The following is a 54,257-nucleotide window of genomic DNA, read 5'->3' as shown; positions in this document are numbered from 1 at the left end:
CTCGGGGTGGGCCCGCCCTGGCGCGGCAATCACCGCCCTCCTCGCGCGTAAGGAGGAGGGGACGGCTCGTGTCGCACCCCACCGCGCCTGGCGCTCACCTCTCGCACAAGGCGGGAGAGTGGGGCAGACTCGGAGGCCGTGGGTGAAAGGACCCGCGCGGGCTGTCCCCGCGCTCGTGAGGAGACGCCATGGGTTTGTGCAGCTGGATCTTCTTCGGCTTCGTCGTGGGTCTGATCGCCCGCTTCATCATGCCCGGCCATCAGCACATCGGCTTCATCCGCACCACGCTGCTGGGCGTTGGTGGCTCCTTCGTGGGCGGCTTCCTCTCCGCGCTCATCTGGGGAGGCAACTGGCGCAACCCGTCTCCCTCCGGCTGGATTGGAGCCATCATCGGCGCCATCGTGCTGCTGGTGATCTCCGAGACGTTCTTCTCCCGGCGCCGCTAGCCGCATCCGCTTCGAGGCAGTGTCCCAGGGCTGGCCCGCTGGGGCATTGTGCCTCGGCCGGACGAGTGTCCAGTCTCCCCGGAGAGTAGGGATCCCGACAGGGAAGATGGACGGAAAGCGCGAGCCTTGCCCTGTTCTGTAGTAAGGGGGCGCTGCTGGTAGCGCTCACGCGCTGCCTCTGCAGTAAGGAAAGGCGAAGACATGCGGAAGATCTGGGTACTGGCGGTTGCGCTGGCGCTGGCCAGCTGCAACAAGCCAGGGGAAAACAAAGGTGAGGGTGGTGCGTCGAGCGGTGGCTCGGCCGCCACCCCGCAGACCGAGGACCAGAAGACGCTCTACGCGCTGGGCCTCTCCATTGGCCGGAGCATCAGCGGGTTTGGCCTCTCGTCCGACGAGCTCGAGTACGTGAAGGCCGGCATCACCGCCTCGGTGACGGGCGCCAAGCCCGCCGTGGAGATCGAGCAGTACGGACCGAAGATCTCCCAGCTCCACACGGCCCGTCAGTCGGCCAAGTCCGCCGGCGAGAAGGAGAAGGGCAAGGCCTTCCTGGAGCAGGCCGCCAAGGAGGAGGGCGCCCAGAAGACCGAGTCCGGCATGGTCTACAAGGAGCTGCAGGCCGGCACCGGCGCGCAGCCCAAGGCCACGGACATCGTGAAGGTGAACTACCGGGGCACGCTGATCGACGGCAAGGAGTTCGACAGCTCGTACAAGCGCAACGAGCCCGCCACCTTCCCGCTCAACGGCGTGATCAAGTGCTGGACCGAGGGCGTGCAGAAGATGAAGGTGGGCGGCAAGGCTCGCCTGGTGTGCCCCGCCGAGCTGGCCTACGGCGACCGCGGTGCTCCTCCTGACATCCCGGGTGGCTCCACGCTCGTGTTCGAGGTGGAGCTGCTGGATGTGAAGCAGGGCATGGAGCCCCCCACCCCGTCGATGCCGATGACCCCTCCGGGCACCCCGCCTCCAGGCAAGTCGGCCGTGCCGCCGAGCCAGCAGGGCAAGAAGCCCGAGGGCGCGCCGACGAAGTAGCTCCCTGGCGCCCTTCGCCTCTCGCGAGCGCGGAGGGTGCTGAATCCCCGAGGCCCCCGGCCGGACCTGCCTTCAGGTCTGGCGCGGGGGCCTTGTCATGAGCGCCCGTTATAGGAGCGCTCACTGCCGGTGAAGGCTCCGCTGGAGCTGTCGACGGTTGAGCAGCTCGAGGCACCGGCGTCCACAGGTGGGCTCTGCGCCCACTTGGAGCTGGGCGGCGCGTCCCTAGATTCCTTGGACTGAAGGGGAGAGGGACGACGCATGAGCCTGATCAAGGAGTGGAAGTTCGGGACCCATAGCGCTCGCTGGGAGGCTCCGGATCTGCTGCGCCTGACCTGGAGAGGGCCCACACGCGTGGAGGACGTGGACAGCGTGCTGGCCATCTTCCAGGAGGTGGCCGCCGACAAGCCCATCTTCGTCATCTCGGATGTCTCGCAGTCCACCATCGACAAGGCGGCGCGCGAGCACTTCTCGCAGAGCCTGCGCGCCGAGTGGTTCCACGGCCTCATCTACGTGGGCGCCAACGCGCTGCAGCGCGCCATCACCAAGGCGATCGTCATCGCCCTCTACTTCACCGGGAAGTGGCGGGTGGACATCGAGTTCGCCGATACCGAGCTGGAGGCCTACCAGCTCATCTCGCGCATCCGCCGGGCTCGGGGCGTGGAGGCTCCCCAGCGGGGGGAGGCTGCCGGGCCCCTGGGGCTGGAGGAGCCCCAGGCCCTGGCCTGAGCCGCGCCCTTCAGCGGGTGGCCTGCGTGTGCACCCACGCGCGCAGGGCCTCGGGCTCCGTGGGCAGATCATCCGGCCACACCCGCACGGTGCCGTCCAGGCCCGCAGAGAGCACCTGCCGTCCATCTGCCGAGAAGGCCACCCAGATCACAGGGCCTTGATGGCCTTGCAGGGCCCGGCTCTCGTTGCTGGCCGGATCCCAGATGCGGACCGTCCCATCGGAGCTGGCGGTGGCCAGGCGCCGCCCGTCCGGCGAGAAGGCTATGTCCAGCACGGGCCCGAGGTGGCCGAGCAGATTCGCACCATTCTGGTTCGTCCTCAGCTCGGAGCGCAGCACCAGCGAACCTCCCAGGCTCCCGATGAAGAGCTCCTGTGCATCCGGAGAGAAGCGGATCGCGATGATGCCCGTGCCGCCCAGGTCCCACTTGTGGCCCTGGCCCGAGCTCACGGACTGCACCCAGGTGGTGTGATCCGAACTCCCAGAGGCCAGCTGGCTGCCATCCGGCGAGAAGTACACGTCCACCACCTCGCCCTGGTGGGTGTACATGTGGCTCGCCTTGCCGCTCGCCAGCTCCCAGCGCCACACCTCTCCATCCTGACTCCCCCAGGCCAGCTGGCCGTTGTCCGCTGAGAAGGCCAGCGCGCGGATGCCCTTGGCGCGCCGGGCCAGGACGCTCCCCTTTCCCGAGGCCGTGTTCCACAGCCACACCTCTCCCTGCTCCAGGCCCGCGGCCACCCACGCGCGATCCGCCGAGAGCGACAGCACGTCGATGCGGCCCGTGGGGCCCTTCAGCTCCTGGAGCCGCCGGCCCTGATCATCCCAGAGCGCCACCGTGCCATCCTGCCCGGCGGTGGCCAGCCGGCTGCCGTCCGGAAGGATGAAGGCCGCCGTCATCTCGCCTGGGTGGGCCTTCACCGTCACCCCGGGAGTGCCGTCCAGGCTGGAGAGCCGCACCATGCCGTCCTGCTTGCCCGCGGAGAGCACGTGGCGCCCATCCGGCGTGAAGGCCACGGCCGAGATCACGCTCCGCAGGAGCTCCCGAATCTCCCAGCTCGTGAGGTGGCGCCAGTCCAGGGAGACGGCCTCGGGGGGGAGCGCTCCCTCATGGCTCGTCACGGTGAGCGAGGAGCGGTCCTCGAGCGCGTGGATCCGGATCGTCCCGTCATGGCTCGCGGCGCCCAGCCACTGGCTGTCCGGCGAGAAGTCCACCGCGCTGACGGTGGACGTGGCCCCCGGCAGCACGCGGAGCCGGCCCGTGGCGACTTCCCACACCCGGGCCTTGGTGTCCTTGCCACCGGCCGCGAGCCACCGGCCGTCCCGGGAGAAGCGGAGCGTGAACTTCCAGCTCTCGGCGCTCGGGAAGGAGCGCGGCGCACCGCCCTCCTTCAGGTCCCAGAGCAGGATGGGCTCGGCGCCGGACTGGGCCGCCAGGTAGCGCCCATCCGGCGAGAGGGCGAGGGCGCTCACGGAGGTGTGTCCGCTCTCCAGCGTGCGCATGCGCGCCGTGGGGGACTCCCAGAGCAGGATCTGCCCGTTGTCGGTGGCGGACGCGAAGGCCCCGGTCCCAGCGGCGACGGCCAGCATGGTGAGGATGTGCGAGTGGGCGAGCAGGAGCTGGCTCGAGCCGGTCTCCACATCCCAGAGCCGAAGGGTTCGATCCTTGATCCCCATGGACACCAGATGCTTTCCATCCGGCATCAGCCGGAAGTCCGCCACGCCGCCCGCGTGGGTGCCCACGAGGAAGCTGGCACCGGAGGCCACGTCCCAGCGCAGGATCTGCTCGTCGTAGCCGGCCGTGAGGAGGTAGCGCTCATCGGGAGTGAAGCTCTCCAGGAACACCGGCAGGGTGTGGCCCTTGAGCGCTCGCGAGGTGCCCGTGGCCGTCTCCCACAGCTTCACCAGGCCCTCCTTGCCGCTGGAGGCCAGGTAGCGCCCATCCGGGGAGAAGGATGCGGTCCACGCCTCGTCCGAGTAGGTCTCGATGACGCGGCCCTGACCGGAGCGCGCGTCCCACAGGCGGACCGTTCGGTCGTCACTGGCGGTGACCACCGCGCGGCCGTCCGGAGAGAACCTGAGGTGGTTGATGGCGTTGGTGTGTCCCCGCATGCGCGTGGGCAGGCCTTGCGCCAGGGCATCCGCCGCCAGGATGCGCGCCCGGTCCCAGTCCTTGAAGGTGGGCGAGAGGGAGTCGAGCTGGCTGATGACATTGTCCGGAGACTCCCTGGCCGAGTGGCGCGCTTCCAGCAGGGTCAGCGCGTCGGCGCGCTGGGTCGCCTCGGCCTGACGCTGCTGGGCGAGCGCCCGCTCCAGCTCGGCGCGGTCTCGCTCCTGGATGATGTCATGGTGATCCACGGCCCCCTTGCCGGCCAGGGCCGCCAGCAGCACCGTGCCCACCACGAAGGCCACGCGGTGCTGGCGCACCACGCGCAGCAGCCGCTCCCAGAGCGTGTAGCGGTGGGCCTGCACGTACTGGCCCGTCTGGAAGCGGCGCAGGTCCTCGGCCAGCTCGCGGGCGCTGGGGTAGCGCCGGGAGGGCTCGCGCGCCATGGCTCGGGAGACGATGTCCAGCAACTCCTCGGTCAGCCGGGGCTGGAGGCGGGCCAGCGGCGTGGGCTCCTCCGCGAGCACCTGATGGAGCACCTCTTGCGAGGAGGTGCCGGTGTACGGCGCCCGGCCCGACAGCAGGTGATAGAGGATGGCGCCCAGGGCGTAGACGTCCGCGCGCTCGTCCACGGGCTGGCCCGCGGCCTGCTCCGGAGGCATGTACGCCGGCGTGCCCATCACCGTGCCGAGCTGGGTGCGCTCGGGCTCGGGGGAGCCTCCGCGGCTGGGGGCCTCGTGGGCGGGTGCCTCCGGCGCGTCGAGCTCCTTGGCCAGCCCCCAGTCGATGACGACTGTCTCACCGAACTCGCCCACCAGGACGTTGGAGGGCTTGAGATCTCGATGGATGACGCGCTGGCTGTGGGCATAAGCCATGGCCTCGGCCACGGCGAGCACGTGAGGCAGCGCGGCCAGGCGCTCATCCAGCGTGCTCATGGACTCGATGTGGCGAGCCAGCGAGTGGCCGGAGACGAGCTTCATCGCATAGAAGGGCTCGCCCCCTGGCCAGCGGCCGGCCTCGTACACGGGGACGATGGCGGGGTGCTGAAGGCGCGCGGTGATGCGAGCCTCGCGCAGGAAGCGTTCCTGGGTGGAGGAGCCGTCAGAGATGGGCTCCTTGAGGGCCACCATGCGCTCGAGGTGGAGATCCTGGGCGCGGAGGATGCGGCCGTGGCCACCCTCGGCGACGACGCCATCGAGCAGGTAGCGCTCGCGCGCCACCAGGGGCAGGTTCCAGCCGCGGAGCGCCGGATCCACGCCGCCCTGGGAAGGAGTCTTCTGGCTGGGGTGGAGCGTGGAGGCCAGCTCGTCCGAGGCGGGTATGGCCGGGCTCGGGACGCGGTGGACGGTGGAAGCCTCCGCGTCGGAGAGGGGCACGGAGGACGGGGCGGACTCTTTCATGACGGGGGCCTCGGGAGCCGCACCAGCGTAGCTCGACTGGCCTTCGGCGCGGTGATGGCGCGTAAGAACGCTGTTCCAGCAGTTGGATGCGCCCGCTCGGGGCGGGGCCAGGGAGGAGCGCTCGGCTACTCGCCTGCGGTGAGAACCTCCGGGGAGTGCCTTCCAGGCGCCGCGGCCCCATCTTCCGGGAGAGCCCTCTATGGAACAGATCCGCCCCGAGCTCCAAGACGACTTCCTGCTCCTGGTGAACGTGCTTCCTCCCGCCTTGCAGGCCGCGGTGCGCGCACTGCCGCCGGGCGAGGTGCTGGAGGTGGTGATGGACCTGGGGCGCCCTCCCGAGGCCCGGCTCAGCCAGGGCTCGCAGCGGCTGCGCGAGGAGCCCGTGGCCCAGGGCGATCTGGAGCACGTGCTCTCCCAGGTGGGGCCTCCGGGAGAGGACAACCGCGCGGGCATCGAGCGCACGCTCCACCGTGTCTCGGCCATCCGCAACCGGAAGGGGCGCGTGGTGGGGCTCACGCTGCGCGTGGGGCGCGCGGTGTTCGGCACCATCGACATGCTGAAGGATCTCATCGGCAGCGGGCGCAACCTGCTGCTGCTGGGCCGGCCCGGCGTGGGCAAGACGACGAAGCTGCGCGAGGTGGCGCGCGTGCTCGCGGACGACTTGCGCAAGCGGGTGATGGTGGTGGACACCTCCAACGAGATCGGCGGCGATGGAGACATCCCCCACCCTGGCATCGGCGGCGCGCGCCGCATGCAGGTGTCCCGGCCGGACCGGCAGCATGACGTGATGATCGAGGCGGTGGAGAACCACATGCCCGAGGCCATCATCGTCGACGAGATTGGCACCTCGGCCGAGGCGGCGGCGGCGCGCACCATCGCCGAGCGCGGTGTGCAGCTCGTGGCGACGGCGCACGGCAACACGCTGGAGAACCTGGTGCTCAACCCCACGCTCTCGGATCTGGTGGGTGGGGTGCACACGGTGACGCTGAGCGACGAGGAGGCCCGCCGGCGCAACACACAGAAGACGGTCAGCGAGCGCAAGGCCCCGCCCACCTTCGACATCGTGGTGGAGATGGTGGGGCGGGACGAGGTGCTGGTGCACCTCGACACGGCGGAGGCGGTGGACCGGCTGCTGGCGGGCCGGGAGGTGGGCGGCGAGCGGCGGCGGCTGGACGGGGGAGAAGTCAAGGTGGAGGCGGTGGCCGAGTCCGTGGCGCCCCGGCCCGCGCAGAAGAGCAAGGCGGCTCCCGCGGCGCCCGCGCCGAACGCGGGGCCCACGCGCTTGTACGCGCACGCGGTGAGCCGGGATCTGCTGGACCGCGTGCTGCGCGAGCTCCGGGTGGACGCGCGCGTGGTGGGCCGGCTGGAGTCGGCGGACCTCATCCTCACGCTGCGCTCCCGGGCGAATGATCCGAAGATGCGGCGCACGGTGGAGCGCACGGGCGCGCGGGTGGAGGTGGTGAAGCGCAACAGCTCGGCGGAGCTCCGGCGGGTGCTGCGCTCGGCCTTCATGCTGGTGGAGGGCGTGGACGAGGACCTGGTGCGCGAGGCTGTCGCCGAGGCCGAGCACGCCATCCAGCGCGTGCTGAGCGAAGGGGTGGCCGTGCCGCTGGCGCCGCGTCCGCCACGGCTGCGCAAGCTGCAGCATCGGCTCGTGAGCCGCTACCACCTGGAGACAGTGAGCCAGGGCAGCGAGCCGGTGCGGCATCTCACCATCTACCCGCTGGGAGCCGAGGTGGAGGCCGCCCTCCACGAGAGTGAGGCCGAGGGCAACGCCTGAGCGCCGCGTGGGCCCGCGCCAAGGGCGCTGCTGGCGGAACTCCGCTGAAGCTCGGGTGGCTGCGCCGCATGGGACGGGGAGCGTCCTTGTGACTTGCCCCCATCCGTGGATACCGTCCATCGGCGATGGAGCGTGGCTGGGAACGACGATGGGTGTGGGTGGTGGCGCTCGTGGCGGTGGCGGCTGGGGTGCTGCGCCTGCTTCCGCTCCTGAGGCCGGGCGGCGCCTTCGCCTATCCCGTCGACTATGACGAGGGCGTCTACTTCTCCGCCGCGTCGCTCTTCTTCCGGGGGCACTGGCCGTACCGGGACTTCGTCTTCGTCCACCCCCCCGGCTCCATATGGCTCTGGGGGCCGGCGGCCCTGTATGGCTCGTGGACGAGCGTCGACAGCGGCTTTGCCCTGGCCCGGTGGATGGCCACGGTCTGCGGCGCGCTCAGCGTGCTGCTGGCGGGCCGGGTCGCCATGCGCGTGTGGGGCCCGGTGGCGGGCATCGTGGCGGCGCTCGTCTACGCCACCTATCCGGAGGCCGTCCTCGTCGAGCGAGGCCCCTTCCTGGAGCCCCTGCTCAACCTCGCGTGTCTGGCCGCGGCGAATGCCTGGCTCGCGGAGCCGCGTGCGGGACGGGAGGAGCCGAAGTGGCTCCTGGCGGGGGTGTTCTTCGGGCTGGCCATCTCGGTGAAGGTGCTGGGGGGAATCTGGCTGGTCGCCGCGCTGCTGGCGCGCACGCCGTGGCCTGACTGGAGGGCTCACCTGGGCCTCGTGCTCACGGTGGCGGGGACGCTGGCGCTGCTCGTGGGGCCCTTCGCCCTGCAGGCGCCTTCGGAGTTCTTCTCCCAGGTCTTCCTCTTCCATGCGATGCGCCCCGCGGATGGCGACCTGAGCCAGTTGGGCCGGCTGCATGAGCTCTTCCATGAGCGCCGGATGGTGGGCATGGGGCTGTCGTTGCTGGGGCTCATCCTGGTGGCGGTGCGCGCGTTCCGGACCGCCGAGCCGACCCGGCCCGGCGAGCGGCTGCTGGCCGTGGCGTACATCCTGACGATCACCGCGTTCCTCAGCACCCCGAGCTACTGGAGCCAATACAACACCTACCTGGCCGCCTCGGAGTCGATCCTCGCGGGGATGGGAGCCGCGGCCCTCTACCAGTGGGTCGAGTCCTGGCTTCCGAGCCTGGCATCGTTCGTGGCCGTGCTGCTGGCCGTCGCCGTGGTGCTGCCCACGGTGGAGTATCTGCGGGGAGGGCTGCGCCTGAAGGCGCCCGAGCAGGTGGCGATGGGGCGCTACATCCGAGAGGCTGTCCCCCGGAGCAAGCAGCTCTTCGCGTTCGAGCCACATCTGGGGCTCGCCGCGGGGCGCCTGCCACCCGTCATCCCGGGCGCGCCGCTGGTGGTGGATCCCTACGCGGTGATGGTGCGGGAAGGGCTGATGTCGGGCGCGGCCTTCACCCAGACGCAGGAGGTCTTCCGCACGGAGGCTTCGCAGAAGACCCTCCGCGAGCTGCTGGCCAAGTGCGACTTCGTGGTGGTGGGGTGGCGCGGGGAGATGCAGCTCTCCGATGAGAGCAAGCAGTGGCTCCACGCGCACTTCGTCCGGCGCTACCCGGCGGTGGGAGAGGTGGGGCCAGATCTCTGGGAGCAGGTCTCGCACTGAGAGGATCCGAGGCATGAGCCCGAGGCGCAGGCCATGATGGATCGCGAGTGCGTGGAGCTGCTGCAGTGGGCCGCAGCTCGCCTGCGCCTGCGGTGGGAGGGTTTTCGCCGGGTGCGCGGGCAGGTGTGCAAGCGCATCGGTCGCCGTGTGAAGGCGCTCGGGCTGGAGGGCGCCGCGGCCTACCGCGCACGCCTGGAGGCGGATGAGGCCGAGTGGGCGGTGCTCGACTCGCTCTGCCGCGTCACCATCTCCCGCTTCTATCGGGACCGGCACGTCTTCGATGTGCTGCGGGAGGGCCTCCTGCCCGCGCTCCTGCGCGACGCGCGGGCCCGGGGTGAGACCGTGTTCCGTGTCTGGAGCGCCGGGTGTGCCTCGGGCGAGGAGCCCTACACCGTGGCGGTGCTCTTCCGGCTTGGGCTCGCGCCGGCCTTTCCTGGAATGGGGCTGGAGTTGCTGGCCACCGACGCGGATGAAGCCTTGCTCAACCGGGCTCGCCGGGGCTGCTACCCGCCGGGAACCCTGCGCGAGCTCCCACCGGAGTGGGCCTCGCGAGCCTTCACCCTCACGGCGGAGGGAGAGCAGTGCCTGGCGCCCGAGCTCCGAGAGGACCTCACCTTTCGTTGCCAGGATCTGCGCGCGGAGCTGCCTCCCGGCCCGTTCCACCTCGTGCTCTGCCGCAACGTGGCCTTCACGTACTTCGCCCGGCCGCTCCAGCACGAGGTGCTCACGCGCCTCAAGGAGCGGCTCGTCCCCGGCGGGCTGCTCGTCATCGGCGCACACGAGTCCCTGCCCGAAGGCCCCACCGGACTCGAACAGCCCGCCGGAGCCCTGCCCATCTTCCGCGCTCCGGCAGGCTGAGATTGGTTACCTTGATATGAGAATCCTTTCCTTCCTGGTGAGCATCGGCTGTGTCGCTCTGCTGAGCGGTTGTGCGCGTTTGGGATACTACAAGATCAACAGGGCGGAGCGAGCACCGCCCGCGGAGGCCGAGAAGGTCGTATTTCCGAACTCATACGAGAGTGGCATCCACCTGGATGGTCCCACGATGGCGGCTCTCGAGGTGGCCAGGAATGAGTTCATGCCGCCGGGCGTCACGGCGACGGCTCGTGACGAGAAACTGGCGCGCTGTCTCGCACGACGGGATACGTATGACGTCACGGTGTTGAAGGCCAATGATGATCTCTATTTTGTCAGCTTCCTTCCCAGGTTTTCCAGATGTGGCATTGAACTTGAGGCTCCCATCATGGATGCGGGAGCCACCTATGCGATCGACGGGCGTGGTCAGATTCTCAGCGAGTTATGAACGCGGACGATCGAGACGAGGCCGGATCGAGGGCACGACGACGCCGCGCTCGGGCCAAACCTGTCATGTTGTCAGACAGGTTCGGCGAGGGCGCTGCCGACACGGACCGCCGTCAGCAGTTTAAGTCGCCCGGCGACAGCCTCAGAGGTTGTACGCCTGCTGCCCTTCCTGCTAGGTTGGGTGGGCGATGCGCGACTTCCTGCCATGCCGGTCAGTTCTGCTTGCCGTTCTCGTGTCCTCGGCGGTCCTGGCCAGTGACTCCCATGAGAAGATCGTCATCCGAAACGAGATGATCTCGGACCATCCCGGCATCTCTACGAGCAGCGTCTACGTGTCCGGGCAGATCGCGACCGTCCTCCGCTTCGAGAAGGGCGTTGACCCGACGCAGACGAAGCTCCTGGGATGGGAGGGGCGGTTCGAGCCCCTGGTTGTGGGGAGCAAGGTGGTGGTCATCGTGCCGATCCGGGATCTCAACCGCGATGAGGCGGTTCCCCTGCTCGTTACGCTCGTAGACGGGACCGAGATCCCGTTCATCGTGAAGCCGCAGAGCTTGGAGAAATGGGGATGGACCGACCATCAGGTCAACGTCTTCAAGGACCGTGAGGGCTACAACGCGGTGCTCTCGTCCCTGAACGACTCGCTGAAGCGGGAACGCGAGTTGCGCGAGGAGAACGAGAGGCTCAAGCAGGAAGAGACCTCGGTCGATCACGCCTTGGCGACGCTGCTTGCCAAGGGCCAAGAGAAGAAGACGCCGTTTCACAGCGACAAAGTGGCGTTCCTGAAGGACTCGGACATGGACATCGTGGTCGAGACCTTCTCGGGGCCAGGGAAGGCAGCGGTCGTGGTCCGCTTGAAAAACATCTTCAGCGACGAACCCTGGCGGTTCAGGGATGCTCGGCTGATCGCTGACCTTCACTCCTCCAATTCTCTGCCCTTCGCGCTCCGCATGGACCGCGCTGAGATCGTCCCCGGTCAATCAGGGACGATTGCGGTCGTGATGGACCAGAGTGCCTTTGAATCAAAGGAGGGCCTTCGGGACTTGGCCCTGGAGATCTTCCGGCAAGACGGGTTGCGGCAGGTGGTGGTGAACGTGGATCACAGGCTTGTTCGGAAGTAAGAGTGCGGCTCATGTCCACCGCTCAAGCGCTTCTCGTCGGGTTTGTGATCCTACTCTGTACGTCGTCCGGCTGCACCACGACCAGCGGTGGCGTAGCGTTGCGACCAGACGGTTCCCCAGGTCCTCAAGAATGCTCGAAGGAGGCGAAGCTGGCCATGCGGGCGATGGGACTGGAGGTGGGAGATACATCGTTGGTGGAACTCGACGCGAACCAGATCAATTCGAGTCCCATCACGGTCTATGATGGGCCGATTGAGAGCGTCCTCTGGAAGGACTTTGGCACACTCGAAGCCACCACTCGCCTCTACGGTCAGGTCTGGACGAGTGGTCCACAGGTCGTCATCCGGTACTATGAGGCCGACCCTCCCGGCAGAGAGAAGCTACCGATCTGCGCGGTGGCCCGCTTGAGTGAGAACCAACTCCGCAAGCTTCCGGGATCAAAGCCTGGGATGGCGATCCTCCAGTTCTCCGGCTCAGGAGTCACCATCGTTGACTCGTTCCGGTGAGCCCCCCTTCCCGGCCATCCCATGCCGTGGTGCTTCACCTGAATGATGCGGTGCGTTGGTGTTTCACCTCTTGTACGACTCGTGACAAATCCGTTACACGAGGAGTCCCGCACTTTCTCGAAAGCCGAGAGAGCGCCTGGGCCGGGAGGTCTCGTCGTATGCGGAAGATTCTGGGAGCAGTGGCGGCAGTGGTGTTGTTCGCGTGTGGAAACCCCAGCGGCACGTCCGCCGAGCCGGGTGCCACGCAGCCCACGGAGGGGCTGTCGCTCGCGGTGGAGCAGGGCGTGACGCAAGGCACCTTCGTCACCGGGCAGAGCCAGGGCAGCGCCGAGGTGAAGTTCTCCTCGCGCCAGGTGGAGCAGGGCGTGTTCCGCGTCGAGGTCCGGTTCAACGGGATGACGCTCACGGGCCTGGTGGACGCGGACAACGGCGTGTCCACGCTGGATGGCTTCGCCGAGGCGAACGGCCAGGACACGCAGATGACGGACCCGGACCGCGAGGTGGTGTCCGCGCTCTACGCGGCGCTCAACGCGGAGCTGCCCTTCAGTGATTCGGCCACGCCCGAGTCGAAGTACCTGCGGCGCGCGGTGGGCCTGTGGGCCGAGCACCCCGATACCGTGCAGATGCAGCGCACGGTGATGGGCGAGCAGGGCCGCGGCTACACCATGCTGTGCAGCTACGCCAAGTGCAACGGCGCGTGGACGGGCAGCTGTGGCGGCTCCTACAATTGGTACTCGTACGCCAAGCACGACTGCCAGCACGGCGGCTTTGAGCTCGCGGTCAACCAGCAGATCGCCCAGCTCGGCGACCACACCTCGTGCAGCGGGGACGAGTACTACATGAACGGCAGCACGTGGGTGTGCGGCGAGCCGGACCACTGGAGCCGCCCCAAGGTGATGGGCATCTGCTGGGGCCGCTGCGGCAGCGGCTGCGGCGGTGACACCCAGTACACGCTGGACGCCACCAACCACGACGGCTGCGTGCGCAACGGCCACGCGCTGGCCAGCGCCTACTGCGACGACCAGTTCACCGCCGCCAGCGACGACGAGCTGCTCGCTCCCAACTGCTACTGAGGGACATGGCTCGCTCTGCACGGCTTGGGAGCGCGGTGAGGGCAGCGAGGGCCTGCGGTCTGCTGTGGGCGCTCGCCGCGCTTGCCTGCTCCTCCCCCGAGGCGAAGAAGAAGGAGGCCGCGCAGGAGTCCGTGCGCGCCTTCTTTACCGAGCTGCCCGCGGGGGATTGCAAGACGCTCGGGCCGATGCTGGCCACGGGTGGGAGCGCCAAGCCGTGCGAGGACACGGTGCGCGAGCTGCTGGAGCATGGAATGCAGCTCGTGGACATCGTGGACGCGAAGGTGGACGGGAGAGATCCCGAGGCGGTGCTCGTCCACGCGAAGCTGGCCCGGGATGGCGTCGTCCGGGACGCCCCGGTCATCCTGCGCGTCGAGCACCAGAACGGTGGCTGGAAGCTCCGGCTGTGAGTCTGGAGTAGGCTCTCGGGCGTTCCCCATGAAAGTCTCGAACCGTCTCGTTCTGCCGCTCGCGGGTGCCGTGGTGCTCGCCGTGGCCGTGCTCGGAGTGATGTTCTGGCCCGCGCCGTCCGCTCCGCCGGCACCGCCAGCGCCTGTGCCCACCCTGGCTCCCGTGGCCACGGCGACGCCCGAGCCTCGCAGGCCCGGAGCTCCCGCGCGACAGCCCGTGCCGGGCCCCCCTGCTCCGGTGGCCGCCGCGTCCACGCCCGAGCAGCCTGGGCGGGCCACGGTCGTGCCCATCGGCCCTGGGGATGTGGTGCCCGAGCCGGAGGTGTCCAACCCGTCGCCGCAGGTGAATGATCCGATCCTGCCGGAGAAGCCCCAGACGGCGCGGTGGAAGCTGGGCAAGACGGAGCGCATCACCACGCTGCTGACGCGGGACGTGGAGCGGTTGGAGCAGGACCGGGATGCGGCGAAGGCGCATGGAGACGAGGCCGAGCGCCAGCGCCTGGACACGCTCATCCACCGCCACCAGGAGCGGCTGAAGAGCCTCCATGAGGAGCTCCAGAAGCTCTCGGATCAGGCCAAGAGCGAGCCGCCCGAGCAATGACGGTGCGTCTGCTCGCGCTCTCGCGTCGCGGCGTGGTGGGCGGGTGGCTGCTGGCGCTGGGCGCCGCGGGGTGTACGCCCACGGAGGAAGGCCCGGCCCCCGTCACGGTGACGCAGCGGGTGGTGAACGGCACGGACGCGCCGGCAGACGCGGCGGCGGTGGCGCTCGTGGCGCGGCGGACGCGCTGCTCGGGAGAGTCGCTGACGCTGCTGTGCTCCGGGGTGCTCATCGCGCCGGACGTGGTGCTCACGGCGGCCCACTGCCTGAACGTCTTCGGTCCCGAGGGGCCGTATGAAGTCTTCTTCGGCGCGGTGCTCCTGCCCGAACCCCAGGGCCGCTTCGTCCGGGTGGCTCGTGCGGTGCGTCACCCGGACTACGTGCCCGAGACCCATGCCTTCGACGCGGCGCTGCTGAGGCTCGCGACGCCCGTGGAGGTGCCCCCGCTCCCGCTGCCCGGATCCGCGAGCCTCGCGCTCGCCCCTGGGAGCACCGTCCGGGTTCTCGGCTTTGGAGACACGAAGGACCCCAGCGCTCCCTCGGGCCGACGCCGCCAGGGAATGCTCTCCGTCCTCGAGGTGGCCGAGAATTTCTTCCGCGCGGGTCCCTCACCCGGGATGAGCTGCGTGGGAGATAGCGGTGGGCCGGTGCTGGTGAATGACGGCACGCGCGAGGTGCTCGCCGGCATCACCGTGAGCGGGGACGTGGCCTGCCGCACGGTGGCCGTCAACGTGCGCGTGGAGGCGCTGCGAGACACCTTCCTCCAGCCATTCCTCTCCGAGTCTCCCGCGCCCACTGGACCCACCCTGGCGCCCGAGGACCTCTGCCAGGAGACGTGCGAGCGGGATGCGGACTGTCCCTCGGGGCTGACGTGTGACGCCGTGGAGGGCGCACCCAAGCGATGTCTCCTCCCAGCGCTGCAACAGGGAGACTACGGCGCGCCCTGCGCGGACGACGCCTCGTGCGGTGCCGGGGGACTGTGCGCGCGGCTCGAGCCCGAGGGTGATGAAGCGTGCCGCTGCTTCAGGCCCTGTGACAGCGCGCCTCCCTCGAACGCGGGAGGCTGCGCGAGCGCCCCGGGAGCAGCCCTCTTCGGACTGCTCGCGTGGGTGCCGCGGATGACACGGCTCCGCCGCCGCCGGTGAGCTACCGCGGGTTCTTGCGCTTCTGACGGGTGAGCACCTTGCCCGCCTTGAGCGGCGTCACATCGCCCCGGCCCGTGGTCCTCTTGCGAGTCCCTTCCTTGCGGTAGCCCGCGGCGGCCTCCGCCGGAATCGTCTTGCGGCGCGAGGTGCTGCTGCCCGTCTCGGGCAGGGGCAGCTTGCGGCTCTTGGCGGTGAGCCCGCGTCCGGGTGGCTTGCGAGGGCTGACGTTGCGGTCAGCGAACCCCACCTCGCCCTCGTCGCGGCCGCCCTGCTTCTTGGCCCTGTGCGTGCTCATGCCCTCGGCCGCGTGAACATCCGAGGCCTTGAGCGCCATCGTCGTGCCCTTCTTCTTGGCCGCCTTCGCGCGAAACGCTGGTGTCTTCTCTGGCATGGAACCTCCCAGTGACTCAGGTAGGGATGGCTCGCAGGAGGTGCCAGGGGGCAGCGGACCGAGCAGGCCCCGGAGTCCATGTCTGGTGCCAACTGCCCTCGGGGCGCCGGCTCGCCCCGAGCGTTGACAGATTGACCGCGCCTCCGTTCCCAGGGTGACACGAAGTCACGTCCGCGGCGCCACGGTGGACCTTCTCCCAGCGCACGACGCTGGCGGTGGGCTGGAGCTTCTGAGCGGCTCAGCCCACGCGGGCCCGAGGCCGGCGGACTCGCGTGACACCGCAGGACTTCGCGTGACGGGCGAGCGCCTCATCCAGCGCCGCGTCGTCCAGCTTCACGCCCTTCTCGCGCCACAGCGTGTCCACGCGCAGCACGTCCTCCTCGACGCGCGCCTCCAGCCGGCCCACCAGCTCGCCCCGGTGCAACAGCGGACACACGTACCAGCCCCACCGGCGCTGGTCCGCGGGCTTGTAGACCTCCCACGCGTACTCGAAGCCGAAGGCCAGCTTTACCAGCCCTCGGTCCCAGAGCAGCGGATCCAGCGGACCGAGGATGCGCATGCGCTCGTCCGGCGCGGTGAGGGGACGCTCACGGAAGCCCGCGGGAGCCAGGTAGCGCCGAGGCGAGCCGGGCAGCATCACCTCTTCCAACAGCCCCTCGCGCACCAGCGAGTCGGGCAACTCCGTGGTGCGCACGTCCGAGAGGATGGACCAGTGCGGGCCGGCCGCGCGCGAGAGCAGCCCCGCGGCCTCCACTCGCTCCAGCAGCGCCCAGCGAGCGAAGGTGTCCGGTCCGCCCGTCACGGGCTCGCGAGCCACCTCCGGCAGCGCGCGGTGGGGCACGTCGTAGCGTTTGCCTCCCGGGCCGCGGCCGCAGATGACCACCTGACAGCGGGTCCACAGCACCTCGAGCGCCATGGAGGTGGCCTTGCCCGTGCCCTTCCACCCGGACCAGTCCAGGGGCTCCACCGCGCCGTGGTCGGTCAGCTCCGCGGCGGAGATGGGGCCTCGCGCGGCCACCTCCTCCAGCACGGCCTCGAGCACCCGCGGGGGCAGGCGATCCAGGCGCGTGCCCAGGCGCCACCACGGCGTCTCCCACATGCGCTCGCGGTAGTAGGGGAAGGCGGACGCGGGGAGGAGGCAGCGCTCCTTGGCCCAGTGCTCGAAGGCGTGGCCGGGCATCAGGTGCCGGTACACGTCTCCTCGCGCGAGCCCATCCACGCGAGCCAGCGTCACCAAGTCCGCGTTGGTGCCGATGACATCCAGCGGATCCAACTGGATGCAGCGCAGGGCCTTGAGCAGCGCGCGAGCGCCCTTGGCGCCGGAAGGAAGGCGGGTGGAGGCCAGGCCCAGGTGACTGACGAGCCAACTCCGCGCCACGTCAGGAGTCAGCGTCTGGGCAGGAGGGAGCGAGGAGCGAGGCATGCTCGGGGCGCACCATACGCCAGGGCCCGCCGGAAACAGCACGCCCCGCGAGGGTGGGCCGGCAAGTCCACCCCTTGTTTGTGTCTGGCCCCGAACTTGCTCCAATCCCGAGGCACGGGCTCCGAGGCTACAAGCCCGTGGACACCTTCAACCCTGGACCGTGCGGTGTGGCTGGCTGACCACGGCGTGCGGCCCTGACACCGCGACTTCGCCATGCGCCACAGCTCTCTCCGCTTCCTCCACCGCCACGGCCTGCTGCCCGCGCTGCTGAGCACCGCCGTGTGCGTGGGCATGCTCAAGGCCCGCTTCGAGTGGCTCCAGCGCCCCGGTTTCCTCTGGCTGCTGTGGAACCTCTTCCTCGCGTGGGTGCCCTACGGCCTGGCGCTGGTGGCGGGCTTCCTCCATGAGCGGGGCGCCCGGTGGTGGGCACTGGCGCCGCTGGCCGTGGCGTGGCTGCTCGCCTTCCCCAACGCGCCCTACCTGCTGACGGACTTCATCCACCTGCGCATCCGGCCGGGGATTCCGTGGTGGTTCGACGTGGCGCTGCTGGGGCTCTTCGCCGCCACGGGGTGGATGCTGGGGCTGCTCTCGCTGGAGGTGTGGAAGCGGCTCCTGGAGGAGCGCGTGGGGCGCACGGCCGCCTGGGCCGGCGTGGCGCTGGTGTCCGTGCTGAGCGGCTACGGCATCTACCTGGGCCGGGTGGAGCGCTGGAACAGCTGGGATGTGCTGACGGAACCTCGGCCCCTGCTCTCGGCCATCGGCGCGCACCTGCACGAGCCCTGGGAGAAGCCGGAGCTGCTCGGCATCACCGCGCTCTTCACCGTGCTGGTGCTGCTCTCGTACTACGCCTTCGAGCACCTGCGCCGCTGGCGCCGCTCGGAGGATGCACAGGCCTGAGGCCGGGGCCATGGGCCGCGGGCTTGCACCGCGGACACATGGCACACCGGCCTCGAGCGCTGGGGGACAGCAACCTCAACCACCATGAAGGGGCAGCCGCTTGGCGGGCCCGCCCGCGCGCTTCACGCGCATCTGGCTGGGCGCCTTCTTGCGGCCCGCGAGCGACGTCTTACGCCGGTGGCTCTTGGGCTCGTGGATCTCCGCGGCAGGGCCCAGGGTGACCCGGTCGAGCGCCTTCGCTCTGCGCAGCGCGGCGGCCTCGTCACGAGGCAGCGTCTTGCGACCATTGCTGGCCTGTTGACTGGGCTGCGCCGCGTGCACATCCACGCGTCGCTTGTTCTTGATGCCTACCAGTTTCGTCCGAACGGCCATGGTGGCCCTCCTTGGATTAGAGGTAGGGACGACGCCACGGCTTTTCCAACCCCCTGCGGGGAACGAGACGAGGGGACTTATATGCGCCCGTGGTGGGCAGCCGGGAGAGCGATCTAGCGCTCTCGCTTGCCACCCTTGTCGCGGGGCCGGGCGCGCAGCGTCTCGGGCGGGAACAGCCAGCCATCCGCCGAGTCCTCAGCGCCGTGAGCAGGGGTGGGCTCGGGGGCGGCGCCGGTGGACCACTTGAGCGGAGCGGCGGGGCTGGCGGACGGCAGGTTCAAGGCCCGGCAGTCGCGGCACCAGGACTGGGGGCGGCGCTCGCCGCGGATGATGCGGTAGCCGAAGTCCTTGGCGGTGGGGCCGATGTGATCACACCGGGGGCAGCGGCTCAGCGAGGTGACGCCGTGCTCCTTGGCCTTCTGGCGTCCGTGCTCCACCACGAGCGCCAGCGCCTTGGCGAAGCCCAGCGGCCGGTCGGAGGCGACATGGAACTTCCGAGCGCGCTTGCGCTTGCCGTGGCCTCCCAGGACGGGGACCAGATCGGTTCCGCCCAGCAGGTTGCGCTGCTCGAGGACTTGCGTCGCGCTCTCGGTATTCGATCGGCTCACGGGACAACTCATACTGGGGACGTCTGACATCGCCTCGACATGCCGGCCGGATCAGCCCTGGCTCGGCAGCTTGCTCTCCCGCTGGAGACACCCATAAAGCCAGTGTTTCCAGGTAGTTATTGTGGTGTGTGGATGTGCGCATCCTTGGATTGACAGAGCCGAGGAGGATGGGAGCAGGCCGGCGGGAGGTGGGATCAGACGGGCGAAGGGGGCGAGGGCGACGTGGCCCGTTCGCGGGGTGGGCATTCGCGCGGGGCGCCGCGCGCCATGCGCAGCTTGAGGGAGAGGAGGAGGCGCAGATGACACGTCCTACGAACGAGCAGGAGCTGATGCAGCGCCGCGTGCAGCGGCACGAGTCCCATGTGGGTTCGACCTACGCCGCGTTCATCCGGCATCTGTGCGAGGTGGGCTCGCTGGAACCAGAGGTCGCCGAGTGCGCGGCGATCTCGGTCTTGAGTGCCCTGGAGCGGCGGATCCTCCCGGAGGAGGCAAGGGACTTGGAGGCGCAGCTCCCGCGCAAGCTGGTGGAGTTCCTGCCGCCACCGGATCAACGGCCCGCGAGACCGCATCGCTTCGGGCGCGAGGAGTTCCTGCGGACGGTGGCGGAGGACCTGGGCAAGTCCGCGGACGAGGCCGAGTCCCTGGTGCGGCTGGTGTTCCGCGTGTTCCAGGATCAGATCAGCGAGGGCGAAGCGCAGGACGTGGCGAGCAACCTTCCGCCCGATCTGCGGGCCCTGTGGCGGCTGGAGCACTAGCAAGAGGAGCGGGCTGACGACGTGACACGTCAGCGAGCGTCAGCCCTACCCGCTAGGGTCCTCTCCATCCAGAGAACGGTGAGGGATGGGGAGGGGACCATGCTGCGGTATGCGCGGACGGTCATTGGATATCACGGCTGCGACGAGTCCACGGCAGCGCGGTTATTGCGAGGCGAGCCGTTCAGGCCCAGCACCAACGCGTATGATTGGCTGGGCTCGGGCATCTACTTCTGGGAGTACGGACCGGACCGCGCCTTGAAGTTCGCGGAGGAGCAGCGCAGGCGGGGCAAGGTGAAGCGGCCCGCGGTGGTGGGAGCCATCCTCCAGCTCGGCCGCTGCTTCGACCTGCTGGACACCCGGTGGACGACAGAGCTGGAACAGGCCTACCGCGCATTCGCCGACAACATGCGAGCGATGAAGCTGGACCTGCCGGTGAATCGTGGGAGGACCGCGGATCGGGAGCTGCGTTACCTTGATAATGCGGTGTTGAACTGGTTTCTGCCCTGGATGAGGAGCCGAGGAACTGCATTCGACAGTGTTCGTTGCGCCTTCGTGGAGGGGGAGCCGATCTACGAAGGCTCAGGCATTCATGCGAAGAGCCATATCCAAATCACTATTCTCGACCCTACGTGTATCGTCGGTGTGTTTCTCCCTACCCAACAGGTTGGCGCGATACTACAATTCCACGATGCAATACGCGCTTCCGATCTCGATCGAGGGCAAGGAGGACTCATTCCATGAGCACGCGGCGGTCTCATCAGTCAGGACGTGGCCGAAAGCGACGGGAGAAGCGAGGGCTCCCCCGGCTCAAGCCACTCCCTGAGGAGAAGGTGTTCTCGCGAATGCAGAAGGAACTCAGGGCCATGACCCCAAAGCAATTCCTTCAATCCCTCGTGGACACGGGCATCTTCACGCCCAGGTATCGCCTGAGGGCACCGTATCAACGGCTCGAGAAGGAGGGCTACGTCTATGCCCCCAAGGGAATGAGGCCGGAGTGGTTGACGGAGTTGAAACAGCTCTCGCGGCAACTTCAGCGGAAGGCTCGACGTGCGCGGCACACAGCCGTGCGGCGCGCATGAGCCGCCGCTGCCCGCCTCACGGATTGGAGCCGCCGGTGGCGTCGGTGGAGGGGAACACCGGCGTGCCGCCCGGCACGTTCGGATCGTGCGGCAGGCTGCCACGGGGGCTGCGCAGGTAGACGAACGGTGTGGCGAACAGGAAGTTGGAGACGCGCGAGGTGTAGATGTCCGCGTAGCGCTCCACCTGCCGCGCCAGGTGGCTCTTGTCGTTGCCCGCTCGTGTGAGCAGGCCCCAGTGTGGGTTGGAGAGCTCGCCGGCCGCGCGCGCCATGGGGCCCAGCTCCGCGTCCAGGGCCTCCTGCTCCGTTCGCAGGGCCGCCCCCCGTGCCTGCAATTGCTCCTCCGGCACCTCCGAGCGTGGGCCGTACTGCAACCGCCTCCGTTGCAGCTCCAGGCGCACCTGACAGGACTCGGCCTCCAGCCGCTCCTTCACCACCATCCGCTCGGCCAGCCGGGCTTCGGTGGCTCGGAAGGCGGCGATGGCTCGCACCTCCTCCTCCAGCTCGCGCAGGATGAGCGCCGTGCGCCAGCGCAGCACGTTCTTCGTCACGTGCACGTCGCCGAACATGTGGTCGCCCACGTAGAGGATCTCATCCCCGCTCATGCCCAGGTGACGCTCCAGCTCCAGCGCGCTGCCTCCGAAGTACGGTGTGCCCGTCTTGAGCGGCCCCGAGTGCGGCCGCAACAGCGCCTCACCCGCCGTCTCCACCACCTCGAACAGCGGCGCGCGCGTGGTGAAGAACTCCGGCTTGCGCGCGCTGACGATCACCACGTCGAACAGCCCGCGCCACGTCATCCCCCGAGGCAGGTACGGATCAAACGCCGCGTGCATGATGGGCAGCGTGTATGTCCACTCACTGTTGGTGATGAGCAGCAGCTTCTTGCCGGCGCTGCGCTGATCCAACAGCGCCAGGGCCGTCTCCGGATCCGGCTGCAGGTAGCGCTCGGGGCTGGCGATGATCTCGGCCTTGAGCTTGCCCGCCATGTGCGTGGCATCCAGCATGCGGCGCACCGTGGCGTACAGGTCCACGTAGCCCATGGGGCCCGGCAGCTTGCCCTCGTCCAGCAGGTCCACCAGCTGCGCGTAGATGCACGCCTCCGAGAGCGAGAACAGCGTGTTGAGGAACTGCCACCGCCGCTCGGACAAGTCGATGATGGTGCGGGTGTATTCGTGGCGCTGGGCCTCGAAGTCCATGGGGCGCGTGCCGTGCAGCGCCTTCTTCACGAAGCCGAAGCGGTTGGCCTTGAGCAGGTTGCCCTTCTCGGTGTCGATGACCAGCCCGCGGATGGCCAGCAGCGGATCAAACGTGAGGTGGGCCACCGGCCAGCCCTGCGCCACCAGGCGCTCGCGGATGTGCTCGTACGCGCGGCGCTCCCACGCCTCCACCTGGTAGTGGACCAGCGTGTAGTCCATGTCGTACCCGATGGCCTTGATGGCCCGCATGTTGAGGGTGCGGTTGCAGAAGATGCCGCGCTCGGGCGGGGGCGCTGCCAGGTAGCCACTCATGGCCGCTTCCTGCCTGGAGCCTGCTCAAATGTCGAGCAACGAGACGGTCTGCCGGCCGCCAATCCACCACCACCGTTCACTCCAGGGCCCAGGCAGTGCCTCCCTGTCCGGGCTTGCGGTTAAGCTCCGTTGCCACGCGCACACTCCGGATGGCGCGGGAGCGGGCGAGGGCGGCGTGCCCCCATTTTCGAAGGAGACGAGCATGTTCGAGGTGAAGAGGCTGTGGTGGACCGGAGCCGTGGCGCTGGTGCTCGTTTCGGGCCTGGCGCGGGCCGCCGACGAGTGGGAGACGGTGGAGAGCAAGAAGGCCGTCATCAAGGTGCGCGCCCGCACGGACGGCAACGGCAAGGAGGTCTGGGCCGAGAAGGACGTGGAGGCCAACGCCGTGGACGTCCAGAACGCGCTGATGGACTCGGCCTCGTTCCGGTTCTGGATGCCGTACGTGAAGGAGTCCCGGGTGGTGTCCACCAACCCGGACGGCTCGCGCGTGGCGTACGCGAGGTTGGATCTGCCCATGGTGGATGACCGGGACTACACCATCCTGGTGACGGACGAGAAGAAGCTGGCCGAGGACGGCTCGGGCGAGTACGTGCAGCGCTGGAAGGTGGTGGAGGGTGCCCTGCCCGAGCGCAAGGACATCGTCCGGCTCAAGTACAACGAGGGCACCTGGGAGATCACCCCCAAGGGCGAGGCCGCCACGCACATCGTCTACAAGTTCGCGGTGGATCCCGGAGGCTCCATCCCGAGCTGGCTGGCGAGCTTCGGCCAGAAGGATGGTGTGCTGGACACGCTCAAGGCGGTGCAGGAGCGGGCGCAGAAGCTGGCGGAGGAGCGCAAGAAGGCCAAGCCGGCGGCTCCCAAGGCCCCCTGAACTGTCGTCCAGCGGGTGAGCGGGGGGGCCTGTGTCTTCCAGCCCTCCCCGCTTCCAAGAGCCGTGCGCCCAGGTGCGCTCGCGGGTTATAGACGGGTGCGATGACCACCCAAAGTGCCCGCCAGGCTCCCGCCGTCCTCCCAGGGCCCAATGATCCCTGCTGGTGCGGCAGCGGCTCCAAGTACAAGAAGTGCCACCGCGGCGCGGATGCCGTCGAGGCCCGCAAGAAGGGCTCGGACATTCACCGTCGCGGCATCCGCCCCGGCACCATCAGCCCTCCGCGCAGCGTCCCGGCGCACATCCCTCGCCCGGACTATGCGGAGACGGGGCGCCCGGCCCGCTCGCCCGAGCTGTCCGAGGTGAAGAGCCCGGATGTCATTGCCCGCATGCGCCGCGCCTGCAGGGCCGCCGCCCAGGTGCTGGAGCTCACCGGCGCCGCCGTGCGCCCGGGCATCACCACCGATGAGCTGGATGGCCTCGCCCACGAGGCCTACATCAAGCTCGGCGGCTACCCGAGCACCCTCAACTACCACGGCTATCCCAAGTCGCTGTGCACCTCGGTCAACGAGGTCATCTGCCACGGCATCCCCGACAGCCGGGCGTTGGAAGAGGGGGACATCGTCAACCTGGACATCACCATCTTCCTCGAGGGCGTGCACGGGGACTGCTCGGCGACGTACTTCGTGGGCAAGGTGGATCCGGACTCCGAGCGCCTGGTGAAGGTGACGCGCGAGTGCCTGGAGCTGGGCATCGCGGCGGTGAAGCCGGGCCGGCCCATCAACGACATCGGCCTGGCCATCGAGGGCCACGCCACCAAGCACGGCATGAGCGTGGTGCGGGCCTACTGCGGCCACGGGATTGGCGAGCGCTTCCACAGCCCGCTGCAGATCCCCCACTACTTCGAGCCGGACGCCAAGATGATCATGCGGCCGGGGATGACGTTCACCATCGAGCCGATGATCAACCTGGGCCACTGGCAGCACCGCTCGTGGGACGATGGGTGGACGGCCGTCACCGCCGATGGCAGCCGCAGCGCCCAGTTCGAGCACACCATCCTCGTCACCGAGCAGGGCGCTGAGATTCTGACGCTGCCCTGACGGACCGCCTCAGGGCACGGGGCTCACCGCGCCCTCGGGCAGCGGAGTGCCCACGGGCCAGAGCAGGTAGACGGCTCCTCCGGAGTGGCGCCACGCGCGCCACAGCTCGTCGCGTTTGTAGGTGGCCTCGACCTTGTCGTCGCTGGGGAAGGCGGGATCATTGACCACCACGTCTCCCTGGGGCGTGAAGCCCTTGACGACGATGAGGTGCCCGTCCGTCTTCCGTGCGCCGCCGCCGGTGAGCTGGCCCTCCTGGTAGGCGATGCTGATGCTCACCGGGATGCCCGCGGCGATGAGCCGCTCCACCTGGGTGAAGGAGTCGAGCCGCGCCACCAGGCCATGCAGGGCGCCGTCTCCCTGGGCGGCGGCGTAGGCGACGTTGAAGGTCCAGTTGCCGGTGCCTTCGTAGGCTTCGTCGTAGACGTTGGCGGCCGTGGTGGGCACGGCCTCCACCAGCTCCGGGCGGTTCAGCTTCCGAGCCCAGTAGCCGAGCAGCATGGTGGTGGACGTGGGCGAGCACCACACGGGTCCGCCGCCCGGGTAGATCATCTGCGAGTGGCCGGGCACCTCCAGCACCGTGCCCCAGGCCTTCCGGTCCGAGGGCGCGTCCACGGCCGTGCGCTCGCCGTCGCTCAGGGCCAGCGCGAGGGCGCGCAGGCGCGGGGTGACTCCGGGCTGCGAGGAGTAGAGCCACACCGTCACGCGCACCGCGTCCGCGCGCTTCTTGAGGGCGAGCGTGTCCGTGAAGACGTTGCCCAGCGCATCCTCCTGGCCGTTCACGCTGCGCCGGGACACGGTGGCCTTGTCAGTGGCCCACGGCCCGAAGTCATAGTCCTTCGTCCACGTGCCACCGACTCGCGCCGCGAGCGTCACCCGCACCCACGTGCCCGGCGGGGTGAGCGCCTCCAGCGAGGGCACGGCGCTGTCGAAGCCCGTGGGGACGGGTTGCTCGGGGAGGACGGCCGTGCCGAAGCGGTAGCGGGTGACGGCGGGAGGACCGCCCTCCTTGCCGGAGGGGAAGGGTGTGGCGCCAGTGGGGGCCGCGGTGTCCAGCTCCAGCGCTCCATCACTGGCGAGCGCCGTGCCCTCCCGGGAGAAGCGCTCGAAGTCGCGCGTCTCCGAGCTGATCCGCCACAGTCGTGCCACCGGTCCCTCCATCGCCACGTTCGAGCCATCCGAGTTCCGAGCCAGCCCCGCGCAGGCCATCCCCGAGCAGGTCGCGACCAGGAGCAGGAGCCGGGCTGTGCGAGCAATCATGCGGCCCCGGAGCTAAGCATGCGAGGGCTGGGGCCGCATGGGGAACCTCCGCGGGGAGAGTCGTGCTAGAGGGCCCACCGACCCGGAGCGCCCTACCGCCATGTCCCCCTCCCTGAGCCCCCGCATCGTCGAGCTGCCCCTGCGCCACGCCTGGACCATCGCCCGAGGCACCAGCACCTCGAAGCGCAACGTCCTGGTCGAGCTGCGCTCCGGTGAGCACGTGGGGTTCGGAGAGGCCGCGCCCAACGTGCGCTATCACGAGTCCGCGGAGACGGTGATGGAGGCGCTGCGAACGTTGGCGCCCGTGCTCGATCGGGATCCGCGCTGGTTCCGGGATGTCTCGGAGGCGTTGCAGGAGGCGATGCCCGGCAACGGCGCGGCGAAGGCGGCGGTGGACATCGCGCTGCACGATCTGGCGGGCAAGGCGCTCGGGGCGCCGCTGTACCGGCTGCTCGGCGTGGACCCCACTCGCATGCCTGTGACTTCCTTCTCCATTGGAATCGATGAGCCGGAGACGCTGGCGCGCAAGGTACGCGAGGCGGAGCCCTATCCAGTCCTCAAGGTGAAGCTCGGCGCCGAGCGCGTGCGTGAAGTGTTCGGAGCGGTGAGGGCCACCACCACCAAGGTCATCCGAGTGGATGCCAACGAGGCGTGGAAGCCAGAAGAGGCGCTCAGGCACATCGAGTGGCTGGCCACCCAGAGCGTGGAGCTGGTGGAGCAGCCGCTGCCCGCGGCGGACGTGGAGGGAGCGAAGTGGCTGCGGGCCCGCTCGCCCCTGCCGCTGGTGGCGGACGAGTCCCTGATCCGAGCCTCGGACGTGCCGCGGCTGGCCGAGGGGTTCCACGGCATCAACGTGAAGCTGCAGAAGGCCGGAGGCATCCGAGAGACGCTGCGCATCATCGACGTGGCCCGAGCCTGTGGGTTGAAGGTGATGATCGGGTGCATGGTGGAGACCTCGCTGGGCATCGCGGCGGCGGCGCACCTGGGGCCTCTGGCGGACTGGTTGGACCTGGATGGCAACCTGCTCATCTCCGAGGACCCGTTCCGGGGACACCCGGTGGTGCAAGGGCGCATCCAGTTGAGAGACGGGCCCGGGCTGGGCGTGGAGCCGGTGGCTCGCGCGTGAGACCGGCGCTCATCCAGTACTTGCGCTCCAGCTTCGTCAGGCGCTGCTCATGATCCCGAAGTTGCTCGTCAGGGTTACCGACCCGCTGACGCGTGGTGTCCGCGTCTGTAGTCCTGCTGGTGCACGCCCCTCGACTGGGGCTGAGCCGAACGCCCCTACTTCCCGTTCTTCTTGTCCACGCGCGGGCCCTGGGTGAAGCGCTGCTCGGGGCCAGGGCCGGCGTAGACCTGCACCGCGCGGAATGTCCCCTCCGAGACCACCTGCGCCGAGTGCTTCGCTCCCGCGGGGATGTACACCGCGTCGCCTCGCTCCACCCGCAGCTTCTGCCCGTCCACCGTCATCTCCACGGCTCCGTCCTCGACGTAGAGGATCTCCGCGCTCGCTTCGTGAACGTGCTCGGGCACCGCCGCGCCCTTGTTCAGCTCCAGCAGTGTCATGGAGGCCGCCGTGGCCCCCGTGCTGGCGTTGAGCAGCAGCGTGGCCGAGCCCTTGCCATTCGCGATCTGGTAGCGCGGGGCCTCCTTCGTGGACACGCGATAGCGCGGCGCGGCGGCGGGCTCACCCGCCCAGGACAGCGCGGCGATGCCCAGCACCGCGGCGCTCAACAGGAGCTTCCAATGTCGTGTCATGCCTCGGGCTTTAGCACGGGTGCGCACATGTCCCGAATGCGCCGCTCCAGTATCACCCTGACATTCCCGCCTTTGGACTGACGGGAATGTCAGAGCTCCCCTTAACATGTCGCGGGCGGGGCGCGGGATCTCGCGAGGTTGCGCCGTTCATCCGTTGGCGCAGCCCTTGCTGACGTCGCCACGCCCCGCATGACCAAGGAGACAGGCATGAAGACGAAGTTCTGGCTGACCGGAACGATGATGATGGCGCTGTGCGGCATTGGCTGCAGCAGCCCCCCGAGCGCGAAGGAGGTCTCTGACACCACCGCCAGTCGCACCAGCGACATGATCCGCGCCACGAGCGCCAGCACCCGGGTGATGGGCGACATGTCCGCTTTCAAGAGCCTGGGCTCGGCGGCGGACATCCTCCAGGGCACCTTTGCCAAGGTCCCCGTGACGGGCAGCCCGTCCACCTGCACGGACCCCAATGGCTGCTCCACGACGACGGTGCCGAGCAACCCCATCCCCTCGGACCCCACGGCCGCGGACGCCGAGGCGGCGCTGGTCGAGAAGTTCCTGCGCGAGCGCATCTTCATCGAGGCGAACGTCGAGTCCACCGAGGGCGACTCCACCATCTTCCGCATCAACGGTGACGACCTCTGCACCCCGATGGACTCCACGGCCGCGGTGGACGCCGACTGCGTGAAGAGCGTGGATCAGCTGGAGCTGCGCATCCGCGCCACGAGCACTGGCAAGGACGGCCTGGACCTGGGCTTCCAGATCAGCTCCAAGCGCACCGAGCCGCTGGTGCTGAGCTTCGGCAAGGACACGGTGGCCGTGGACGTGGACCTGGCCCAGAGCAAGGACGCCATCCAGTTCCTGTCTCCCGACGCCGCGCAGCAGCTGCCGCGCGTGATGGTGGGCAAGGTGGAACTGCGGCTGACCAAGAACGGCGAGCAGGACCTGACCTTCAGCACCGGCGTGCTGGACGCCATCCAGGTAGAGCTGGACAAGGACGGCGCCACCCAGTCGTTCTCCACGGGCAAGGCCAACCCGCTGTCCGAGCTGCGCATGGACGGCGTCAACAAGCGCATCAGCTTCGACCTGAACCTGGGCACCACCGAGTACAAAGGCCCGTACGGCGGCACCTCGTCGCTGTCCAGCCAGCAGGTGGTGTACTCGCTGTCCGGCCTGTCCTTCGCGTTCAGCGCCCAGGAGGGGCAGGATGACTTCGTCGTCGCCCACGTGGGCATCGGCGATGCGCAGAGCTACATGAGCCTCAACGGCACCAAGGTCTTCACCGCGGACCTGAACGCCGCCTCGGGCCGGCACTTCGACCTGAACCTCTCCAAGGGCGCGGATGGCCTGCCGCTGGTGCGCGTGCTGCCCGAGTTCGATCTCGTCACCCAGTTCTTCCTGGCGCCGCTCAAGGCGGACGCGACGGCGGAGGTGCCCTCGTTCTACGAGGACCAGACGTACCACGTGCGGCTGAGCGGCTCGCCGAGCATCCGCCCCGTGCAGGCGAACACGGCGACAGGCTTCCCCGGCGGTCTGCAGGTGGTGTCGGGTGAGCTGTCCATGCAGGGCAAGGACGCGACCGTCACCGTGCCCGCGGGCAAGTGCCTCGTGAGCACGGACACCGTGCCGCAGGGCGGCCACCCGCTGCTCGGCCACTTCCAGACGCGCGACTGCCAGTAGGCCGCGAGGCTGTGCTCAATGCTCCCCGCGGCGCACGTCCGCGGGGGCGTTGGGGTGACGTTGCAGCAGCATCCGGAGCTGCGGCTGCCGCCGCACGGCCTCCTGCTTGAGCAGGTGGGCCACCAGGGCTGGCGGCGCCGCGCTCCACCGCGCGATGTTCTGGATGAGCAGCGGCGAGCGGTAGGTGCGCCCGCACAGCAGCGCCACCGTCTTCCCGTCCACCGCCAGCCCCGTGAGCGCCACGAGCGAGCGGCCCTCCGTGTTGAGGATGAGCTCCGTCTTCTCCTCGGCCGGGCCGGTGCTGAAGCGCTGGCGCAGCAGCTCTCGCGCCGTGCGCCGGGTGCCCTCGGGGATGTCGCGATCGATCGTCACCTTGTGCAGCTCCATCAGCCGCCGGCCGCTCCACAGGCGGCGGAAGAGGCCCGAGGGCAGCTGCGGGTTGCGCACCAGCCAGCGCCGCACTCCACTGTCCGCCGCGAAGGCCGCGCGCGCGCAGACCGCCTCCAGTCCCGTGGGGTTGCGGTGGTGGCGGACGATGAGCCGCGCGTGGGCCAGCCCCGTGCGCGGGTTCTCCATCACGGCCTTGATGACGGCGGGCACCGGATCGAAACAGAAGGCGGACAGCTCTGGATCCTCCGCGGCGTGGGCTCGGGCCGCGCGCTCGTCCTCGGTGAGTGGGTGGAGCCGGGTCTCGAAGAGCTGGCGGTAGTTGCCCAGCGCCTCGGCGGGCTCCTCCTCGGTTGTGTCGGCCTCCTCGGATCCGGAGCCCTCGGGCTCGGAGTGCTCCGAGTGGGCTCCGTCGGCCAGGGGCTCGTGCGGAGGGTCCTGCTGGAGTTCCTCGGGCCGCGCGTCGAGCGTGGGCACTTCGGTGGAGGGGGCGGGAGCCCGGGGGGCAGGGGGCGTGGGGCGGGCCGGAGCGCTGGGGGGTTCGGGAGCGGGCTGCAAGGCGCCCTGCGCCACGAGCCGGGCGAGGATGACCTGGAGGCGCTCTGGCGGAATCCCCGTGAGGGCGGGCAGGTGGCTGGTGGAGGTATGCCCATCCAGCCGAGAGAGGACGAACCCTTCCTCCGCGCTGAGGGTCAGGCGCTTGAGGTCCACCGAGAGGTTGGGCTTGGGGGTCCAGTCGGCCATCAGGGATAATTATTCCATGTCCGAGCGCCTCCGTACCTACGACGAGTTCTGGCCGTTCTATCTCCGTGAACACTCGCGGGCCTCCACGCGCTGGCTGCACTTCGTGGGCACCTCGCTGGGGCTGGGGAGCGCCGTCTCCGCCGGCGTATGGGGCAGGCCATGGCTGTTGCTCGGCTTCCCCGTCATTGCCTACGGGATGGCCTGGATTGGCCACTTCGGCATCGAGAAGAACCGGCCCGCCACCTTCAAGTACCCACTCTGGTCCCTGATCTCCGACTTCCGGATGCTGGGGCTGATGGCCGTGGGCCAGCTCGGCCCGCACTTGGAGCGCGCGGAGGCGGCGCGCCGTGCGAGCGGTGGCAGCCCGGTGCAGGCCGCGCCCTCTCGCTGATCCGCTCGTGAAGGTTGCTAGGATGCGGAGCTCGCATGCGCTCCCACCTCCAGCTTTCGAGTCTCTCCTCGCTCTTCGCCCTGATGGTGCTGAGCGGTTGCAATACCGCCTACCGTCAGGCCATGGCCCAGGCCGAAGACGCGGCCATTCGCGGCGACTTCATGACCGCGGCGCATGCCTACCGTGCGGCCTGTGCCTCCTCTCCCGACGACGAGAAGGCCTGCAGCCGCGCTCCCATCTTCGCGCAGAAGGCCACGGAGCAGGCCATCGCCACCGCGCGCCCGGCGTGCGACGCGGGCGACCTGGACCAGTGCCTTCCTCCGCTGCTCGCGGCCCGGGAGCTCATCCCCGACCACCCCGAGGTCAACGCGATGCTGGAGAGGGCCAGCCAGGTCCAGACGGAGCGCTGCTCCAAGTGGAAGGCGGACGGCCCGCTGACCGTGGCGACGGCCGGGCTCGCCTGCCTCCAGTCCCGCGCCTCGCAGCTCCCCGTCCCCAGCTACCAGGCGCTCCTCAATGAGCGCGGCAATGAGCTGGCCTCGCGGTTCGCGCAGCTTGCCGGCACCGCGCAGGGACAGAGCTCCGCGGGCGCCGCCACCGTGCTGTGGTCCGCGGCGCGATGTTTCTCGCCCTCGACGGATGTGAACTCGCGAGCCGAGCAGGCGCGCCAGGCCTTTCTCACCCAGAGCTCCATCCCCGTCGGCATCCGCGTGGGCGGGACGATTCCGCCGCCGATGGCCAGCGAGCTCTCGAGATTGTGCGAGAGCATGTCCACGAACCTGGCTCCCGCGGCCCGGTGCGCCGAGCGCGGCATGGCGCCCGGCCAGCCGGACCCGCTCGAGATCCGAGTGAACGCGTTCATCCAACACGCGGTGGAGAACGTCTCCGAGGATGTGCGCAGCCTGCGCTACCTCAGCGGCACGCGGCAGGTCCGCAATCCCGCGTACCGGGAGGCCCGGGAGCGCCTCAAGGAGGCCGAGCACAATGTCCGGGAGGTCGAGTCGATGAAGAGCGACAAGGACAAGGAATGCGAGCAGGCCCGGCACTCGCACAATGCCTCCTGCGTGGGCTGCGCCGAGGCCGCGTCCAATCAGCAGTCCCCCTGCCAGGAGGCCGAGAAGTACTCCGAGGATCTCAAAGGCCGCTACCGCGAGCGTGACGACGCGCGCCGTGCCCTGGACAACACGCCCGAGACGCTGACCGAGGACGTGTACGACGACTTCATGTACTCCGTGCTGACCCACCGCTGGTCGTCGAGCTACCGCTTCACGCTCCAATCGAGCGGCTCGGGCTCCACTCCCACGGCGGAGCAGGCCGGAGAGCTGCGCTTCGAGGACCAGGAGCATGTGGGCTTCAGCCCCGGTGGGCTCATGCCGGATCCGCTGGAGGTTCCGACGGCGGGAGCGTACGCGAGCGCCTTCATGCAGCAGGTCGCGCCCTCCGTGTTCGCGGAGGTGCAGAAGGAAAGCGTCGCTCGCGGAGCCACGCGCCGGGCCCAGTGCAGCGCGCTGCCGGAGGACTGGGGACTGTCCTGGGTGCAGTGCTGGGCCGAGGCCTCGCTCTGGGAGAGCGGACGCGAGCCCCAGGTGACCGACTTCCTCCGCGTCCTCGCCAGCAGCGCGGGGGACTCGGATCAGCCGCTGTGCCGCTGAGGCTCTCCGATGCCCGGGCGGCCTACCGGCTGGAGACTCCCACGCCCACCGGGCAGCTCACGCCCGTGCCGCCCAGGCCGCAGTAGCCGTCCGGGTTCTTCGCCAGGTACTGCTGGTGGTAGTCCTCGGCGAAGTAGAACTCCGGCGCCGGCAGCAGCTCCGTGGTGATGGTGCCAAGCCCCGCCGCGCTGAGCGCCTTCTGGTAGGCGTCCCGGCTCTGCTCGGCCGCGCGCTTCTGGGCCTCGTCGAAGTAGTAGATGCCCGAGCGGTACTGGGTGCCCACGTCGTTGCCCTGGCGCATGCCCTGCGTCGGGTCGTGGTTCTCCCAGAAGACGCGCAGCAGCGCGTCGTAGCTCACCTTGGCCGGATCAAAGAGGACGCGCACCACCTCGTTGTGCCCTGTCATCCCCGTGCACACCTCGCGGTAGGTGGGGTTGGGCGTCAGGCCCGCCGCGTAGCCCACCTGGGTGCTGTACACGCCCGGTATCTGCCAGAACTTCTTCTCCGCGCCCCAGAAGCAGCCCAGCCCGAACACCGCCTGCTGCAAGCCGGCGGGGAAGGGCCCCTTCAGCGGCGTGCCCAGCACGAAGTGCTTGTCGGGGACGGGCATCGGCTCGGAGCGGCCCTTGAGGGCCTCGTCCGGCGTGGGGAGCTTCAGCTTCTTCGGCGAGAGGAAGAACATGCCTTGCTGTTTAGTCACCTGGCCGCCGGTTTTCACCTCTCTCTGGAGCGGTTCGCGCCCCGGCTGGCCACCGGACGGCCCATGTGGAGGCCGCGCCGGGTAGGATAGGGTTCACTCGTCATGCGTCTGTGCTCGTACGGTCTCGTCCTCTGCCTCCTCGTCCCAGCCTTGGCGCTCGCGCAGCCGACGGGAAAGCTCACCCCCGCGCAGCTCCACGAGCTCGAGCGCCAGGCCCGCATCCAGGCCGAGAAGATCCAGAAGCTCGCGGCCCAACAGGCCAAGTCAGGCAAGGGACGGCCGCAGCCCAAGATCGACAAGGACAAGCCCAAAGAGGAAGAGCCCAAGCCCGCCAACTGCAAGCTCACCGGCGCCAGGCGCGCGGCCCAGTTCTCCGAGGAGGCGCTGCCCGGCATTCCCCTCAGCGAGCGCTATGCCCTCTATGTCGGCGCCTGTGGGCTCGAGGATGTGGTGGGGCTGACGCAGCAGCTCGTGCGCTTCAAGACGGTGCGCGGCGATCAACCCCCGGCGATGAATCCGGGCGTGGTCGCCATGGGCCGCTTCCTCCAGCAGTGGGCGAAGGCGCGCGGCTTCGGCTTCCGCCTCGCGGGCCGCAATGACGTGTTCGAGCTGTCCTGGGGCCAGGGCGCTCCCCGGCTGGGGCTGGTGTTCCACGGCGATGTGGTCCCCGCCATTCCCAGCGAGTGGAAGTCCAAGCCCTTCGAGCCCAAGGTGGTGAACGGTCGGCTCTATGGCCGGGGGGTGATGGATGACAAGGGCCCGCTGGCCGCGGCGCTGGTCTCCCTGTCGATGGCTCAGGAGATGGGGCTCGAGCCGCAGAAGGGCAAGGTGCTCGTCATCATCGGCAACGACGAGGAGAGCTCCTGGGAGGGCATGCAGGAGTACGCCCGCGTGGAGCAGGTCCCCACGCACGTCATCTCCATGGACTCGGAGTATCCCGTCGTGGTGGCGCAGTCCGGCTTCGTCTCGCTCACCCTGGAGGCGGTGCTGGACGCTCCGGACTCGAATGACTCGGGGATGCTGCTGCCCGTGGAGGCCACCGCCGGGGAGTCCCTCGCGCAGGTGCCCGGCAGCGCCTCGCTGAGCCTCATGCCGTTCGCCGGCAAATCGATGGAGCAGGGCCTGGCCGCGGTGAAGGCCGCCATGGAGAGCGTGCGCAAGGAGCGCCCAGGGCTCAAGGCCGAGGTGAAGGCCGTGCCCGTGGCCGGAGGCGGCTCGCGCATCGTCCTCACCACCCAGGGCAAGGCCGTTCCCTCCTCCATCCCCGAGCAGGGACGCAACGCCCTCTGGGACCTGGCCGCCATCGCCGCCAGGCTCCCGCTGGCGGAGAACGGGCTCACGGCGCTGCTGCACACGGTGACGCGCCGCTTCGACGGGGACCACCACGGCGAGCGTCTGGGGTTCACCGAGAAGGATGTGCTGATGGGGCCGCTGGTCTCCGCGGTCACCCTGCTGCGCGTGAAGGACGGCAAGGCGACGCTCAGCGTCACCCTGCGCCGGCCTCGCTCCGAGGAGGGCAATGAGGACTTCCAAGCGGCGCTCGATCACGCCGTGGCGCTGATCAACCAGGAGACGGATGGGCGGGTCGTCGAGGGCGCCGGGCGCTACGTGGGAGATCCGCACGTGGTGGATGGCACCGGCCCGCTCGTCATCACGCTGATGGACATCTACAAGCGCCACCGGAACCTCCGCGGTGACATCGCCCCCCTCTCCATCCGTGGAGGCACCTATGCCCGCCTCTTCCCGCGGGCCGTGGACTTCGGGCCGGATCTAAAGGGAGTGGAGTCCCCCAGCGTCCACTCGGCGGACGAGTCCATCTCCCTGGAGCACCTGGGCCTCACCACCCAGATGCTCGCGGAGGCCCTCCACACCCTGGCGCTCTCGCCCAACGCGCAGTGAGCCCGCCGGTGCTCACGGCCGGCAGTGAGGCCAGCGGACCGTGAAGCGTGTGCCCTCCGTGGCGCTGGAGCGCACCTCCACGGCTCCGTCATGCGCCAGGACGATCTGCCGGACGATGTACAGCCCCAGCCCCAGGCTCCGCGTCCCGCTCTTGCCCTCATGAGGGCGCTGATCCGCCGGGCGGCGCTTGAAGGGATCGAACAGGCGCGGCAGCAGCTCCTCCGGGATGGGCTCGCCCTGGTTGTGGACCTCCAGCAGCACGCAGTCTCCGTCGCCCCGCAGGGTGGTGCGGATGGGAGTGCCCTCCCGCCCATGCTGGAGGGCGTTGAACACCAGGTTGCTCAGCACCTGGGCCACCCGGTCCGGATCCCACTCGCCCCAGGTGTCGCCCTGGACTTCGATGAAGAGCTGCCGCTCGGGGTACGTCACCTGCAGCTCCTCGAGCGCGGTCCGGCACACCTCCGCCATGTCCATCCGCTGGCGCGTCACGGGGATGCCCCCGCCCAGCCGGCTGCGCGCGAAGTCGAGGATGTCGTCAATCATCCGCGCCATTCGCGCGCCGCTGCGGCGGATGCGCTCCACCGCCTTGCGCTCCCGCTCGCCCAGCGCCTGGGTCCGCGCGAGCATGGTGGCCGAGGCGCTGATGGCGCCCAGCGGGTTGCGCAGATCATGCCCGAGCACGGCCAGCAGCTGCTCTCGGAAGGTGAGGGCCTGTTCGAGAGCCTGCTCCGCCTGCTTGTGCGAGGTGATGTCCAGCAGGATGCCCCCGATGCCCAGCAGCTCTCCCGCCTGGGTACGCACGGGGTAGTAGCTGGCCAGCCACTCGCGCCCCTGGAGCCAGGCCAGGTCCGGGGGCGTGCTGAACTCGAAGCTGCCGGAGGGCTCGCCCGTGGCCAGCACCTTGCGCAGGAGGGGCTCCACCAGATCGGCGACCGGGGCCGGCATCACCTCGCGGATGGAGCGGCCCAGGTGGGCCTCCACGGGGAGGCAGTTGACGCTGGCCAGGGTCTGGTTGACGCGCTGGTAGCGCAGCTGCCGGTCCAGGAAGGCGATGCCGATGGGCGAGGTGGCCAGCAGCGTGTCCACCATCGCCAGCGAGCGCTGGGCCTCCTGGCGTGCGGTCTGCTCGCGGGCGCGCAGCTGCGCCTGGACGATCAGGGCCGTGGCCCGGCTGACCATGATGCGGAACAGCAGGGTGTCCGCCTCGGAGAAGGCATAGGCGGTGCGAGAGCCCATGTACGCCACGCCCACCAGGTGCTCTCCCTCCAGCAGGGGCAGCCCATACAGCGCATGCAGCCCCAGGTGCCCCAGCGCCTCCTCCTTCAGCAGCGGATCCGTGGAGGCCGAGCGCACGGAGATGGGCCTGCGCTCGGCGGCGACGCGGCCCGCGAAGCCCTCACCCACGCGCATCCGCTGGCCCAGCGTCTTCTCCGTCTCCAGCCCGGTCGCCGCGCGCACGCGCAGCGTTCCATCCTCTCGCAGCAGGATGGTGGCCGAGTCCACCTGGAGGGCGGACTCCATCAGCAAGGTGAGCAGCCGTTGGAGCAGGGTGTCCTCGTCCGGGCTCTCCAAGGCCGCCTGCATCATCCGATCGAGCGCGTTCAGCGTGCGCTCGCGCTGACGCGAGTATCTCAGCACCGAGCGTGTCACCGCTTGATCGATGATCTCATCCAACAGGGCCAGGGTGCCGGGCGCGGGGTGGACCGCCGAGGACTCCAGCCGGCGGAGGATGCAGCTGCGCAGCAGTCCGTACTCGTAGGTGAGCTCGTGGATGCCGAAGCCCTGGCTCAGCCGGCTCAGGGCATGCACGTCCGAGAGGACGCTGGGGAGCTGGAGCGGAATCCCATGCGCCTCGTGGGCCAGCGCCTCGGTGATGCCATCCAGCAGGGCGGGGATGTGATCCACCACCCCGGCCTCGCCTACCACCCGGCGCGAGCGCAGCGCATGCGTGGAGTGTTGCCAGTCAGCGAGGATCTCCGACCGGTGGGCGCGCAGGAAGGCCGCCAGCCGGTGGGGCTCTTCGGGATCTCGCGCGGATTCCCAATCGTGGGGACGTGGTTCCTGCTCCAGCATCGCGACCTCCGAGAGGATCTCTGGCTCACGCCCAGCCTCACACTGCGCATGATGGGACAACCACGCCCGCACGGGGATTTCAGGGCGAGCGGCCCGGGGCTGGAGTGGCCGGGACCCCCGAGGGCCTCGGTGGGACGCCTCTCATGCCTGCCCGCCTTCGACCGGGGGACAGGCGCCGCGTCATGCATTCACAACAGTGGAGGCTGGACAGAAATGTGACGAGGCCATGTGGACTTCTACCGCGCTCGATTAGGTTGCGCCGAAGATGAGCACCCTCCTCCTCAGCCGCTCCGATGTGTCCCGCAACCTGCAGGCCCTCACCTTGCTGGCGGACATGCGCGAGGCGTTCCGCGCGGACGCGCTGGCGCGGACGGTGGCACCCCAGCGGACGCGTGTACCCCTGCACACCGAAGGCACGGCCATGGTGCTCTTCCCGGGCAGCCTGCCGGGAGTGCCCGCCTACTCGGTCAAGGTGAGCGCTCGCTTCCCTTCGAGCATGCCTGCTCTGCAGGGCGTGCTGCAGTTGCATGACCTGGCCACCGGCGCGCTGCTGGCGGTGATGGACTCGGCGCACCTGACGGCGGTGCGCACCGGCGTGGTGGGAGCGCTGGGCGCGGACGTGCTGGCCCGGCCGGACGCGACCCGGGTGGCGCTGCTCGGGGCGGGCCCCCGGTCCGTGCTCCAGCTCAAGTCGCTGCGGATGGTGCGCTCGCTGACCCAGGCGTTCGTCTATGACGCGGACTTCATGCAGGCCGTCGCCCTGGCCACGCGCATGTACAAGGAGCTGTCGCTGCCGGTGCGGGCGGTGGGCTCGGTGGAGGAGGCGGTGGAGGAGGCCGACATCGTCGTGACCACGAGCGCGGGAGGCAAGGCCACGCTCCCCGCGGCGCTGGCCCGCCCAGGCATGCACATCACCGCGCTGGGCGCGGACGAGCAGGACAAGGTGGAGCTGTCCCCGGAGTTGCTCGAGCGCGCCACCTTCGTGTGTGATCACCGAGGGCTGGCGCTGGCCGGCGGGGTGGTGGGCAGCGCGGGCCTGACCGAGCAGTCCATCCACGCGGAGCTGGGAGAGCTCCTCGCCGGGATGCGCACGGGGCGGACCTCGCCCGAGCAGCTCACGGTGTTCTGCTCGGTGGGGCTGCCGTTTCAGGATCTCGCGGCCGCGTGGCACGTGTACCAGGCGGCGCAGGGAGACGAGGACGTGCGCCGGGTGGACTTCAGCGCGTGAGGGCGCCGCCGCCCTGGGCGCTCAGCTCTCCCGGCGCGAGAACAGGTGCGCCATGTGCCAGCCGCGGGCATGAGGCTGGGAGGGCAGCTCGCGCGGCGCGGCGAAGAGGCTGTCCTGTCCGTGGTGGAGGAACACCTCGCCGTGGGCCACCTCGCGCACGTCCGACAGGCGCACGGCGAAGTCCCGCCGCCGCAGCAAGCCCTTCTCCACGATGAGCTCCTCGTCCTTCAGCTCCACGATGCGCCCGAGCTTGTGCCCGTCGATGCTGCGCACCGTCATCCCCTTGTGAATCTCCGATCGCTCGAACATACGCGCCGCTCCCCAGGCCGCTCTGATCACTCGGTCCTATGGGGAAGTTGGGACGCGCACACTGCGAGTGCACCCCGGAGCTCTCACACGGTGCGTCGGCTCCGCTCCATCGGGAGCAGCGAGCCCTTGGGGGGTGGGCGGGCATGCAGGCGCCTGGGAGGCATGCGGGCGGGTGGTGTGGCTCGGGCGAGTGCCCATCTTCCGCCTGGAGGTGCCGCATGCTCGTTGGCTTCATGGCCTCTCGGACAGGACGTTGGCTCCGCATCCTGGCGGGGGCCGGGATGGTGTTGGGAGGGCTCTCGTCGGGCTCGCCGCGTGGCGCGGTGGTGGCGCTGGCGGGGCTGGGGCCGCTGGTGGCGGGCGCGTTGGATCTGTGCCTGCTCGGTCCTCTCTTTGGCCATTCCATCCGGGGCGCGGACATCCGCCGGAGCCTGGGGCAGCCCGAGGAGCTGCGGCTGTTCAAGACGCACTACGAGCGGCTCCCGCCGCGCGCGCGCATGCTGCTGCACTGATTCTCTTTATAGATGAGGCCGCACCCCACGCAGCGGCACCTGGGCCCGGCTCAGAGCACGTCGAAGGGGACGCTCATGGAGCCCACGGGCTCTCCAGTGGCGCCATCCACCAGCTTCACCTTCAGGGTGACGTGGTCGTCCGTGCGCAGCGGCTGCTCGAAGTAGAGGAAGCCCTTGCGGATCTGCCCATCCTCCAGCGGCCCCTCGGTGAAGGCCTGCCGCAGCATGTCCGGAGAGGGCAGGGTGCCGAGGTCGATGGCGGGGGTGCACGTGTAGCAGGGCGGCGGCCGGGTGGTAGGGACACTGTTGCTGGAGGGGTACGTCATGTCGTGCGCCATTCTCCGTCAGAGGGACCGCTCCCGCCTGGGGGCGCAGCTTCCCCTCATGGGTGCACCCCGCCGTGAACAACAGTGCGGCCAGCCCGAGCCAATACCTTTGAATGGAGACCTCCTCGAGAGGCCCTCCATTCTACTCAGGTCGTCCCCAGCTCGGAGCGGGTAGCGGAGCCGATGAAGCTCCAGTCCCGGTTGCGCGCCCACTCCTCGAAGGTGTGCCAGCCCACCCGTGGGTACTCGTGGCGCAGCGTGAGGATGTCGGTGTGGTAGCCCACGCGCTCGAGCCACTCATACATCAGGGCCTTGTCCTCGCTCTCCTCGCGCAGCTGGGACAGGGACAGCTCCTGATAGTGGACGCGGTGGCCGCTCGCGTACGAGAGCAGATCCGCGGCCTGCTGGCCCGTCACCTCGTCCGACGCGACGTCGATGCGCTCGCCGTAGAAGTCCTCGTGCGAGGCGATGATGTAGACCAGGAACCGGGCGAGATCCTCCAGGGCCACCATCTGCAGGCCGTGCGTCGGCGGCAGGGCCAGCCCGAGCACTCCGGACTCGAGCCCCTCGCGGACCAGCGGACCGCTGAAGTTCTCCATGAAGAAGGTGGGGCCCACGATGGTGTAGGGCAGGTTGGAGCGGCGCAGGTAGCGCTCCACCTGGTGCTTGCTGTCGAAGTGGGGCACGCCCGTGTGCTGGTCCGCCCCCGCCACCGAGGAGTAGATGAAGTGCCGGACGCCCGCCCGCCTCGCGGCGTCCACCATGTTCATGCCTTGGCGCACCTCGGCTTCAAGCCCGGCCTCGTAGGGCGTCGTCATCGCGAAGACGGTGTCCACCTTGCGGATGACGGGCTCGAGCGAGCCCGGATCCTCCCAGTCGCCCTGCGCCAGCTCCGCCCCCAGCTGCCCCAGGGCCTGCGCCGCGGGCGAATCCACCTGGCGGGTGAGGGCGACGACGCGATACCCCTTCAAGAGCAGCTGCTGGGCCAGCGCGCCGCCTTGCCGGCCCGTGGCGCCTGTCACCAAGATGGAGAGCGGGTAATCCATGTGCGTTGCCTCCAGCACATCTGTTATCTGTAAGCTGCGCGTGCCCGGTGGGGCGCGCGAGCATCCTCTTCATGCTTGGATGGGGGACGGCCGAGAGCGGGAGGAGTCGCCGGAGACCCGCCTTGACCGAGCGCGAAGCTCCTTGGCGCTTGAATGTACGCAGAGCGTCCGAGGGGGCATGATGGGTGCCGCATGACGACTCCCAACGAGATGGCAGCCGGGGAGGACGTGCCGGAGAGCACGGGCCCCATGGCCACATTGGCCGAGACGCTCGTCAGTGAGGATCTGCAGGACACGTACATCCTGTTGCTCGATGCGGGCGCCGGGCGAGGCGTGTCCTGGGCGAAGGACATGCCGCCCTCGTGCTACCTGGAGACGAACGTCACGGTAGCGGCGCAGCTTCGGGCGGGAGAGCTGCCCCCGCTGACCCTGGCCGAGCCGCTGACGATTCCCGAGGGCAGCACCCTGCGCTGGGAGGCCTCGGGCGAGGGGCAGGGCGCCACGGGCCGGCTCCATGAGGTGAGCCGGTTGGATTCACGGCTGATGCGCATCACCACCACGTCCATGCGCGGGCAGGTGGAGGACCCCTTCGCGGGCCTGGAGCCTCTGGGAGACACCGTGCAGGACAGCGTGATGCCGGTGCTGGAGCGCTCGCTGGGGCGGACGGCGGACCTGGACCTGGCGCGCGAGGGCACGCTGAGCGCCTACCAGCACTTCGTGAGCACCGGCGCCGTGCCGCTGGCGGACCCGGAGGGCGGGGTGCTGCGCTCGGGCCGGGTGGCCGTCTTCACGCAGCAGCGCGCGCCGGGCCAGGAGCTGGCCTTCCTGCGCCAGTTCAAGCGCCTGGATGCCGAGAGCGTGCTCAACGTGCAGTGGTCCGCCGAGTACGACGATGGGAGCGTGGAGGTGCGCGCCTCCGCCCGCTTCACCGGGCGGATGGTGCTCTGGCACGTCGTCATCGACTCGTCCGGGCAGCAGACGCAGGGCGACCTGTCCGTGGTGTTCAGCCACCTGGCGCCGGACACGGTGGCCGCCCTGGCGCGGGGCCTGCGAGGCGAGGCCGAGGGGCTGGAGGGGCGGTGGCACGCGGAGCTGCTGCTGGCGGACAAGGAAGTCATGCTGTGGAGAGACCTGGCGCGCATGCGGGTGTGCGAGCGCAACAACCTGGACCCGGACCGCTTCGAGCGCGAGGCGCACACGGAGGCGATGGAGCTGTGGGAGGGGGACGTGGGGCTGCAGACGCTGGCGCTCGCGCGGACTCCGGACGAGGTGGGGGACATGCTCGTGCGCCTGGGCAACACCGCCGAGTCCGCCGCCGAGTCCCTGGCGAGGCTCATGGTCGATCTGGGCGCGCCCCTGGAGGGAACGCTGCGCATCGCGCCGGCCCAGTCCACCTGAGCCTGCGGGGCAGGGAGCTGTCCGTGGACAACGCTCCGGAGGCGTGAGGCGCATTCCGGGAGTGGAAACCCGCTCGGGCCGTGCGATGTTCTGCGCCCTATGAGCAAGCGCGACAAGTCGCCCTCCGAGCTGGTTGCCGCCGCCGAGGCCCTGGACTCCCAGCTCACCCGCTTCGAGTCCCTGGCGGACCAGTTCCACAAGACTCCGCTGAACTCCGAGAAGAGCCTGGAGCGCGCCTCGAAGCTGCTGCGCGACGTGGCCGAGCAGGACCAGGTGCTCAACGCCAGCGTCAGCGCCCTGGTGGCGGCGGTGACGGGGGCCAGGGATCGCCAGCAGAAGCACGCCGAGGCCGTCAACGCCCGCGCGCAGGAGCTGCAGCAGCGCGCGGAGACCTTCAAGTCGCTGCTGGAGCGCTACGGAGCGCTGGGGCAGAGCGCCGCGGAGCTCAACCAGCGCATGCAGGAGTTCGCCGCGCAGCGCGCCAAGGCCCAGACGCCCGAGCAGAACGTGGAGATCCTCGGCACCCTGGACGCGCTCAACGAGCGGATGGGGCAGGTGGCCGAGGAGGCCCAGTCCGTCACCCAGCTCGCCGACGAGCAGGACTTCTCGGATGTGGGGCGGCAGGCGGACTCGCTGCGCCAGCAGCTGCTGTCGGCGCGCAACAAGCTGAACCTGCTGCGCAAGGGGCTCGCTCCGGCCTGAGCGGCGCCCCGGCGTCAGCTCAAGTAGGTGGGCGCGAAGGCGGTCGGATCCTCGATGGGCCGGCGCCCCGAGAAGCCCGTGTTCAGCTCGTGCCAGTGGGCCACGGCCGGCTCTCCGTAGCGCCAGCACAGGTACACGGTGCGTCCCCCCAGCTGGGCGTGGAAGTCTACCAGGCCGTCGGCGGCCTTCACCTCGATGCCCATGTCCTCGAGCTGCTTCAGCTCGAAGCGGATCTGTTCGATCAATCCCTCATGCTGCTCGTGGAGCAGCTCGCTGTGCGCGTCGCGAGTGCCCTGGCTCCGGAGCGTCTCCAGCTCCTTGGCGATCTTCTGCACCTTCGCCACCCAGGGGCGGACCTGGTCGAAGACGCGGTTCAGCATGGGGATGAGTCGGTTGGCCTCTTCCACTCCGAAATAGCGCATCGCTCCCAGAGCATGCAGCGGGCTCTGCCCCGGAGGCCAATGAGTTGCGCCGGGACGTGACGCGGAGTTCATCTTTCTCCCGGGTTTCTCCGCCGCCAGGGAAGGCTGGGCTGATCAGCCGCGCAGGAGCGAGCGCAGGTGCTCGTGCTGCCACCGCAGGGCCGCGTCGAGCAACGGGAAGGCACGCTCGCGCTCGAGGAACCCCGGCGAGTGCGAGGACGGACAGCTCCCCGGCTCCTCGGGGAAGAGCTGGTGCAGCATCGCGTGGAAGACGACGGCGTCCACGACGAAGGCGGGGACATGGGGTTGATCCAGCGCGGGGTGGACTCGGATCTCCCGCAGCCGCTCGTCGTAGATGGCGAGGCGGATCGTCTTGCGCTGCTTCCGGCCAGGGCGGCGCGCCCAGCCGATGTCCGCCTGGATGCGGCCGTCGAAGTGCGTGGTGTTGAGGCGCTCGAGGATGGCGCGCAGCTCGAAGCACTGGCCGCGGGCCTTCAGCGGAGCGCCGGGCCGGCGCGTTCGCCGCACCCGGGCCCGCTGCTCGCGGGTGTACTCCTCCAGCACGGCGCGGGCGCGGGCATGGCCCTGGCCTACGAAGACGGCGATGGCGCGGACCACCTCGTCCGGCGCGTCGAGGAAGAGGTGGTGGACGCGCAGGCGCAGGGCGTTGGGGTGGCGGCGGAAGCTGACCAGGGTCGCGCGGTTGTCCGTGAGGGTGAGGTGGATGGGCAGCTTCAGCAGCGTGGACAGCCGGTGGGCCAGCTCGGCGGCCCGGGGCAGGGTGTCGGCTCGGGCCGGGAGGGGACGCCGCTCGCCTGGAGAGGGAGCGGGCGCAGGGGATTGGGGCGAGCGAGGGCGTTCGGGCTCGGGGTGGGAAGCCCCCGGCCCGTCGAACAGGGTGAGCTGCATGGGCGACCGCAAGCTCATGGACGGGAAGTTAAGTCCGCTCGCGGACGGTTCCCAGCCCCCTGGAGGCTGGGAGTCCACGGCCCGACGCTCAGAGCCCCAGGTACGCCAGCAGCGCGCCCAGGTCTTCGTCCGACAGGGCCTCACGGCTGTAGAGCGGCATGCTGCCACTAACCCCGAAGAACTGGCCGTGCCGCACCTTCTCGATGACGACGAGCTGATGGGGCACGCCGGGGAAGACCGAGTCGTACTCGTTGGTGATGTCCGGGAGGAGGGAGGCCAGCTGCGTCAGCCGCCCTTTTCCCGTGTGCGTCTCGCCGTGGCACGTCTGGCAGGCCGCGCGGTATACCTCGGCGCCGCGGGTCTTGTCGCCTCGGGGCACGTCTCCAATGTCCTTCACCACGGTGAGGGGCAGCGCGTCGGCCTGAGCGTCCGGGCTGATCCGGACGAGGTACTCGTACAGAGCGCGAGACTTGGGGTCCTCCTGCGTCAGCGGAGACACGCCGCGCATGAAGTTCACGTAGCAGAAGTTCACCGCGTCCAGCAGGTTCGTCTCGTAGCCACCCCACCAGCTCGGGCGCGAGGCCACGTCGTGCAGCGAGTACCCCGCGCGGAGGTGTCCGGCCTCGGGCGTGGCGGTGGTGGCGTGGCACGTGGCGCACGAGAAGCTGTTGAACTGGCTGTCCGACAGGCGCGAGTCCTGGAACAGCTCTTCGCCGAAGTCGGCCGCCGAGGTGGATCCGCCACAGCCCGCCGCCAGCAGCCCCGCGGTCAGCAGTGCCCACCTCATGGCTGCCTCCGCACCAGGGTCACCGAGTCCGGGAAGATGCCCACCTGAACCGTCTTCACCACCTTCTTCTCCGCCAGATCCACGACGTGGAACGTGCCGGGCCCGATGTGGTCGCCCTCGCAGACCGCGAGCAGATACCGCTCGTCCGGTGTCAGCGAGACTTGATGGACGTTGAGGCAGCCACTGGGCTCCAGGGGCATCTTCCCCTGGACGCGGGAGGTCGCGGGATCAATGACGGCGATCGCATCTTCACTCTGGTATGGCATGTAGAGGGTTTTGCCGTCGGCGGTGAAGGCCCCGAACATGGGCGCCCCTGTCAGATCTGGAGGCCCCACGGTCCGGGTCGGATCCATGGTGAGCGACGCCGGGTCGAGATACTGCACGGAGCGGCTCGCCAGGGAGCTGACCCACACCGCGCCCGTGGTGGGCGAGACGGTGAGCGCATAGGGCTCGTTCGTGGGGGCCACGGCAGTGCCGGCGTTGGCGGCCACCTTCACGCGCGTCACCGGGTGGCTCGGCTGTGTCAGGTCCACGATGGCCACTTCATCGGACCAGCAGGCGATGTACGCGCGGCGCTCGTCCGCGGACAGGCGCACCGCGTGAGGCGCCGGGCACACTGGCACCATCTCCTTGAGCGTCATCGTCTCCGCGTCGATGATGGCCAGACGCGAGTACATCTCCTGCTCGGTCCCACCGCGCTTGGCGACAGTGGCGATCTTCACCAGGTCGAAATGCGTCTGGTACAGCGTGCGCCCGTCCTTGCTGATGATGACGTCGCCAGGGTTGGGGTCCACGCGCACCGAGCCGACGAGCCTGTTGGTGGTGGAGTCCAGCTTGAGGCAGTAGCCGTCCGCCGTGCCCGAGCCGTGGTTGCCATGGGGCCCCGAGCCGGAGCCGGGCACGTAGTTGGAGATGCCCACGTAATAGAAGGCGCCGTCGGGCGAGGCCGCGCTGTGGTGAGGCCCCTCCTGCTCCACGGGGTTGAGCCCCACGGGGATGCGCGCCAGCTCCTTCCAGTCCGCCGAGCCCACCGTGTCCAGGTCCAGCAGGCTGAGGGTGTCATCCAGGTTGTTGGTGATGACGAGCCGCCCAGCGGGACCGATGGGCGGCAGCGGTGCGGGCGAGGGCCAGGCCTGATCGGTTCCGTACTCCAGCTCCGGCACCGTGAGGGGACCGGTGTCCTTGCCACTGCACGCTCCGAGGGTCAGGGGCGCCAGCGCGGCCAACAGCAGTCGAGCGCGCATCATGGCAGAGCGGCCGCCCGGCGGAACGTGCGTGGCGTCTCCAGCCGATAGGGCCCCTCCTTGAGCCGGTTCTCCTGAAGGTAGGCGCTCGTCACCTGGAGGGAGAGGTTCTGGCCGTTGGCTCCCGCCACCTGGTTCCACGAGGCCGCGTCCATCTGCCACGACAGCTCCGAGGTGAGCACCTCGATGGGGCACTCGCTCCCCGGCACCGTCAACTGCACCAGATAGATGTCTCCCGTGAAGGGAGGCAGGTGGGCCTCGGCGGTGGGCACCAGCAGCTCTTCGAGCCACGCCAGCGGGCCACGAGAGGACCGGCGAGATGCCCGAGCAAGCCGGCTCGGCGTGTCGCGCTCCAGCGAGGCGCGCAGCGGCGACGTCCACGAGAGCTGCGGCGGCGGCGAGCTGGCGGCGAGGGTCTCCCCCTCGGCCGGGGACATCACCGTCACGGCCCGCGAGGAGTCCATGGGCTTTGTCTGAGAGTCCACCATCGTCATCCACGCCTCGTCCGTGGCGGAGCCGCCATAGAGGGGCTCGCCACACTTCGACGTCGGCTCTTCGGCTTTGCCGCAGGCGGTGCTCAGCAGCAGGAGCGCCGAGGCGCAGACGCTCCCAAGAATGCGTTGTCGTGGAGTCATGATCGATCAGGTTCTCGGAGATGGGCCTCGCCGGGAGCGGCGGCCCAGGGTGAGGGTGAGCAACAGGATTGCCGCGGGGACCAGGCCCGTGGTGGCGCTGCAACCCTTCTTCGGTGGGGGCAGCGGCTCGCCTGGGTCCGAGGTGCCAGCGTCCGGCGGTGAGTCCACCCCGCCATCGCCGTAGGTGGGCGCACCGAGGATCGCCGCGAGCTGCGGCCAGCGCGAAGGGCAGAGCTCCTGGACGGGAGTCCCCGCCGGGCAGACGTGCGAGCCCTGGATGCTGCTGAGGCCGACGATGGGCTCCCAGGTGGTGCCCTCGTCGTGGCTGAGCCCCAGGGCCCAGTCGTGGACCCAGTTCGAGCCGCAGCCATAGAGGAGAGCTCCCACGCGCAGCGCGCAGGCGTTGCCGTTGGGCAGTGGCAGCTCGGCGAAAGGTTCGTCTCCCCGTCCGCGGTACATGTGGACCGGAGTGGAGACCCACACGGTGCGGCCATCCGCCGAGGCCTCCGCGCCGACGATGACATCCGCCGTCTGCATGGCCTGCGTCAGGGTGGCGCCGCCGTCCGTGCTCTTGAGGAGGTAGCTGAAGCCCTGCGCGGACACCCGAGCCCAGACCACCTCCGGCAAGATGTCGCTCACCAGGAGCAGGTTGAGATCATACGGGCGCTGGAACTGGGGCAGCGGCTGGGGCAGGCGGGTCCACGTCTGGCCCCCGTCATTACTACGGTCGAAGAACATCATCCCCGCCGAGTCCTGGCCGGAGGCGTAGATCCGCTGCGGATCCGAAGGCGCGATGCGGATGGCGGAGTACCGGACGTCCAGGCTCAGCACCGTGACGGCCGTCCAGGTCTCTCCTCCATCCTCCGAGCGGAAGATGCCGTTGGCCACGGAGGGCTTGCCCGTGGTGGCGTACATGATGCGCTCGTCGGTGGGGTGCACGGCGAGGTTGGTGACCCACGTGTCCTTGAAGAAGGGGTGCGTGTTCCACGTGCAGGCTCCATCGCTCGAGCGGATCAGCGCGCTGCCCGTGGCGGCCAGCAACGGTCCTCCCGTCAGCCAGAAGTAGCGCTCCGGGCGCCAGGCGCCGATGCCCATGCCCTCGGGGCACAGCCACCGCCACGTCTGCCCGTGGTCTCGCGAGATGACCGCGCCGAACGTGGAGCCCGAGATGAAGTCCTCGCTGCTCCCACGGCGGAGGCTGAGGTTGCTCGTCTCGGGCAGGCCCCCATGGGCCAGCGCGGGCAGGGCTCGCAACGTCAGCAGCACCAGCAGCAGCCTCCAGCAAGGAGTGGGGGGAGTCTTCATCTCGGTGGGCTCCGGGCAGGGGGCGTGCCTCGCACGATAGCGCCCGGGTTTGCCTCGCACGCGAGGCTGGCTCCCCTTCGGCGGTGAAGCGATGTGGCTTTTTGCCGCATCGAGCGCCTGGGGCCGGCACGGACGCTCAGATGCCTGAGGGAGGGGCTCGACGCAGAGTGTCGAATGTGAGACAGCCCCGGCGCGGCTCCAGGGAACGATGGGCGGGGGAGCGGTGTGGTAGTTTGGTGCACCTCCCGTCGAGCCGATCGAGGGCCCAACTCGGGACGAAGCACGTCGCCAGACAGGTTGAGGCGGTATAGGAATACGGCATGGAGCAATCCTCGGCGGGGTCCAACAAGGTGGGTGAGAGCGGGCAGCCGGGCGCTGCGGGCGGGAGCGCCTACCAGGTGGTGCAGTGGCTGGCCACGCGCGACGAGGTGGAGACGGCCGTTCAGCTCTACGAGGACATGAGCGCGGCCCAGCGCGAGCGGCTGCTGAAGGAAGCCGCCAACGCCTCGGTGGAGGAGCGCAAGGGCCTGGTGGAGGTGCTGCGCAAGGCGCGCGACTTCAACGGGGCGGCCCGGCTGCTGCTGGGCTTCGGCTCGGACGCGGATGCGGCGGCGCTGTTCGAGCAGGGCGGCAATCAGGTGGAGGCCGCCGAGGCGTACTTCCGCGCTGGGGACATCGCCAAGGCGGCGGCGGCGCTGGAGCGCGGCGGCGCGCTGGAGCGGGCGCTGGAGCTGTACCGCGGGCTGGGCGCACGCGAGTCCATGGCGCAGTGCCTGGCGCGGCTCGGCCGGCCCCTGGAGGCGGCGGCGGTCTACCGCGAGCTGGGCAACGTGCACGCGGAGGTGGAGGCGCTGTGCGGGGTGCCGGTGGATGATCCGCGGCACCTGGAGTCCGTGCTGCGCATCTGCACCCTGCTGGACAACGAGGGGCAGCCGCGGCGGGCGCTGGCGCTGCTGGTGGACACGCTGCGCGGCTCGGAGGAGGCGCGCAAGGATCCGGCGGTGCTGGCCGAGCAGGCCCGGCTGCTGCGGCGCGTGGGCCGGGACGCGGAGGCGGACGAGGTGCTGGCGCAGCTGCCGGGAGTGTCCAACGGGGTCTCCTCCGTGCCGCCGGTGGCACGGGTGACGCCAGCCACCAGCGGCTACGGCTACCTCAAGGCCATCCCCATCTTTGGCGAGCTGTCGCTGGAAGACATGAAGGATCTGTACCGGGTGGCACAGCAGGTGCTCATCCCCGAGGGGGCCACGGTGCTGGAGAAGGGCGCGCAGGGCACGGGGCTGTTCGTGCTGCTGGAGGGCACGGTGGACGTGTTCAGCGGCGCCGAGCCGGACGCCAAGCGGCTCAACACGCTGGGGCCAGGGGCGTACCTGGGGGAGATCTCTCTCATCCAGGACGGGCCCACGTCGGCGCACGTGCGCGCGCGCACGGCGGTGCGGGCGCTGCGCATCACCCGCGCGGGCTTCCAGCACTACCTGGACACGCACGAGAGTGCGGCGCTGCGCATCTATCGGCTCTTCACGCGAAACCTGGCGGCTCGGGTGCGCGCGCTGAGCGCTTGAGGACTGGATCGGGAGATGATGGACGCGCTCCAGCGGAGCAAGGAGAAGGCCGCGCGGCTGCTCGCGCTGGATCAGCTCGAAGCGGCCTTGGCGGAGTACGAGCAGGTGGTGAAGGCCTCGCCGGATGATGGGGCAAGCCACCAGCGGGTGGCCGAGCTGCGCGAGCGGCTCGGGCGCCGGGCGGAGGCCGTGACCGCGTACGAAGAGGCGGCGCTGGCGTGGGCCCGGGAAGGGCAACTGCTGCGCGGCATCGTCGCGTGCAAGGGGCTGCTGAAGCTGGAGCCAGGCCACGCCCGGACGCCCCGCTCGCTGGCGGACCTGTATGGCTGGCGTGGGCCGGGGCGCCATGGCGAGAGTCCTCCTCCCACGGGGGAGTTCCTCCCCGTGCCGGACGGACACGGTCCAGCGCATGGCATGCCGATGGTGCCGCTGTTCTCGAAGCTGGCGCGCGAGCCCTTCGCGGCGGTGGTGGAGGCGGTGGAGGTGCGCAGGCTCGCGGCGGGCCAATCGGTGGTGGAGGAGGGTGACCCGGGCGCGTCCATGTTCGCGCTGGTGGAGGGGCGGGTGGCGGTGGTGCGCCACCTCCAGGGCGGCGAGCAGCGCAGGGTGGGCCTGCTGACCGAGGGCTCCTTCTTCGGAGAGATGGCGTTGATCTCGGAGGGGCCGCGGCTGGCGAGCGTCATCACCACGGAGCCCGTGGTGCTCCTGGAGCTCACGCGGGAGCGGCTGGGCCAGGTGATGAAGAGCCACCCGGTGGTGGGGCAGGTGGTGCAGGCCTTCTACCGGGAGCGGATGGTGGAGAACCTGCTGCGCAGCAACCCGGTGTTCCTGCCGCTCAAGCCCGAGCAGAAGCAGGCCATCGCACGCGAGTTCGAGCTGCTGGAGCTCAAGCCGGGCGAGGTGGTGCTCGAGCAGGGGCAGCAGGGGGATGCGTTCTACCTGCTGCTGCGCGGGCGGTGCACGCCCTACCACGTGCAGGGGGACGGCAAGGAGAAGGCCTACCCGGGGCTGCGCGAGGGGGATGTGTTCGGGGAGATCTCCCTGCTGCTCGGCAAGCCGGTGACGGCGACGGTGCGCGCGGACATGGCCAGCGTGGTGCTGAAGCTGGACCGGGCCTCGTTCGAGCGGCTCATCCTCAGCCAGCCGGGCATGCGCGGCGCGCTGACGAAGGTCGGCACGGAGCGGCTCCAGCGGACAGCGCGGCTGCTCTCGGGGAAGGATCTCCTCGAGGGGGACTTGCGCGTCTGAGCCTCACCGCTCCCCGCCGCCGGGCGCTCAGGCGCTCTCGGTGGGGAGCGAGACGGGGTGCTCGCGGAGCCAGTCCTGGCAGCGGCGGATGCGCGCGGCGGCGGCGGGCAGCCCCATGTCCTCGAGGAGCTTGCGGTAGGGCTCGAAGTCCTCGGGAGCCCACACGGGCCTGGCCTTGATGTCGGCCAGCATCACCATCTCCTCGGCGGAGCGGCCCACGGCCTCCTGGCTGGCGGTGAAGAGCGCGGCCATGACCATGCGCGAGGGCTCGGCCTCGACGGCGATGGCGGCGTCGGTGAACCAGGCGCGGGCGGCCTCATCCAGCGTGGTGTCGCGAGCCTTCTGCCGCAGGCGCTCCAGCATGCCGGTGAGCAGCTCGGAGTCCAGCGCGCCCTTCACGGCGCGGATGAGGTTCTCGACGGCGGCGCGGCGCGTGGCGGGGCTGGAGGAGGTGGCCTTCACGGCCCTGAGCGGCTCCCAGAGGGCGCAGGTGAACCACAGCTCTTCTTCGGGGGCGAAGAGCGGCGGAGTCGCGGGCTCGCGCAGCTTCGCCTCGACGCGGGCCGAGCGCTCCTTGGCCTCGCGGGTGATGCGCTCGACGAGGCGCGGGTCGGACTGGACGTGTTGCAGCAGCGCGTCCACGTTGCCCTCGCGCGCCTTCTGCAGCGCCTCGAGCGCCTCGGGGGAGAGCTCGTCCTCGGCGAAGCGGGTGAGCGCCTCGAACTTGCTGGCGAGCTCCCGGTGGTGCGCGCACCACTCGCGGAACTGGACGTCGAAGACGACATCGAGGACGGGGATGTCCTCGGGGCGGAAGGAGTCCTTCTTGGCGGAGGGCGAGGCGAGCAGGGCGCCGACACACAGGGCCTGGCGGTCCTCGGGGGCGTGGCCGGACTCGGCGGCGCGCTGGAGCATGGCGACGCGGAACCCATCCAGGAAGGCGCGGGTGCCGAACTGACGCACGGCGCCCACGAGCAGCTCCCGGTGGGCCTGGGCGGGATCCTTCTCGAGGGTGCCCGCCAGGGCCTCGATCGCCTGGGTGAGGTGGGCCTCGAAGGCGGCGGCCTCGAAGCGCAGGTTCGGAGCAGGCCCCCACTGGGTGAGGAGCACGCCGAGCCGGTCGAGCGCCCGGGACAGCTTGGAGACATCCGGGTCACCCAGCAGGGCCATGGCGGCCTGGAGATCGCCAGTGAGCGGGTGAGGCTGCGCGGGCGGGGGAGCGGCGCTCACGCGATCCTCGGCGGCATGACACGCCTTGTATTTCTTCCCGCTGCCACACGGGCAGGGATCATTCCGGCCGGGTTTGGAGCTCATGGCTTCACCCTACCGCCTTCCCTGGGTTTCCCAAGCGGGAGTCTCGTCTCAAGGACTCATCGTCCACAGTCTGGACGGTGCCGCACAGCGGGCCGTGCCGTCCGACGCGCGAGATGTGGCTGTGTGAGGGGTATGTGGCCCGGAAGCAAAGATCGTAAGTTGCGGTGATTGCGGGCGTTTCCTTGAGAGGGCCACGTTGCGGCCCAAGGAAGTACCGGAGGAGGAAGCTCCAGAGGACTCGGAGCCTCTCGACGGAACGCTTGCTGCATTGGGAAGGGCACCATGAACCGAAACCGAACTTCATCTCTGCTGGTGTTGCTGATTCTTTCGCTGGCCGGGTGCATCAGCCTGCCGGACATCGACCCGGGTGAGCCTGAAGCTCCTGATGTGGAGGAGCCACTCCCCGATTTGAGCGTGCGACTCCGGAGCCCGGAAGCGAAGACCTACACGAATAGAGCAGTAGAGGTGAGCGTGGAGGTAACGAACGGGACTCCGGAAGCGGTGGACGTGTTCGCGGGCGACGAGCTGTTGGCGACGCTGACGGGCCCCTACACGTTCCACTGGGACACGACAGCGAAGCCGGAAGGCAGCTATACGCTGAGGGCGACGGCGCGACGGGGCACGCAGACGTTCACCAGCGAGACGAGGGAAGTGGTGGTGGACCGGACGCCACCGCAAGTGGTGCTCCGCACCCCATCGCCCGGCGCGCAGGATGTGTCGGTGCGACAGGCTATTCGGATGACATTTTCCGAACCGATCAACGCGGGTTCTCTATCCGATACTACGGTTCACCTCTTGTTGCAGAGCGCTGGCGATCCAGTTGAACTGGCTAAGATGCTCTCGCTTTCCGAGGATGGCGCTGAGTTGACCGTTATCCCTGGCTCTAGGCCGAGCGCTCCGAATGAGTTGTCCATTACTTTAGGAGCGCTAGCAGATCGCGCAGGGAATCTGTTTTCAAACTCTTCTGCATGGAGTTGGGACTATCCCGTATGGCTGCCTGTAGGAGGGGCATTGAGTGCTCTGCCCGAGGACGGAGGGATTACGACCACTCCAGCGGAGTCCCCCGCGCTTGCGCTGGACGGGCAGGGGAAGCCTACAGTGGCTTGGCTGGAGAGGCTTCCCAATCGGACTGATTCCAGTCAGGCGAGCGCCTTTGTCCAGCGGTGGAATGGAACGGCTTGGGAATCTCTTGGGGGAGCGGTTCTTGACTCAAGTACAATTTCTTTCGCGGGCCCTCCCACGCTTGAGGTGGACGGTGCGAATCGTGTGGTAGTCGGCGCGTACAATATCGTCGGGCCCTATGTGTTCATTGCGGCATGGGAAGGTCATTGGCAGGAACTGGGGCGTCTGACTAATGGCGCTGGTGGTTCCATCAAGAGCAAGCCCAGCCTGCAATTTGATGATACAGAAAGCCCACTGGTTGTTTGGTCTCAGGATGATGGCTCGCCCTATCAGTATCCGCCTCCAACATCCAATATTTACGTTGATCAATGGAGCGGCACCCAGTGGAACGCTGTAGAGCAGCTGCGCGCATATCCACAGCAAGGGACAGGGGCTGTAGGGGCCGTCCTGAAGATTGGGAGTGCGAATCAAACGGTCGTCGCATGTAGTGAGTTCGACGGGACAACTGCAAGTATCTATGTCAGCCGCCGCTCCGCAGAAGGATGGAGTTCTGTCGGAAGCCCTTTGAGTGCAATGGCTGGGGCGACATCTGCGCAGCAACCCAGTCTTCAGCTGGATGCGGCTGGGAATCCAGTGGTGGCGTGGAAGGAGTTTAATGAAGGTGCAAATTCAAGCAATCTTTACGTAAGCCGCTGGACTGGTGTTGCTTGGGAGGCAGTCGGAGATAGGGTGAACTTGGATTCCGGAATTGCTCAGGCGGATGATCCGGTCCTGGCGGTAGATGCTTCTGGCAATCCAATTGTTGCCTGGGTGGGTAACGATGGGAACACGACCAACATCTATGTTCATCGCTGGATTCAGGGGCATTGGGAACAACAGGGTGGTGCCCTGAGTGCCAATCCAGGCAAGACGGGGGCTGCGCACCCTTCTCTTCGAATCGACCCCGAGGGAGTACCCGTTGTGGCGTGGGATGAAGCGGATGGTCCATCGTCGAGTAGTCAGACGCGGAACGTGTACGTGTACCGACTCAATCGATAGTCGGCGCTTGTAAACGCCCACAAGAAAGCCCGGGTCCCTCTTGGCGAGGAACCCGGGCTCTGAACAGCGTGAGTCATGGGCGAGGGACGGGGCGCTCAGGCTCCGTCCCAGCGCTCAGGCGCTCACTTCATGCTGTAGCCGATGGTGAGGCCCATGACGTGGGCCGTGCCGTCGTAGAAGCCCTCGAAGCCAGAGGCCGTGCTCGTCGTCTTGTGCAGCAGGACGAACTGGTAGCCCAGGTCCGCCCGGATGGGCTCGAAGTTGAACCCCAGGCCCACCGAGGCGCTGTAGCGATCGAAGTCCGGCAGATCCGGCGTCAGCGTCTCCGCCGGAGTCGGGG

General features: G+C 69.2%; 51 protein-coding genes and 1 pseudogene. 30 read left to right on the top strand and 22 right to left on the bottom strand.

Annotated features, from left to right (window positions below):
- The first annotated feature begins 188 nt into the window (after positions 1-188).
- The 3 genes from ACJ8AT_RS29670 to ACJ8AT_RS29660 all read left to right on the top strand — a co-directional run bounded on the left by ACJ8AT_RS29670 (position 189) and on the right by ACJ8AT_RS29660 (position 2,201).
- Entirely contained in the window at positions 189-446 is a 258-nt protein-coding gene (locus ACJ8AT_RS29670; protein ID WP_407741294.1) for a GlsB/YeaQ/YmgE family stress response membrane protein, read from the top strand.
- A 201-nt stretch (positions 447-647) separates the two neighbouring features.
- Positions 648-1,472, top strand: a complete 825-nt coding sequence (locus ACJ8AT_RS29665; RefSeq protein WP_407741293.1) for an FKBP-type peptidyl-prolyl cis-trans isomerase — start codon at positions 648-650, stop codon at positions 1,470-1,472.
- 261 nt (positions 1,473-1,733) lie between these two features.
- Positions 1,734-2,201: a hypothetical protein gene (locus ACJ8AT_RS29660; protein ID WP_407741292.1), complete on the top strand. Its 468-nt coding sequence runs from the start codon at positions 1,734-1,736 to the stop codon at positions 2,199-2,201.
- 10 nt (positions 2,202-2,211) lie between these two features.
- Here ACJ8AT_RS29660 and ACJ8AT_RS29655 read toward each other — a convergent pair whose 3' ends face one another.
- The gene (locus ACJ8AT_RS29655) at positions 2,212-5,703 is read right to left on the bottom strand and encodes a WD40 repeat domain-containing serine/threonine protein kinase (protein WP_407741291.1); all 3,492 of its coding nucleotides are present in this window, start codon (positions 5,701-5,703) and stop codon (positions 2,212-2,214) included.
- Between the two features lie 199 nt (positions 5,704-5,902).
- Here ACJ8AT_RS29655 and ACJ8AT_RS29650 point away from each other — a divergent pair, with 199 nt between their 5' ends.
- The 10 genes from ACJ8AT_RS29650 to ACJ8AT_RS29605 all read left to right on the top strand — a co-directional run bounded on the left by ACJ8AT_RS29650 (position 5,903) and on the right by ACJ8AT_RS29605 (position 15,281).
- Positions 5,903-7,483 carry a R3H domain-containing nucleic acid-binding protein gene (locus ACJ8AT_RS29650; protein WP_407741290.1) on the top strand — a complete coding sequence of 527 codons (1,581 nt, stop codon included), beginning with the start codon at positions 5,903-5,905 and terminating at the stop codon, positions 7,481-7,483.
- Positions 7,484-7,608: 125 nt separating this feature from the next.
- A complete protein-coding gene (locus ACJ8AT_RS29645; RefSeq protein ID WP_407741289.1) occupies positions 7,609-9,132 on the top strand; it encodes a glycosyltransferase family 39 protein in 1,524 nt (507 codons plus the stop codon).
- Positions 9,133-9,165: 33 nt separating this feature from the next.
- Entirely contained in the window at positions 9,166-9,990 is an 825-nt protein-coding gene (locus ACJ8AT_RS29640) for a CheR family methyltransferase (RefSeq protein ID WP_407741288.1), read from the top strand.
- Positions 9,991-10,006: 16 nt separating this feature from the next.
- Positions 10,007-10,435 carry a hypothetical protein gene (locus tag ACJ8AT_RS29635; RefSeq protein WP_407741287.1) on the top strand — a complete coding sequence of 143 codons (429 nt, stop codon included), beginning with the start codon at positions 10,007-10,009 and terminating at the stop codon, positions 10,433-10,435.
- A gap of 187 nt (positions 10,436-10,622) precedes the next feature.
- Entirely contained in the window at positions 10,623-11,552 is a 930-nt protein-coding gene (locus ACJ8AT_RS29630; RefSeq protein WP_407741286.1) for a DUF2381 family protein, read from the top strand.
- Between the two features lie 155 nt (positions 11,553-11,707).
- Entirely contained in the window at positions 11,708-12,058 is a 351-nt protein-coding gene (locus ACJ8AT_RS29625; protein ID WP_407741285.1) for a hypothetical protein, read from the top strand.
- Between the two features lie 158 nt (positions 12,059-12,216).
- The gene (locus tag ACJ8AT_RS29620; RefSeq protein ID WP_407741284.1) at positions 12,217-13,131 is read left to right on the top strand and encodes a hypothetical protein; all 915 of its coding nucleotides are present in this window, start codon (positions 12,217-12,219) and stop codon (positions 13,129-13,131) included.
- A gap of 5 nt (positions 13,132-13,136) precedes the next feature.
- A complete protein-coding gene (locus ACJ8AT_RS29615; RefSeq protein ID WP_407741283.1) occupies positions 13,137-13,538 on the top strand; it encodes a hypothetical protein in 402 nt (133 codons plus the stop codon).
- Between the two features lie 28 nt (positions 13,539-13,566).
- Entirely contained in the window at positions 13,567-14,139 is a 573-nt protein-coding gene (locus ACJ8AT_RS29610) for a hypothetical protein (RefSeq protein WP_407741282.1), read from the top strand.
- The gene (locus ACJ8AT_RS29605; protein ID WP_407741281.1) at positions 14,136-15,281 is read left to right on the top strand and encodes a S1 family peptidase; all 1,146 of its coding nucleotides are present in this window, start codon (positions 14,136-14,138) and stop codon (positions 15,279-15,281) included. Before ACJ8AT_RS29610 ends, ACJ8AT_RS29605 begins: the two co-directional genes overlap by 4 nt.
- Position 15,282: 1 nt before the next feature.
- Here the strand turns inward: ACJ8AT_RS29605 and ACJ8AT_RS29600 are convergent, their stop codons facing one another.
- Both ACJ8AT_RS29600 and ACJ8AT_RS29595 read right to left on the bottom strand, forming a co-directional pair.
- The gene (locus ACJ8AT_RS29600; protein ID WP_407741280.1) at positions 15,283-15,672 is read right to left on the bottom strand and encodes a hypothetical protein; all 390 of its coding nucleotides are present in this window, start codon (positions 15,670-15,672) and stop codon (positions 15,283-15,285) included.
- 238 nt (positions 15,673-15,910) lie between these two features.
- The gene (locus ACJ8AT_RS29595; protein WP_407741279.1) at positions 15,911-17,095 is read right to left on the bottom strand and encodes a DNA glycosylase AlkZ-like family protein; all 1,185 of its coding nucleotides are present in this window, start codon (positions 17,093-17,095) and stop codon (positions 15,911-15,913) included.
- 213 nt (positions 17,096-17,308) lie between these two features.
- Here ACJ8AT_RS29595 and ACJ8AT_RS29590 point away from each other — a divergent pair, with 213 nt between their 5' ends.
- Positions 17,309-17,992, top strand: a complete 684-nt coding sequence (locus ACJ8AT_RS29590; protein ID WP_407741278.1) for a DUF1361 domain-containing protein — start codon at positions 17,309-17,311, stop codon at positions 17,990-17,992.
- Between the two features lie 75 nt (positions 17,993-18,067).
- Here ACJ8AT_RS29590 and ACJ8AT_RS29585 read toward each other — a convergent pair whose 3' ends face one another.
- Together ACJ8AT_RS29585 and ACJ8AT_RS29580 are read right to left on the bottom strand one after the other, a co-directional pair.
- The gene (locus ACJ8AT_RS29585; protein WP_407741277.1) at positions 18,068-18,364 is read right to left on the bottom strand and encodes a hypothetical protein; all 297 of its coding nucleotides are present in this window, start codon (positions 18,362-18,364) and stop codon (positions 18,068-18,070) included.
- 113 nt (positions 18,365-18,477) lie between these two features.
- Positions 18,478-19,002 carry a hypothetical protein gene (locus ACJ8AT_RS29580; RefSeq protein ID WP_407741276.1) on the bottom strand — a complete coding sequence of 175 codons (525 nt, stop codon included), beginning with the start codon at positions 19,000-19,002 and terminating at the stop codon, positions 18,478-18,480.
- Positions 19,003-19,271: 269 nt separating this feature from the next.
- On the opposite strand from ACJ8AT_RS29580, the gene ACJ8AT_RS29575 reads away from it, so the two are divergent.
- Both ACJ8AT_RS29575 and ACJ8AT_RS29570 read left to right on the top strand, forming a co-directional pair.
- Positions 19,272-19,727: a DUF2267 domain-containing protein gene (locus ACJ8AT_RS29575; protein ID WP_407741275.1), complete on the top strand. Its 456-nt coding sequence runs from the start codon at positions 19,272-19,274 to the stop codon at positions 19,725-19,727.
- A gap of 99 nt (positions 19,728-19,826) precedes the next feature.
- On the top strand, positions 19,827-20,468 hold the full coding sequence (locus ACJ8AT_RS29570) for a hypothetical protein (RefSeq protein WP_407741274.1): 642 nt from the start codon (positions 19,827-19,829) through the stop codon (positions 20,466-20,468).
- A 354-nt stretch (positions 20,469-20,822) separates the two neighbouring features.
- Here ACJ8AT_RS29570 and ACJ8AT_RS29565 read toward each other — a convergent pair whose 3' ends face one another.
- Positions 20,823-22,313 carry an HAD-IG family 5'-nucleotidase gene (locus ACJ8AT_RS29565; RefSeq protein ID WP_407741273.1) on the bottom strand — a complete coding sequence of 497 codons (1,491 nt, stop codon included), beginning with the start codon at positions 22,311-22,313 and terminating at the stop codon, positions 20,823-20,825.
- Between the two features lie 202 nt (positions 22,314-22,515).
- Between ACJ8AT_RS29565 and ACJ8AT_RS29560 the strand changes: the two genes are divergently transcribed.
- Both ACJ8AT_RS29560 and map read left to right on the top strand, forming a co-directional pair.
- Positions 22,516-23,184, top strand: coding sequence for an START domain-containing protein (locus ACJ8AT_RS29560; RefSeq protein WP_407741272.1), 669 nt, complete (start codon positions 22,516-22,518; stop codon positions 23,182-23,184).
- Between the two features lie 101 nt (positions 23,185-23,285).
- Positions 23,286-24,281: a type I methionyl aminopeptidase gene (gene map, locus ACJ8AT_RS29555; RefSeq protein ID WP_407741271.1), complete on the top strand. Its 996-nt coding sequence runs from the start codon at positions 23,286-23,288 to the stop codon at positions 24,279-24,281.
- A 9-nt stretch (positions 24,282-24,290) separates the two neighbouring features.
- On the opposite strand, the gene ACJ8AT_RS29550 is transcribed toward map, so the two are convergent.
- Positions 24,291-25,538: a peptidase C39 family protein gene (locus tag ACJ8AT_RS29550; protein WP_407741270.1), complete on the bottom strand. Its 1,248-nt coding sequence runs from the start codon at positions 25,536-25,538 to the stop codon at positions 24,291-24,293.
- Positions 25,539-25,638: 100 nt separating this feature from the next.
- On the opposite strand from ACJ8AT_RS29550, the gene ACJ8AT_RS29545 reads away from it, so the two are divergent.
- Positions 25,639-26,664: a dipeptide epimerase gene (locus tag ACJ8AT_RS29545; RefSeq protein WP_407741269.1), complete on the top strand. Its 1,026-nt coding sequence runs from the start codon at positions 25,639-25,641 to the stop codon at positions 26,662-26,664.
- 155 nt (positions 26,665-26,819) lie between these two features.
- Here ACJ8AT_RS29545 and ACJ8AT_RS29540 read toward each other — a convergent pair whose 3' ends face one another.
- Positions 26,820-27,293: a cupin domain-containing protein gene (locus ACJ8AT_RS29540; protein WP_407741268.1), complete on the bottom strand. Its 474-nt coding sequence runs from the start codon at positions 27,291-27,293 to the stop codon at positions 26,820-26,822.
- Positions 27,294-27,500: 207 nt separating this feature from the next.
- On the opposite strand from ACJ8AT_RS29540, the gene ACJ8AT_RS29535 reads away from it, so the two are divergent.
- Positions 27,501-28,970 (top strand): hypothetical protein, encoded by a 1,470-nt coding sequence (locus ACJ8AT_RS29535; protein ID WP_407741267.1) that lies wholly within the window; start codon positions 27,501-27,503, stop codon positions 28,968-28,970.
- Positions 28,971-28,985: 15 nt separating this feature from the next.
- Here ACJ8AT_RS29535 and ACJ8AT_RS29530 read toward each other — a convergent pair whose 3' ends face one another.
- Entirely contained in the window at positions 28,986-30,101 is a 1,116-nt protein-coding gene (locus tag ACJ8AT_RS29530; RefSeq protein WP_407741266.1) for a hypothetical protein, read from the bottom strand.
- A 16-nt stretch (positions 30,102-30,117) separates the two neighbouring features.
- On the opposite strand from ACJ8AT_RS29530, the gene ACJ8AT_RS29525 reads away from it, so the two are divergent.
- Both ACJ8AT_RS29525 and ACJ8AT_RS29520 read left to right on the top strand, forming a co-directional pair.
- Entirely contained in the window at positions 30,118-30,492 is a 375-nt protein-coding gene (locus ACJ8AT_RS29525; protein WP_407741265.1) for an Mpo1-like protein, read from the top strand.
- 35 nt (positions 30,493-30,527) lie between these two features.
- Entirely contained in the window at positions 30,528-32,144 is a 1,617-nt protein-coding gene (locus ACJ8AT_RS29520) for a hypothetical protein (protein ID WP_407741264.1), read from the top strand.
- 22 nt (positions 32,145-32,166) lie between these two features.
- On the opposite strand, the gene msrA is transcribed toward ACJ8AT_RS29520, so the two are convergent.
- Positions 32,167-32,826, bottom strand: a complete 660-nt coding sequence (msrA, locus tag ACJ8AT_RS29515) for a peptide-methionine (S)-S-oxide reductase MsrA (protein ID WP_407741263.1) — start codon at positions 32,824-32,826, stop codon at positions 32,167-32,169.
- Positions 32,827-32,946: 120 nt separating this feature from the next.
- Here msrA and ACJ8AT_RS29510 point away from each other — a divergent pair, with 120 nt between their 5' ends.
- Positions 32,947-34,743 carry a Sapep family Mn(2+)-dependent dipeptidase gene (locus tag ACJ8AT_RS29510; protein ID WP_407741262.1) on the top strand — a complete coding sequence of 599 codons (1,797 nt, stop codon included), beginning with the start codon at positions 32,947-32,949 and terminating at the stop codon, positions 34,741-34,743.
- 12 nt (positions 34,744-34,755) lie between these two features.
- Here the strand turns inward: ACJ8AT_RS29510 and ACJ8AT_RS29505 are convergent, their stop codons facing one another.
- Positions 34,756-36,816, bottom strand: coding sequence for an ATP-binding protein (locus tag ACJ8AT_RS29505; protein ID WP_407741261.1), 2,061 nt, complete (start codon positions 36,814-36,816; stop codon positions 34,756-34,758).
- Between the two features lie 265 nt (positions 36,817-37,081).
- Here ACJ8AT_RS29505 and ACJ8AT_RS29500 point away from each other — a divergent pair, with 265 nt between their 5' ends.
- Positions 37,082-38,044 carry an ornithine cyclodeaminase family protein gene (locus ACJ8AT_RS29500; RefSeq protein WP_407741260.1) on the top strand — a complete coding sequence of 321 codons (963 nt, stop codon included), beginning with the start codon at positions 37,082-37,084 and terminating at the stop codon, positions 38,042-38,044.
- Positions 38,045-38,065: 21 nt separating this feature from the next.
- Here the strand turns inward: ACJ8AT_RS29500 and ACJ8AT_RS29495 are convergent, their stop codons facing one another.
- Positions 38,066-38,353 (bottom strand): hypothetical protein, encoded by a 288-nt coding sequence (locus ACJ8AT_RS29495; protein ID WP_407741259.1) that lies wholly within the window; start codon positions 38,351-38,353, stop codon positions 38,066-38,068.
- Between the two features lie 218 nt (positions 38,354-38,571).
- On the opposite strand from ACJ8AT_RS29495, the gene ACJ8AT_RS29490 reads away from it, so the two are divergent.
- Positions 38,572-38,865, top strand: coding sequence for a DUF2892 domain-containing protein (locus tag ACJ8AT_RS29490; RefSeq protein WP_407741258.1), 294 nt, complete (start codon positions 38,572-38,574; stop codon positions 38,863-38,865).
- 50 nt (positions 38,866-38,915) lie between these two features.
- On the opposite strand, the gene ACJ8AT_RS29485 is transcribed toward ACJ8AT_RS29490, so the two are convergent.
- Entirely contained in the window at positions 38,916-39,191 is a 276-nt protein-coding gene (locus ACJ8AT_RS29485; RefSeq protein ID WP_407741257.1) for a hypothetical protein, read from the bottom strand.
- Between the two features lie 146 nt (positions 39,192-39,337).
- Positions 39,338-40,237 carry an NmrA/HSCARG family protein gene (locus ACJ8AT_RS29480; protein ID WP_407741256.1) on the bottom strand — a complete coding sequence of 300 codons (900 nt, stop codon included), beginning with the start codon at positions 40,235-40,237 and terminating at the stop codon, positions 39,338-39,340.
- A 192-nt stretch (positions 40,238-40,429) separates the two neighbouring features.
- On the opposite strand from ACJ8AT_RS29480, the gene ACJ8AT_RS29475 reads away from it, so the two are divergent.
- Both ACJ8AT_RS29475 and ACJ8AT_RS29470 read left to right on the top strand, forming a co-directional pair.
- Positions 40,430-41,635 carry a hypothetical protein gene (locus tag ACJ8AT_RS29475; RefSeq protein WP_407741255.1) on the top strand — a complete coding sequence of 402 codons (1,206 nt, stop codon included), beginning with the start codon at positions 40,430-40,432 and terminating at the stop codon, positions 41,633-41,635.
- Positions 41,636-41,734: 99 nt separating this feature from the next.
- A complete protein-coding gene (locus tag ACJ8AT_RS29470) occupies positions 41,735-42,337 on the top strand; it encodes a hypothetical protein (protein ID WP_407741254.1) in 603 nt (200 codons plus the stop codon).
- A gap of 14 nt (positions 42,338-42,351) precedes the next feature.
- Here ACJ8AT_RS29470 and ACJ8AT_RS29465 read toward each other — a convergent pair whose 3' ends face one another.
- The 6 genes from ACJ8AT_RS29465 to ACJ8AT_RS29440 all read right to left on the bottom strand — a co-directional run bounded on the left by ACJ8AT_RS29465 (position 42,352) and on the right by ACJ8AT_RS29440 (position 47,639).
- Positions 42,352-42,717 carry a DUF2203 domain-containing protein gene (locus tag ACJ8AT_RS29465; RefSeq protein WP_407741253.1) on the bottom strand — a complete coding sequence of 122 codons (366 nt, stop codon included), beginning with the start codon at positions 42,715-42,717 and terminating at the stop codon, positions 42,352-42,354.
- Between the two features lie 156 nt (positions 42,718-42,873).
- On the bottom strand, positions 42,874-43,686 hold the full coding sequence (locus tag ACJ8AT_RS29460) for a hypothetical protein (protein WP_407741252.1): 813 nt from the start codon (positions 43,684-43,686) through the stop codon (positions 42,874-42,876).
- A 70-nt stretch (positions 43,687-43,756) separates the two neighbouring features.
- Positions 43,757-44,455, bottom strand: a complete 699-nt coding sequence (locus ACJ8AT_RS29455) for a c-type cytochrome (protein ID WP_407741251.1) — start codon at positions 44,453-44,455, stop codon at positions 43,757-43,759.
- Complete coding sequence (locus tag ACJ8AT_RS29450; RefSeq protein ID WP_407741250.1) at positions 44,452-45,702, bottom strand: YncE family protein; 1,251 nt, start codon at positions 45,700-45,702, stop codon at positions 44,452-44,454. Before ACJ8AT_RS29450 ends, ACJ8AT_RS29455 begins: the two co-directional genes overlap by 4 nt.
- On the bottom strand, positions 45,699-46,334 hold the full coding sequence (locus ACJ8AT_RS29445) for a hypothetical protein (RefSeq protein ID WP_407741249.1): 636 nt from the start codon (positions 46,332-46,334) through the stop codon (positions 45,699-45,701). Before ACJ8AT_RS29445 ends, ACJ8AT_RS29450 begins: the two co-directional genes overlap by 4 nt.
- 6 nt (positions 46,335-46,340) lie before the next feature.
- Complete coding sequence (locus ACJ8AT_RS29440) at positions 46,341-47,639, bottom strand: WD40/YVTN/BNR-like repeat-containing protein (protein ID WP_407741248.1); 1,299 nt, start codon at positions 47,637-47,639, stop codon at positions 46,341-46,343.
- 320 nt (positions 47,640-47,959) lie between these two features.
- On the opposite strand from ACJ8AT_RS29440, the gene ACJ8AT_RS29435 reads away from it, so the two are divergent.
- The gene (locus ACJ8AT_RS29435; protein ID WP_407741247.1) at positions 47,960-49,198 is read left to right on the top strand and encodes a cyclic nucleotide-binding domain-containing protein; all 1,239 of its coding nucleotides are present in this window, start codon (positions 47,960-47,962) and stop codon (positions 49,196-49,198) included.
- Positions 49,199-49,213: 15 nt separating this feature from the next.
- Positions 49,214-50,446 (top strand): cyclic nucleotide-binding domain-containing protein, encoded by a 1,233-nt coding sequence (locus tag ACJ8AT_RS29430; RefSeq protein WP_407741246.1) that lies wholly within the window; start codon positions 49,214-49,216, stop codon positions 50,444-50,446.
- Between the two features lie 27 nt (positions 50,447-50,473).
- Here ACJ8AT_RS29430 and ACJ8AT_RS29425 read toward each other — a convergent pair whose 3' ends face one another.
- Positions 50,474-51,757 (bottom strand): YecA family protein, encoded by a 1,284-nt coding sequence (locus ACJ8AT_RS29425; protein WP_407741245.1) that lies wholly within the window; start codon positions 51,755-51,757, stop codon positions 50,474-50,476.
- 282 nt (positions 51,758-52,039) lie between these two features.
- Between ACJ8AT_RS29425 and ACJ8AT_RS29420 the strand changes: the two genes are divergently transcribed.
- A complete protein-coding gene (locus tag ACJ8AT_RS29420) occupies positions 52,040-53,917 on the top strand; it encodes an Ig-like domain-containing protein (protein WP_407741244.1) in 1,878 nt (625 codons plus the stop codon).
- A 122-nt stretch (positions 53,918-54,039) separates the two neighbouring features.
- On the opposite strand, the pseudogene ACJ8AT_RS29415 reads toward ACJ8AT_RS29420, so the two are convergent.
- Positions 54,040-54,257: pseudogene (locus ACJ8AT_RS29415) on the bottom strand (transporter); the annotation flags it as partial.

It is taken from the genome of Hyalangium sp. (genome assembly GCF_045802625.1).
Classification (GTDB): domain Bacteria; phylum Myxococcota; class Myxococcia; order Myxococcales; family Myxococcaceae; genus Hyalangium.
The sequence above is the reverse complement of the archived record's forward strand: the minus strand, read 5'-3'. Positions and strand labels throughout refer to the sequence as shown.

Coding starts and splice junctions, on each gene's coding strand:
- ACJ8AT_RS29420 (WP_407741244.1), top strand. CDS start 52,040: ATGAACCGAAACCGAACTTCATCTCTGCTGGTGTTGCTGATTCTTTCG.
- ACJ8AT_RS29535 (WP_407741267.1), top strand. CDS start 27,501: ATGAAGACGAAGTTCTGGCTGACCGGAACGATGATGATGGCGCTGTGC.
- ACJ8AT_RS29500 (WP_407741260.1), top strand. CDS start 37,082: ATGAGCACCCTCCTCCTCAGCCGCTCCGATGTGTCCCGCAACCTGCAG.
- ACJ8AT_RS29460 (WP_407741252.1), bottom strand. CDS start 43,686: ATGAGCTTGCGGTCGCCCATGCAGCTCACCCTGTTCGACGGGCCGGGG.
- ACJ8AT_RS29630 (WP_407741286.1), top strand. CDS start 10,623: ATGCGCGACTTCCTGCCATGCCGGTCAGTTCTGCTTGCCGTTCTCGTG.
- ACJ8AT_RS29575 (WP_407741275.1), top strand. CDS start 19,272: ATGACACGTCCTACGAACGAGCAGGAGCTGATGCAGCGCCGCGTGCAG.
- ACJ8AT_RS29450 (WP_407741250.1), bottom strand. CDS start 45,702: ATGATGCGCGCTCGACTGCTGTTGGCCGCGCTGGCGCCCCTGACCCTC.
- ACJ8AT_RS29585 (WP_407741277.1), bottom strand. CDS start 18,364: ATGGCCGTTCGGACGAAACTGGTAGGCATCAAGAACAAGCGACGCGTG.
- ACJ8AT_RS29595 (WP_407741279.1), bottom strand. CDS start 17,095: ATGCCTCGCTCCTCGCTCCCTCCTGCCCAGACGCTGACTCCTGACGTG.
- ACJ8AT_RS29670 (WP_407741294.1), top strand. CDS start 189: ATGGGTTTGTGCAGCTGGATCTTCTTCGGCTTCGTCGTGGGTCTGATC.
- ACJ8AT_RS29580 (WP_407741276.1), bottom strand. CDS start 19,002: ATGTCAGACGTCCCCAGTATGAGTTGTCCCGTGAGCCGATCGAATACC.
- ACJ8AT_RS29455 (WP_407741251.1), bottom strand. CDS start 44,455: ATGAGGTGGGCACTGCTGACCGCGGGGCTGCTGGCGGCGGGCTGTGGC.
- ACJ8AT_RS29665 (WP_407741293.1), top strand. CDS start 648: ATGCGGAAGATCTGGGTACTGGCGGTTGCGCTGGCGCTGGCCAGCTGC.
- ACJ8AT_RS29610 (WP_407741282.1), top strand. CDS start 13,567: ATGAAAGTCTCGAACCGTCTCGTTCTGCCGCTCGCGGGTGCCGTGGTG.
- ACJ8AT_RS29530 (WP_407741266.1), bottom strand. CDS start 30,101: ATGGCCGACTGGACCCCCAAGCCCAACCTCTCGGTGGACCTCAAGCGC.
- ACJ8AT_RS29525 (WP_407741265.1), top strand. CDS start 30,118: ATGTCCGAGCGCCTCCGTACCTACGACGAGTTCTGGCCGTTCTATCTC.
- ACJ8AT_RS29650 (WP_407741290.1), top strand. CDS start 5,903: ATGGAACAGATCCGCCCCGAGCTCCAAGACGACTTCCTGCTCCTGGTG.
- ACJ8AT_RS29645 (WP_407741289.1), top strand. CDS start 7,609: ATGGAGCGTGGCTGGGAACGACGATGGGTGTGGGTGGTGGCGCTCGTG.
- ACJ8AT_RS29425 (WP_407741245.1), bottom strand. CDS start 51,757: ATGAGCTCCAAACCCGGCCGGAATGATCCCTGCCCGTGTGGCAGCGGG.
- ACJ8AT_RS29445 (WP_407741249.1), bottom strand. CDS start 46,334: ATGACTCCACGACAACGCATTCTTGGGAGCGTCTGCGCCTCGGCGCTC.
- ACJ8AT_RS29640 (WP_407741288.1), top strand. CDS start 9,166: ATGATGGATCGCGAGTGCGTGGAGCTGCTGCAGTGGGCCGCAGCTCGC.
- ACJ8AT_RS29590 (WP_407741278.1), top strand. CDS start 17,309: ATGCGCCACAGCTCTCTCCGCTTCCTCCACCGCCACGGCCTGCTGCCC.
- ACJ8AT_RS29540 (WP_407741268.1), bottom strand. CDS start 27,293: ATGACACGACATTGGAAGCTCCTGTTGAGCGCCGCGGTGCTGGGCATC.
- ACJ8AT_RS29440 (WP_407741248.1), bottom strand. CDS start 47,639: ATGAAGACTCCCCCCACTCCTTGCTGGAGGCTGCTGCTGGTGCTGCTG.
- ACJ8AT_RS29470 (WP_407741254.1), top strand. CDS start 41,735: ATGAGCAAGCGCGACAAGTCGCCCTCCGAGCTGGTTGCCGCCGCCGAG.
- ACJ8AT_RS29635 (WP_407741287.1), top strand. CDS start 10,007: ATGAGAATCCTTTCCTTCCTGGTGAGCATCGGCTGTGTCGCTCTGCTG.
- ACJ8AT_RS29430 (WP_407741246.1), top strand. CDS start 49,214: ATGATGGACGCGCTCCAGCGGAGCAAGGAGAAGGCCGCGCGGCTGCTC.
- ACJ8AT_RS29615 (WP_407741283.1), top strand. CDS start 13,137: ATGGCTCGCTCTGCACGGCTTGGGAGCGCGGTGAGGGCAGCGAGGGCC.
- ACJ8AT_RS29550 (WP_407741270.1), bottom strand. CDS start 25,538: ATGATTGCTCGCACAGCCCGGCTCCTGCTCCTGGTCGCGACCTGCTCG.
- ACJ8AT_RS29520 (WP_407741264.1), top strand. CDS start 30,528: ATGCGCTCCCACCTCCAGCTTTCGAGTCTCTCCTCGCTCTTCGCCCTG.
- ACJ8AT_RS29505 (WP_407741261.1), bottom strand. CDS start 36,816: ATGCTGGAGCAGGAACCACGTCCCCACGATTGGGAATCCGCGCGAGAT.
- ACJ8AT_RS29435 (WP_407741247.1), top strand. CDS start 47,960: ATGGAGCAATCCTCGGCGGGGTCCAACAAGGTGGGTGAGAGCGGGCAG.
- ACJ8AT_RS29480 (WP_407741256.1), bottom strand. CDS start 40,237: ATGGATTACCCGCTCTCCATCTTGGTGACAGGCGCCACGGGCCGGCAA.
- ACJ8AT_RS29605 (WP_407741281.1), top strand. CDS start 14,136: ATGACGGTGCGTCTGCTCGCGCTCTCGCGTCGCGGCGTGGTGGGCGGG.
- ACJ8AT_RS29465 (WP_407741253.1), bottom strand. CDS start 42,717: ATGCTGAACCGCGTCTTCGACCAGGTCCGCCCCTGGGTGGCGAAGGTG.
- msrA (WP_407741263.1), bottom strand. CDS start 32,826: ATGTTCTTCCTCTCGCCGAAGAAGCTGAAGCTCCCCACGCCGGACGAG.
- ACJ8AT_RS29495 (WP_407741259.1), bottom strand. CDS start 38,353: ATGTTCGAGCGATCGGAGATTCACAAGGGGATGACGGTGCGCAGCATC.
- ACJ8AT_RS29655 (WP_407741291.1), bottom strand. CDS start 5,703: ATGAAAGAGTCCGCCCCGTCCTCCGTGCCCCTCTCCGACGCGGAGGCT.
- ACJ8AT_RS29485 (WP_407741257.1), bottom strand. CDS start 39,191: ATGACGTACCCCTCCAGCAACAGTGTCCCTACCACCCGGCCGCCGCCC.
- map (WP_407741271.1), top strand. CDS start 23,286: ATGACCACCCAAAGTGCCCGCCAGGCTCCCGCCGTCCTCCCAGGGCCC.
- ACJ8AT_RS29490 (WP_407741258.1), top strand. CDS start 38,572: ATGCTCGTTGGCTTCATGGCCTCTCGGACAGGACGTTGGCTCCGCATC.
- ACJ8AT_RS29660 (WP_407741292.1), top strand. CDS start 1,734: ATGAGCCTGATCAAGGAGTGGAAGTTCGGGACCCATAGCGCTCGCTGG.
- ACJ8AT_RS29600 (WP_407741280.1), bottom strand. CDS start 15,672: ATGCCAGAGAAGACACCAGCGTTTCGCGCGAAGGCGGCCAAGAAGAAG.
- ACJ8AT_RS29475 (WP_407741255.1), top strand. CDS start 40,430: ATGACGACTCCCAACGAGATGGCAGCCGGGGAGGACGTGCCGGAGAGC.
- ACJ8AT_RS29620 (WP_407741284.1), top strand. CDS start 12,217: ATGCGGAAGATTCTGGGAGCAGTGGCGGCAGTGGTGTTGTTCGCGTGT.
- ACJ8AT_RS29560 (WP_407741272.1), top strand. CDS start 22,516: ATGTTCGAGGTGAAGAGGCTGTGGTGGACCGGAGCCGTGGCGCTGGTG.
- ACJ8AT_RS29625 (WP_407741285.1), top strand. CDS start 11,708: ATGCGGGCGATGGGACTGGAGGTGGGAGATACATCGTTGGTGGAACTC.
- ACJ8AT_RS29510 (WP_407741262.1), top strand. CDS start 32,947: ATGCGTCTGTGCTCGTACGGTCTCGTCCTCTGCCTCCTCGTCCCAGCC.
- ACJ8AT_RS29545 (WP_407741269.1), top strand. CDS start 25,639: ATGTCCCCCTCCCTGAGCCCCCGCATCGTCGAGCTGCCCCTGCGCCAC.
- ACJ8AT_RS29570 (WP_407741274.1), top strand. CDS start 19,827: ATGCTGCGGTATGCGCGGACGGTCATTGGATATCACGGCTGCGACGAG.
- ACJ8AT_RS29565 (WP_407741273.1), bottom strand. CDS start 22,313: ATGAGTGGCTACCTGGCAGCGCCCCCGCCCGAGCGCGGCATCTTCTGC.